This window comes from Kitasatospora sp. NPDC006697 (assembly GCF_042869935.1).
Classification (GTDB): domain Bacteria; phylum Actinomycetota; class Actinomycetes; order Streptomycetales; family Streptomycetaceae; genus Kitasatospora.
Window position 1 is genome coordinate 54,122 of record NZ_JBIAGU010000036.1, and the last position, 48,370, is coordinate 102,491.

The following is a 48,370-nucleotide window of genomic DNA, read 5'->3' on the forward strand; positions in this document are numbered from 1 at the left end:
GAGAGCTCCGGGAAGTACTCCTTCAGGCGCTCGACCACCTGCTGCTCCGGCTCGTGGCAGTCGTGCAGCAGGAACGCGGCCTTGTGCAGGATCTGCTTCTCCATGAAGGGTCCTCCCTCGGTGCAGGTCCGCCCTGTGCCGACCGTGCGGCCGTCAGCATAAGCCGCGACGGTTGCGCGACGATGCAGAGGTCCTGGAACCGCCGGGGGGGGGGAGGGTCAGCCCGGGCTGAGCAGCATCCGCAGCGAGACCACCTGGCCGTCCGGGCCCAGCCGGGCCCGGCCGGCGCAGTGCACGGGAGCCGGCCCTTGGGACCGGTGCACCCGCACCACCCCGTCCAGCGGGCGGCCGTGCACCAGGGCCTCGGTGACCATCCGGCGCAGCACCGGGCGGTCCTGCTCCACCAGTTGGCCGGGCAGCTGGTCCAGGGTCAGCGGACCGAGCCGCGGATCCCGGGCCAGCAGCCGGTAGGCGGTGGGGGACCACCGCACGGTGTCCCGCAGCAGGTCCCACTCCACGGCCGCCGGCCGCTCCGGTAACACGGGGTCCGGGGCCGTGGCGGCGCCGGGGAGGGTCTGGGTCATCGGCCGTCCCGTCGGTGAGGGGCTTCTGGGAGGGGCGGGGCGTTGTGAGACGACTGTCGCACAACCTCACCCACCGTGTGGAGAGAATGACAGATCTCAACGGTACTTTTCACTGGCATATGCCAGAAGCCCTGTCCGATCCGGTGATCCACCAGGCGGCGGCACTGTGTGCAGATGGGGCAGGCAGGCGGTAACCTACGGTGATTCCGGCGCCCGGGCGCCCGCACACCCCTGTCCCATCAGCCCCCGGTGACGGAAATCCCGTTGCCACGACGACTGCCGCAACGGATGCTGACCTCATGTTCGAGCCCGTGATAGCCCCCAGTGCCAGCCTCCTCGGCCTACTGCAAAGAGGACGCGGCGACGGGCAGCTGCATGCGCTCGCAGCCGACCGCGACGAGGCCATCTCGGCCCTTGAGGAGTGCGTCACCAGCGACCCGCGCACCGACTGGCAGGTGGAGAACCGCTCCCTCTACTACGCACGGGTCTACATGGACCTGGAAGCACCGCTGGCCGGCATCGAGCGGCACCTGTCCCACCCCGACGACCTGATCGACACCGACGAGCACCGCACCGGCCTCGCCCTCTCCGTCCTCGGCCACCTGGCCGGCTACGGGCGGCGGGACGCGCTGCTGCTGCTGCGCCAGTACGCCGCCACCGGCGGCAACTGGGCCTGGGCGCTCGACGAGCTGGCGCTGCGCGACGAGGACGAGGCGCTGCTCTCGCTCGCCCCCGCCGTGCTCGGCCGGTTCCCCAGCGATCCGCAGGGCGAGGCCGAGCTGCGGGCGGCGATCCGCGCCGCCTACGAGCCCCGCCCCTGGAGCCTGTGGGCCGCCCACCACCCGAGGGTGGCCGCGGCCGGCGAGCAGTCGCCCTTCGACCTCTGGCAGCGCCAGTTCCAGCGCCCGGCGGTGACCCCGGGCTGGAGCGTGGCCGATGTGCTCGCCTGGGCCGACCAGGCCGAGGAGGCCGGACCGGGCGCCGTGGAGCGCCGCGCCGCCGCGGCCGCCCGCTGCCTGGCCGCCGTGGCCCGCTCCGAGGACCGGCCGGCCCTGCTGGCCGCCGCCCGCGGCGGAGCCGAGGGCGCCCGCCGGGCCGCGCTGCGCCACCTCGCCGACCGCGACGACCCCGAGCTGCCCGCGGTGATCGAGGCCGCGGCGGCCGACGCCGATCCGGCCGCGGTGCGCGCCGCGCTGGACACCGTCGCCCGGCTGCGCGGCGCCCGTGCGCTGGCGGCCGCCCGCCGCTGGGCCGACCCCGGCACCGGCGGGGCGGACAGCGTGCTCGGCGAGGCCGCGGCGCTGCTGCTCGCCGACATCGGCGAGCCCTGCGACGCGCCCGTGGTGGTGGCCGGCCTGCGCAGCTGGCTGCAGCAGCACGGGGTGCGCGGAGCCGGGCTCGGCACCCTGGTCGACGGTGCGGGGCGGCTGGCCGCCGCGGACGCCGTCCCGATGCTCCGTCACGTCTACGGCGAGTCGGCCTCCTCCGACCTGCGCGGCCGGGCCGCCCAGGCGCTGGCCCTCACCGACCTCTACTTCGCCTCCGGGCCCGCCTTCGAGTGCCTGTGGGACTGCGAGGAGAGCACTCGCGAGCTGGCCGCGCGCCACGTGGTCACCACCGGCGACGCCCGGGTGCTGGAACGCCTGCGCCGCCTGGCCGCCGACCCCGCCGAGGAGGCCGAGGTGCACGCCGCCGTGCGCGGCCGCCTCACCTCCCGCGAGCACCATCGTTAGCCGACGTCCGCCAGGGCGCAGGCGATGTTGTCCGGGCCGCCGGCGCGGTTGGCCAGTTCGATCAGCTGCTGAACGGCCCGGTCCGGGTCGGCGACGGTGCTGAGCACCGTCTGCAGGTGGGCCTGTGGGACCACCGCGCTCAGGCCGTCCGAGCAGAGCAGGTAGCGGTCCCCGGCGCGGGCCGTGAGCAGCGACAGGTCCGGGGCGCCCGGCGACCCGCCGGTGAGCGCCCGCAGCAGCAGGGCGCGCTGCGGGTGCGAGGCGGCCTCCTCGGCGGTCAGCCGGCCCTCGTCCACCAGGGACTGCACCACGGTGTGGTCGTGGGTGATCCGGAACAGCTCGCCCTCGCGCAGCAGGTAGGCCCGGGAGTCGCCGATGTGCACCAGGGCCAGCTTGTCGCCGCAGGCCAGCAGCGCCGTCAGGGTGCTGCCCACCTCCTCGGGCGCGCCGCAGACGCCGTCCCGGACCGCCCGGTCCAGCGCGTTGAGCAGCCCGGCCGGGCCGACCGCGACCGGATCCACCGAGCGCAGCGCGGCGATCGCGGCGCTGCCCGCCTCCGGACCACCGAAGCCGTCGGCGACCGCGAGCAGGCCCGGGTCGGCGTAGGCCGTGTCGTCGTTGCGCTCGCGGACCCGGCCGAGGTCGGAGCGGGCGGCGCAGCGCAGGGTGAGCGGGGCGGCGGCGGCCGGCGGGCGGCCGCGCAGCTCGTCGACCAGGAAGGCGACCAGCTCCTGGCGGGCGGCGGTCTCGGCGAGCACCTGCTGCCAGTGGGCCGTCAGCTCCTCCGCCGCCTGACCGGGCGACAGGTCCACCAGGCGGCGGATCACGGCCAGCGGCACGCCGATCCGGCGCAGGTGGGCGACCAGGCGGGCGCGGTCCAGCTGGGCGGGGCGGTAGTAGCGGTAGCCGGAGGCGGGGTCGACCCGGTCCGGTCGGAGCAGGCCGAGCTCGTCGTAGAGCCGCAGCGCCTTGGGCGAGAGGCCGCAGGCGCGGGCGAACGCGCCGATGGTCAGCTGTTCCACCCGTCGCCCCCGTTGCTCCACCCGTCGCCCCCTTCGGCGCGGTACCGCCGCCATCCTGAACCCTGCCGTAGGGGCAGGGTCAACTCTCGAGGGTCAACTCTCTTCACCGTTCTCTTTACCGCTCCCCTTACCGCTCTCTTCACCGCCCGACGGGGACGAACCGCACGGGTGTGCCCGGGCGGGCCTGGGCGGCCGCGGGCAGATCGGCGGCCGGGACCACGCCGAGCACCGGGTAGCCGCCGGTGGTCGGGTGGTCGGCGAGGAAGACCACCGGCCGGCCGTCCGGCGGCACCTGCACCGCGCCCAGCACCATGCCCTCGCTCTCCAGCTCCCCGTGCCGGCGCCGGACCAGGGCCGGGCCCTCGGTGCGCAGGCCGATCCGGTTGCTCGCCGCCGCCACCTGGTACCGGGCCGCGGCCAGCGCGGTCAGCGTGCCCGGCAGGAACCAGTCGGCGCGCGGCCCCGGCAGCAGCCGCAGCACCAGCTCGGCGGGCGGCGCGGGCAGCGGGACCAGCGCGGCGGCGGGCGGCCCGTGCTCGGCGCCGACCGGCAACCGGTCGCCCGCGCGCAGCGGCGCCGGCCCGAGACCGGCCAGCAGGTCGGCCGAGCGGCTGCCGAGCACCGGCGGCACGGCGATGCCGCCGCGCACCGCGAGGTAGCTGCGGATGCCGAAGTCGGCCGGGCCGACGTCCAGCGTCGCGCCCTCGGGCAGCAGCACGGCGGCGCCCCAGGGCGCGGGCCGGCCGTCGATCCGCACGGCGGCCGGTGCGCCGGAGACGGCGAGCAGCAGCGGACCGCCGTGCGCGGTGACGGCCACGCCGCCGAGGGTGGTCTCCAGCACGGCGGCGGTCCCGGCGTTGCCGACCAGGCGGTTGGCGGCCCGGCGGGCGGGCTCGTCCAGCGCCCCGCCGCGCGGCACGCCGAGGTGGGCGACGCCGCGCCGGCCGGCGTCCTGCACCGTGGTCAGCGGGCCGGGCCGGGCGACCAGCAGCTCAGGCATGCTCGTGTCCCTTCACCGGGACGAACCGGACCCTGGTCCCGGGCGCCAGCAGCGCGGCCGGCTCCCGGCCGGTGTCCCAGAGCCGCACCGCCGTGCGGCCGAGCAGCTGCCAGCCGCCGGGGGAGGGGCCGGGGTAGACGGCGCTGTACCCGCCCGCCACCGCCACCGACCCGGCAGGCACCGCCGCCCGCGGGGTGGCCCGGCGCGGCACCGCCAGCTCGGCGGGCAGGCCGGTGAGGTAGCCGAAGCCCGGTGCGAAGCCGCAGAACGCCACCCGGTACTCGATCCCGCTGTGCCGACGCACCGCCTCCTCCGTCCCGACGCCCCAGAGCTCGGCCACCTCGGCCAGGTCCGGCCCGTCGTACACCGTCGGCAGTTCCACCAGCGGGCCCTCCACCGGGCCGGAGCCGGTGACGATCCAGCCGGACAGCCGCCCGGCCAGCGCGGCCGGGTCGGCCACGCCGTCCAGCAGCACGGTGCGGGCGGCGGGCACGATCTCGGCGAGGTCGCCCAGGGTGCCGTCCGCCCGTTCGGCGAGCAGCCGGGCGTAGAGCGCGGCCACCCGCTCCTGGTCGGCCACCTCCAGCAGCAGCGCCGCCTCGCCGACCCGGCGCACCGTCACCCCGCCACCCGCCGTCAACTGAACGCCTCCACCCGGATGCCGGCCGAGGCCAGCGCCCCGCGCACCCGCCAGGCCAGCTGCGCGGCGCCCGGGGTGTCCCCGTGCACGCAGAGCGAGCGGGCGTCCACCGCGACCGGCTCGCCGCCGGCCGCGGTGACCAGCCCGTCCCGGGCCATGCCGACCGCGCGGGCGATCACCGCCTCCGGGTCGTGCACCACGGCGTTGGGCTCGCTGCGCGGCACCAGGGTGCCGGCCCGGGTGTAGGCGCGGTCGGCGAAGGCCTCGGTGACCACCGGCAGCCCGACCCCCTCGGCGACCTGGAGCAGCCGGGAGCCGGGCAGGCCGAGCACCGGCAGCGGGCCGTCGCAGACCGCGCCGGCCCGCAGCACTCCGGCGACCACCGCCTCCGCCTGGTCGCCGTCGGCCACCACCCGGTTGTAGAGGGCGCCGTGCGGCTTGACGTAGCTGACCCGGGAGCCGGCCGCGCGGGCGAAGACCTGCAGCGCGCCGATCTGGTAGGCGACCTCGTCGGCCAGCTCGTCCGGTGGCACCTCCATCGGGCGCCGGCCGAAGCCGGCCAGGTCGCGGTAGGAGACCTGGGCGCCGATCCGCACGCCGCGCTCGGCGGCCAGTGCGCAGACCCGGCGCATGGTGGAGGGGTCGCCGGCGTGGAAGCCGCAGGCCACGTTGGCGCTGGTGACCACGGACAGCAGCGCCTCGTCGTCGGTCAGCGTCCAGCGTCCGAACCCCTCACCGAGGTCCGCGTTGAGATCGATCACCGAACCGGTCACGGCCGACTGCCTCCCAGTGCTGCTGCAGAGCTGGTGCTGCTGCGGATCGCCTGAGGGGATCGTAGGCCTTCCGAGCAGCCCGGCACCGCTCCGGCCACCCCCTTGGCGGACGCCCCGGCGGGGGCGGTTGGCGGGGCGTCAGGTTCCGGGGCGTCAGAGCGCGGGTGCGGTCCTCGCGGCGGAGCCGGGGGTGCCCACGGTGGTCCCGGTGGCCTTGGCGGTCCCGGCGGCGATGCCGGTGGTGGTGGCGTTTCCGGTGGGGGTCCCGGTCAGGCGGTTGATCGCGCGCAGCACGATGAGCAGCGGGACCGCACCGACCAGGCCGAAGGACATGTCGACACAGGACCAGAAGAACGGGATCCCGCGCAGGGGCCCGCAGACCAGCGCGAGCGGCAGGATTCCGGCACAGGCGGCGAGCGCCCAGCGCACCACGAAGACGTTGCGCACCGGATCGCGCAGCGGCCCGACGAAGGCACCGGCGATCACCAGGTGGGCGAAGGCCAGCCAGTCGGTGCCGTAGGCGAGGAACGGGTAGCGGTCGCCGGTCTCGGCGACGCCGCGGTGCACCCGCTCCAGCCAGGAGAGCAGGGCGCCCGGCACCGGCAGGTGGTGCGCGGCCGCCGCGGCCCAGCCGGTCTCGGCGCGCAGCGGGAAGGCGGTCAGCCCGCTCAGCACCAGGCAGACGATGAAGATCCACAGCCAGCGCCGGATCCGGCGCAGCTCGACGTTGGTCCCGGTCATCATGAACCCCTCCTGGATCGGGTCGGCCCGAGATCGGGTCGGCCTGACTCTAGACCTGTTTTTGAACGTGTTCAACTTACTGCGAAGGGGTGGGCGGGCCCGCTGTGAGGGGGTGGGCGAACGCGCTTCGGCGAGGTGGATGAACGCGCTTCGGGGGGTGGGTGAACTCGCTTCGGCGGGCCGGACGAAGCGGACAAGCAGCCCCGTTTCGGATGATGTCCCCGCCTGGCCCTAGGCTTGTCCCCCGTGACCGTCATCGCCGAGCAGCCGGCCGACCCAGAGCCGCGGCCGTCCACCCCGGTCGCCGCCCGCCCCGCGCCGGGGCCGGCGGCCGACGAGGGGCTGGCCCGCCGCCTCAAGGCGCTGGCCTGCACCGCTCCGCTGCACGACCTGGACAACCGCAAGGTCAACCTGGCGGGCGAGTACGGCGGCTACGCGATGGCCGAGGTCGGCCTGGCCGCCATCGACCTGGTCACCCTGCACATGGACTTCGACACCGGCGCCGACCGCGAGATAGTGCTGGGCCGGCTGCTGCCCCGGGTCGCCGCCCAGCACCCGGCGCGCTCGGGCGCCGAGCACCAGCGGGTGGCCCGCTGGGTGCTCGACTCGCTGATCAACGTCGGCAGCGTGGACCGCGGCTTCCGCGCCGTCTACGGCACCTTCGGGCCGGACGGCGGCTACCTGCGGCGCGACTACGACTTCAAGCTGATCGAGGAGGTGCCGGGGTCCGACGGCGGCGTCTACCTGCGCACCACCGACGAGGCGGTCAACGTCCTGGTCGGCGCGCTGGACACCGACGTCACCTCGGCCCAGATCGCCGCCGAGGTCAAGCTGGAGGTGCTGATCCGGCGCGGTCGGCTCGCCGACGCGCAGCTCGCCGCCGAGCAGGCGCGCTACCGGACCGTGCAGTACGCCGAGACGCTGCGCCGCGCGCTGGAGGCCACCCGCCGCAACGTCCGGGCGGTGGACTGGATGCAGGCCGTGCCCGATCTGATCGACGAGGCGCTGGAGCACATCGCCGACCGCTACCGGCACGAGAACGCGATCCTCACCAACATCCGCAAGATCCGCGACGAGGCCGAGGGGGCCGACCACAAGCGGCAGGCCGCCGAGCTGGTCGACATCGTCAAGGACTGCATCCGCCGGCACACCCAGTTGCAGACGCGGCTGCTGGAGGCGGGGCCGCTGTTCCGCGCGGAGCAGGACCGGCAGGCCTTCGCCGCGCCCGCCGCACGAGCCGGGCTGGACCTCTACGGGCAGCTGCTCGCGCCGGTGCTGGAGCTGCCGATAGAGCGGGCGATCCGGCCCACGGACGCGTTCTTCGCGCGGGGGACCGGGTTGCGCAGCCCGTCCGTGGTCCGGCTGACCGATCTGGTCGAGCTGCTGCTGACGCCGCCGGTGGAGCGCGAGCACCTTGGCGTCGAGCTGCCCGATCCGGATCTGGTGGCGACTCCGGACGACAGCCGGTTCTCGGAGAAGCAGCTGGAGGTCGCGCTGCACCTGCTCGACCTGCCGGCCGACGCGCCGCGGCGGCTCTCGGGGCTGCTGGCGGAGGCGCGCGACCTGGACGCCGAGCTGCCGCACCTGGTTGCCCTGCTGGCCGTGCATGCGGCGAGTCCGCCGGTCGGTACCGCTTATCGGCAGGGGGAGCAGCGGCTGCTGTTCGCGGTGGACGACGGCACTCGGCTGAACGACCCGGAATACGGCGGCGCGGATCTGATCCTTGGCAGTGCGTTGCTGGACGCGGCGGGGATGGCGGCGGATCGGCAATAATGGGCATTATTAATCGAGGCGATTATCGAGGGTGCTGCCGGGGTGGGCGTCGGGAAGCTGCCGGGATGATTAATGGGCGCAATTATCGCGGCGATTGATTCCGGCGGTTCATGGCAGTGATTAATGGTGGCGATTAATCATGCAGGATGAGCAGCGGATATCCCAATCTCTAATGTCGGCAATTAATGCTGGTCATTAATGTCGGCCAGTACCATGATGGACTTTCAGTACCCGAGCGGAGCAGAAGGAATGACCACTCCCCAGGACGGCGCCCCGGCGGCCGCGCTGACGCCCAGTGATGTCGCCGACGCCGCCCGGCTGGTCGCCTTCGGCCTGCAGGCCAAGCTGCTGCCGGCCCGCGATGCCGAGTACACCGAGCTGGTCCGCCGGTACCGGGAGGACCCGCCGTTCGCCCGGCTGGCCGACGCCGTCGCCACCGGCCTGGGCCTGGTGGTGCTGGAGGTCTCGCCGCGGGCCGGGATGGCGCTGGCCGGCGCCGAGGACTCGGTCTTCGCCGTGAAGATGGGCGACTACTCGCGCCGGGCCGCCTCCGAGGCCACCGACCGCTTCCTGCACGGCCTGGCCCACCTGGCGGTGGCCGCGCTCGCCTTCCCGCGCCCCGAGGACCTGGCCGACGACGGCTACCTGGGCCGGATCACGGTCAACGGCGTGGACGCTTTCGTCCGCCAGGCCTGCCGCCGGCTGGAGGAGCGGGCCGAGGCCGAGGGCGCCAACACCGACCCGGCCAGCGACGCCCCCGGCCTGGAGGCCGCCTGGCGGGTCTGGGCCCGCCGCTCCACCACCGGCGCCACCAAGGACGCCCGCCGGCTGGCCGGCTCCACCATCGGCATCACCGGCAAGGCGGTCGCTTTCCTGGTCGACTCCGGCTTCCTGCAGAAGACCTCGGACGACGCCGGCGGCACCTACCGCACCACCGCCCGCTACCAGCTCCAGGTGCGCGACCTGGCCGGCGGCGCGGCGATGGCCGAACTGCTGGAGCTCGGCGTGGTGGCGGTCAGCGACGGCTCCGCGAGCCTGCTGCCCGCCGACCACAGCGAAGAGCTGGTCGCGGACGCCGGGCTGCCGTTTCACTCCCTCTGACTTACCGCGTACCTCGACTTACCGACCGCTCCGACCGCTCGTTCCACCCCCGACCCCGCCCCGCCCTCATGTACCGCCCCCCGCCCGTTCCACCCCGCACCGCCGTCCCAGTCAGCCCCTCCACTCTGACCCTCCGTTAGGCAGCAGATGTACGAGCTCAACCGGATCCGCCTCTACTCCATCGGTCCGGCAGGCGCCCGCTACGCCGACACCGTGCTGGACCTGCGGGAAGTCGGCGAGCCGGTGGCCAATCCGGCACCACGCCAGCTGGGCATGTTCGGCGAGGAGCCGGAGGGCCCGCAGCGCCGCCCGGCCCCGGCCGGCGTGCTGTTCCTGGAGAACGGCGGCGGCAAGTCGGTGCTGCTCAAGCTGATCTTCTCGGTGATGCTCCCCGGCCACCGCAACACCCTGGGCGGGGCCAGCTCCGGCGTGCTGCGCAAGTTCCTGCTCGCCGACGACTGCGGGCACGTGGCGCTGGAGTGGCAGCACACCGTCACCGGCGAGCTGATCGTGGTCGGCAAGGTCAGCGAGTGGCGCGGCCGCCAGGTCTCCTCCGACCCGCGCAAGTTCGCCGAGACCTGGTACTCCTTCCGCCCCGGCCCCGGCCTCACCCTGGACGGCCTGCCGGTCGCCGAGCGCGCCGTGCTCGGCGACCCGAGCGCCCGCCCGCGCGGCCGCCGCCGCACCATGAAGGGCTTCCGGGACGCGATGACCGAGGCCGCCAAGGCCTACCCCTACCTCGACCTGACCTTCGAGGACGGCCACGACCGCTGGACCGAGCACCTGAACGAGCTCGGCCTGGACCCGGAGCTGTTCCGCTACCAGCGCGAGATGAACGCCGACGAGGGCGAGGCGGCCGGCCTGTTCGCCGTCAAGCACGACGCCGACTTCACCGACCTGCTGCTGCGCGCCGTCACCGACACCCGGGACACCGACGGCCTGGCCGACCTGGTGCACGGCTTCGCCGCCAAGCTCGGCCGGCGCGCCGAGCTGACCGCCGAGCGCGACTTCACGGCCGGCTCGCTGGAGCTGCTGGAGCGGATCGTCGAGACCACCGGAGCCCGGGAGTCGGTCCGCGAGGCGCACCGGTCCGCCGAGCGCCGCACCCGCCGGCTCGCCCAGGCGCTGGCCGCCCGGGCCGGCGCCGAGCGCGAGCGGGCCCAGGACCTGGCGATCGAGGTGGCCGCCGCCGCCTCCGCCGTCACCGCCGCCGAGGCCGACCGCACCCGGCACTCGCTGATCACCGCCGAACTGACCCACCGCCACGCCACCCTCAGCCTGGCCGCCGCCACCGCCGAGGCGGCCGGCCTGCGCCGCGAACTGCTGGACGCCCGCACCCTCTACTCCGCCTGGCAGGCCGCCGAGGCCGTGCTGCGCCACCGCGCCGCCGCCGACCGGGCGGCCAGGGTGGCCGTCGCGATCCGCGAGGCCGAGCTGGACGCGGCGCCCGCGCTGGCCGCCCGCGCCCAGGCCGCCGGCGCCCTGGCGCACGCCCTGGAGGCGGCCGCCGGCACCGCCGAGGAGCGCGCCGAGACCGAGGAGGAGCGCGCCGCCGAACTGCAGCAGGACGGCGCCAAGGCGCAGGCCGACGGCCTGGCCGCCGCCACCGCCGGCCAGAAGGCCCGTTCCGAGGCCGAGCACCTGCGCCAGCGCCTGGGCGAGGTCGAGCAGGAGCTGCAGGCCGCCGTCGAGGCCGGCTGGATCGACCCGTCGGAGACCTCCGACTTCTTCGCCGGCGATCCCGCCCGCGCCGCCCTGCACGCCGCCGACTCCGAGCAGGCCGCCACCGCGGGCCTGGAGCAGGTGCGGGCCGCCGCCGAGCAGTCCGCCGCCCGCACCCGGGAGGCCGCCGCCGCCGAGGGCCGGGCCGAGCTGGCCGCCGCCCGCGCGGCCGACGCCCGGGCCGCCGCCCAGCGCGCCCTCGCCGCCGAGCAGCGCACCGCCGCCCAGCTGGCCGGCGAGGACCGGCTGGCCGAACTGCTCGGCCTGGCCTCGTACCACGACGAGTCGGCCGACGAGTCGTCACGCCTGACCCCCGCGGTGCTGGACCGGGCCGCCGAGGACCTGGCCGAGCTGCTGGACTCGGCCGTCTCCAGCGCCGAGCGCACCCTCTTCGACCTGCGCACCGCCGCCGCCGACGACTCCCGCATCCTGGCCGCGCTCGGCGACGGCGGGTTGCTGCCGCCCGGCCCGGACGTGCTGGCCACCGTCGAGTACCTGGGCGAGCACGGCATCCCCGCGCTGCCCGGCTGGCGCTACCTGGCGCAGTCCGTCGACCCGCAGGACCACGAGCGGATCCTGGCCGCCCGGCCCGAGCTGGTCGACGGCGTGGTGGTCACCGACCCGTCCTCGCTGGAGCGGGCCCGCGAGGCGCTGCAGGCCGCCGCGCTGCTGCCGCGCTCCACCGTCGCGGTCGGCGCCGCCGCCTCGCTGGTCGCGCCGATCACCGAGGAGCCCGCCTTCTTCCTGGTGCCGCCGAACCCGGCGATGCACGACGAGTCCGCCGCCGACCAGGAGCGCCGCGAGCTGCGCGAGCGGGCCGGCGCCCGCGAGGAGCACATCCGCGAGCTGGCCGCCCGGCTCGGCGGCGACCGGGCGCTGGTCGCCCGGCTCGCCTCCTGGCAGGCCAGCTGCCCGCCCGGCACGCTGGCCGAACTGGCCGAGGCCGCCTCGGCCGCCGCCGAGCAGGCCGAGACCGCCGCCGCCCAGCTGGCCGCCGCCCGCACCGCGCACGCCGAGGCGGAGGAGGAGCGGGCCGCCGCCGCGGCCGTCTACGAGGAGCGGCGGGAGAACGCCCAGCAGACCCGGCGGCGCGCCGACGCCCTGGCCGGCCTGGCCTTCCGGCTGCGCGAGCGCCCCGCCTGGCACCGGGCGCTGCGCGAGCTGGCCGAGGACGCGGTGGAGTGCGAGCGCCGCCAGGCCGCCTGCGCCGAGCGGGCCCGGGTGTGCGACGAGGACCGCCGGGCCGCCCAGCGCGCCGCCGACGACGCCCGCCGCACCGCCCGCACGCTCCGTGCCGAGCGGGCCGAGCTCTCCGGCATCGTGGTGCCGACCGACGAGCCGCCGACCGCCTCGCTGCCCGCGCTGCGCGAGGCCTACCGGGCCGCCGCCCAGCTCTACGAGAAGGTCGGGGTCGGCGCCGACCTCCGCGCCGAGCAGGCCCGCGCGGAGAGCGACGAGACCGCCGCCCGGGCCGAACTCGACCGGCTCACCAACAAGGTGCGGGTGCGCGCCGAGGAGCTGCTGGCCAGCCCGGACGGCGCCGACGGCCCGGCCCGGCAGGCCGCCGCCGCCCGCGCCGAGGAGCTGGTCGCCACCATCGAGGCCCGCTCCCAGGTGGCCAGCGAGCTGCTGGGCCGGCTGCGCGGCGACGTCGAGCGGTCGGCGCCCGCCAGCGGCGAGAACCACACGGAGCTGCCCGAGGAGCTGGTCCCGGCCGACCCCGAGCACGCCCAGCAGCTACTGCGCGTGGCCACCGGCGAACTCGCCGAGAAGCGCGACCTGCTGGAGGGCGCCCGGACCGAGCACACCGAGCTGCTGCGCACCCTGCAGTCCGCCCAGTCGGCCGCCGCCGACTTCGACGAGGCGGCCGCCCAGCTCCGGGACGGCCTGCGCGACCACACCCCGGAGGAGGGCGAGGCGGCCGCCGAGGTCTACCTGGACTCGCTGTCCGAGGCCCGCAACTCCGCCACCGAGACCCGCCGGGCGCTGCGGGCCGCGGCCGCCGAGCTCTCCGCCGCCGACCTGGCCGTGCGCGACGCCTGCGACGCGCTGGTCCGGCACGCCAACGCGGCCCGCTACGAGGCGGTCCGCACCCCGGCCCGGCAGCAGATCCGCGAGCTGCCCGCCGCCCTGCTGCCCGAGCACGCGGCCGCCTGGGCCGAGGCGTTCGCCCCCCGGCTGCGGGTGCTCACCGACGAGCTGACCCAGCTGGAGCGCAACCGCGGCTCGATCGTGGACCGGCTGCGCGGGCTGGTGGAGTCCTCGCTGGCCACGCTGCGCGCCGCCCAGCGGCTCTCCCGGCTTCCGGAGGGGCTGGGGGAGTGGTCCGGGCAGGAGTTCCTGCGGATCCGGTTCGAGGATCCGGACCAGGCGGTGCTGGCCGAGCGGCTGGGCGAGGTGATCGACGAGGCCACCCGGGCCGCCGTGCGGAAGAACTCCGACCTGCGGCGGGACGGCATGTCGTTGCTGCTGCGGGCGGTGGCGGCGGCGATCGGTCCCAAGGGCGTCTCGGTGGAGATCCTGAAGCCCGACGCGGTGCTGCGGGCCGAGCGGGTGAGCGTGGGTCAGATGTCCGACGTGTTCTCCGGCGGCCAGCTGCTCACCGCGGCCATCGCGCTCTACTGCACCATGGCGGCGCTGCGGGCCAACGACCGCGGGCAGTCCCAGCTGCGGCACGCCGGCACGCTCTTCCTGGACAACCCGATCGGCCGGGCCAACGCCACCTACCTGCTGGAGCTCCAGCGCGCGGTGGCGGACGCGCTGGGCGTGCAGCTGATCTACACCACCGGGCTGTTCGACACCACGGCGCTGGCCGAGTTCCCGCTGGTCATCCGGCTGCGCAACGACGCCGACCTGCGGGCCGGGCTCAAGTACATCTCGGTGGAGGAGCACCTGCGCCCCGGCCTGCCCGCGCCGCAGGACCCGGACGGGCCCGCGATCCACGGGGAGATCACGGCGACCCGGATGTTCAAGCGGCCGGCCGACGTTTCGTAGCGGATTCCGGGGTTCTCGTATCATCCTCCCGGCGCGGTCCTCGTGATCAACCGCGCCAGGGGGAACGAGACTGTGCCAATCACCACCTACCACCGGATCGCCGGCACCAGCCTGGACCGGCTCGCCGCGATCAGCGACGGCATCTTCGCCGTGGCGCTGACCCTGCTGGTGCTCGACCTGCACGTGCCGGAGCTGGGCCGGCTGCGCGGCGGTTCGCCGCTCTGGGCACCCGGCTCCCTGCACGGCGAGAGCGAACTGCTGCACGCCCTGCTGCCGTTGGCCGGGCGGCTCGGGGTGTACCTGCTCGGCTTCCTGACCCTGGGCATGTTCTGGCTCGGCCAGCAGAGCCAGCTCTCGCACTTCACCCGCAGCGACCGCCAACTCACCTGGCTGCACCTGGCGTTCCTCGGCGGCGTCTCGCTGATGCCGTTCTCCACCGCGCTGCTCGCGGAGTACGAGGCCTACCGGGTGGCGCTGCTGGTCTACTGGCTGCACCTGCTGCTGCTCGGCCTGCTGCTGCTCGGCAGTCTGCGGTACGCCCGGGCGGCCGGCCTGGTCCGGGAGGACACACCGAAGGGCCTGGTCGAAGTGGCCCGGCGGCGGATCGTGGTGGCGCAGTGGCTCTACGCCGGCGCCGTGCTGCTGGGCGCGGTGAGCACCTACCTGAGTGTGGCGCTGCTGGTACTGCTGCAGGTCAACTCGGCCGTGGCGCCCAGGATCCGCCCGCTGAACGCCTTCTGACGCCCCGTCGGATCGCCGTCAGGGCCGTCCTCACGCCGTCCTCACGCCGTCTTCGCCCAGTCGATCCGGTGCTCGAACTGCCAGGCCATCTTCTCCGGCTTCATCATCTTCATCGCGACCGGCAGCAGCGCGTCCCGCAGCACCCGCCCGACCGGGCCGGCCGCCTTGTTGCCGTTGGTCCGCTCGGCGGCCTTGATGATGCGCTCCACCCGGGGGCGGCGCAGCTCCTCGTACCGGGCCAGGGCCGCGGGGAGCGGCAGGTCCCGCAGGCAGCGGGCCAGTTCGACCGCGCTCTCCATCGCCAGTGAGGCCCCCTGGCCGGAGGAGGACGAGGGCGCGTGCGCCGAGTCCCCGACCAGGACGAGCCGGCCGCGGCTCCAGCGCGGCACCGAGGGCATGTTCTCCATCGGGCCGGTGATCAGCAGCTGCGCGGGGTCGGTGCGGCGGATCAACTCGGCGGCGGGCGTGCGGTCCTCGGCGCAGGCGCGCTCGAGCTCGCGCAGCCAGGTGTCCGCACCCCGGGCGACGGCCTGTGCCTGGGTCAGCGGCTCGGCGTAGGGGAGGTTGACGAACCAGACGGCGTTGCCGTCGATCACCTGGAGGCCGAAGAAGGCCCGCTTGCCGAAGGTCATGAACATCCGCCCGCCGGTGTCCGGCACTACCCCGGCGGTCGCGTTCATCGACCCGAACCCCTGCAGCCCGGCGTACCGGGGCCGCGGCGCGGCGGGGTCGATCAGCCCGCGCACGGTGGAGCGGATGCCGTCGGCGCCGATCAGCAGGTCGGCGGTGGCGGTGCTGCCGTCGGCGAACCGGGCGGTGACGCCGTCGGGCGCCTCGGTGACCCCGACCAGCCGCTTCCCGTGCTCGATGCCGATCCCGCGCCGCACCGCCTCCTCGTACAGCACCGTGTACATCTCACTGCGCATCACCAGCCGGGTGGGCTCCAGCCGCCCGGGGCTGCCGAAGACGGCGAGCTGCTTGCCGTTCCAGCTCTGCAGCACGATCGCCGCCATCGGGTCGCCGATCCCGCGCATCAGGTCGCCCGCGCCGATCACGTCCAGCGCCGCCAGCCCGTTGGGCGCGAGCCCGAGGCCGGCGCCGACTCCGTCGGCGGTGCCCTGGTAGGCCTCGTGGACGGTGGCGGTGATGCCCGCCTGCTGCAGCGCCATCGCGGTGACGGGGCCGGCCACGCCGCCGCCGATGACGAGCGCGCTCTCGATCGTCGTTCCCATCGCTCTCTCTCCTCTTTCTCTGCGGCTCAGACCCGGGCGGGGTCGACGACGGTGACCGGGCTGCCGGTGCGGTGCGCCCGGCGGGCGTCGTCCAGGAACTCCCGCGAGCAGATCGCCGACAGGATCGCGATGCCGCCGCGGTGGACGCGGACCTCGCTGTCGTGCGCGGTGCCGATCAGCCGGATGCGCGGCCCGGACGCCTCCGCGCTCGCGCCCTGCAGGTCCTTGACCCGCCCCCGGGCGGGCCAGGCGACGTCCCAGTGGTCGACGGTCGCGCCCTCGGGCACGAGCAGCTTGACCATCGCCCGGTGCAGGTCGATGCGGATCTCGAGCTCCTCGGGCAGCTCCGGCGACCGCAGGTCCAGGACGACGGCGGCGCTGCGGGCCTTGATCTCGTAGTGGGAGGCGGTGCTCCAGCGACCGAGGCGCTTGGTGCTGGTGTGGTCGGCGTGGATGCGCTCGATGAGGGTGTGCACGGCGGGGCCTCTCCTCCGTTAGCGGGGCCGGCGCTCTGTCGGCTCCTCCATAGTTGCACCGAATCTAGTTTCAATGCAACTAGTTCTTCTGTGATTAGTTGGCGGCATGCAGAAGCCGCTGTGCGCGAAGGGCGCACAGCGGCTGATGGGGAAGGGGGATGTGGGCCTGTCGGGGGTCGGGTCCGGCTCGTCGGCCGTTCAGCGTGCAGCCGGGTCGGCTGCACGCAGGAAGTACCCACCGATACCAAGCCCACGTGCCATGCCGTCCTCCTGCCGGCCGACCGTCGGGCGGGCCGTCAACTCGCCGTCGGTCGCTCGATCAGCGCCGCCAGGCCGTCCAGCACTCGGGCCAGGCCGAACTCGTAGGTGTGCGCTGGGCTGTACGCGCCGCCGTGGGCCGCGCCCGCTGCCGCGCCGACCCGGGCGGCGGTGGGGTAGCGGGCCGGGTCGAAGACGCGGGCGAGCAACTCCGCATTGCCCGCCCACCACTGCTCGTCGCTCATCGCGCTCTCCTGCTCGGCGGCCCGCTCGTCGGCGGTCATCCGGGCGCAGGTCTGCACGAAGCCGAGCAGGAGGGTCAGGGCGGCGTCGAGCTCGACGTCGTCCAGGCCGGTGCCGTCCAGCGCGCGCAGCTCGTACTCGTACTTGGCCATCATGCCGGGGCCGAGCGGCGGGCGGCTGGTGGCGACGGCGGCGATCCACGGGTGGGCGTGGTGGAGGGCGCGGTTGTCGTCGGCGACGGCGGTGGCCCGGGCGCGCCAGTCGTCGGCGGCGGGCGTGCTGCGCGGCATCCAGGCGTAGAGCCTGTCGAGCATCAGGTCGAGCAACTCGGCCTTGCCGGGGACGTAGGTGTAGAGCGCCATCGCCGAGAGGCCGAGCGTCTGGGCGACCCGGCGCATGGTGACGGCCTCGACGCCCTCGGCGTCCGCCAGGTCGATGGCGACCGTGGCGATCTGCGCCGACGAGTACGTCTGGGGGCGGCCGCGCCGACCGGCGGGGGTGGTCGGCTCGCCCCACAGCAGGGCGAGGGTGCGTGCCGGATCTCCCGCTCCGATCCTGGCCTTCACCGTCGACGACCTCGCCGGAGAGGAGGCCCGGCTGCGGGCGGCGGGCGTGGAGATCACCATGCCGCTGCGCGAGGAGCCCTGGGGCGAGCGGCTGTTCCAGGTGACGGACCCCAACGGCGTGGTGATCCAGCTGGTCGAGTGGGCCGCCACGGAGTGACCTGAGCAGGCGTCGAGCGGCCGCCCTGTCCGACCGGGCACCTGTCATCCGGGCATGGCGAGGAGCGTTGCGGAGAAGTTGCTCATCCGGGACGGTCTCCGGCTGTCCTCGATGATCGACAGCCCCCAGCCGTTTTCGCATGGGGGCTGTCGCGTTCCGGGCTGGCTGGGCCCGGCGGCCCGTCAGATCCAGTCGCGCCGCTTGAAGCTGAAGTACAGCACCACCGAGAGCACGATCATCAGCACCGTCGACGCCCAGAACCCCCACTGCGTGCCGAAGCCCGGGTACGGCACGTTCTGGCCGTAGAAGCCGGTGACGGCGGTCGGGACGGCGATGATGGCGGCCCAGCTGGTGACCTTCTTCATGATCATGTTCATCCGGTTGCCCTGGACCGTCAGGTTGGTCTCCATCACGGTGGTGACCAGGTCGCGCAGGGACTCGGTCCACTCGGTGGCGCGCAGAACGTGGTCGTAGACGTCCTGGTAGTAGGGCATCATGCCCTCGGTGACGACCTGGACGTCGCGCCGGATCAGGGAGTTGACGACCTCGCGCATCGGCAGGACCACGCGGCGGAGCTTGACCAGGCTCTTGCGCAGCTCGTAGGAGGTGCGCTGGACCTGCTGGATCTCCTTGGGGCTGTCCTCGAAGAGCAGGTCCTCCAGGTCCTCGATGCGCTCGTCGAGGACCTGGACCGCCCTGAAGTGGGTGTCGACCAGGTAGTCGAGCAGGCCGTGGACCAGGTAGCCGACGCCGTGCTTGGCCAGGTCGGGGTTGTCGTCCCAGCGTTCGACGATGTGCTCGATGTCGCAGTGCGGGCCCTTGCGGATGGTGATCAGGGCGTTGCGGGTGATGAAGGCGGAGATCTCGCCGGCGCTGATCGCGCCCGTCTCGGGGTCGATGGCGACGGTGTAGGCGGAGAGGAAGAGGTGCGTGCGGTAGCGGTCCAGCTTGGGGCGCTGGTGCTCGTTGCGGGCGTCCTCCACCGCGAGGGCGTGCAGGCCGAACTCCTCGGCGATCATCTCGAAGTCGGCGGACTCGGGGTCGCGCACGTCCAGCCAGACGGTGGCGCCCGGCTCGGCTATGTGGTCGGAGATGTCCTGGGCCGGGAAGTCCTCGAGCTTCAGGGCCCCGTCGAGGTACAGCCTGGTGCGCGTCATGGCGGACACCATAGCTTGCGTGTCAAGAAGAGTATCGGGGGAGCTCGATAGTTTCACTGCAACTAGTTTCGATGTGGGCAGTAGCATGGACGGCATGACCACCGCAGTGAAGAGCACCCCGCTCGGCCTCACCGTCCTCTCCCTGCTGCACTTCAAGCCGCTGCACCCCTACGGCATGCAGCGGCTGCTCAAGCAGTGGGGCAAGGAGCAGGTGGTGAACGTCGGTCAGCGCACCGGGCTGTACCGGGCGATCGAGCGGCTGCTCGGCGCCGGGCTGATCGCGGTGCGGGAGACCGAGCGCGACCAGCAGTACCCCGAGCGGACCGTCTACGAACTCACCGACGCGGGCCGGGGGACCACCCGGACCTGGCTGCTGGAGATGCTGCGCGCGCCCAAGCAGGAGTTCCCGGAGTTCCCGGTGGCGCTCTCCAATCTGATGCTGCTGGCGCCGGTGGAGATCGAGCAGGCGCTCGCCGCCCGGCTGGAGGCGATGCGGGCCGCGGTCGGGGCGCTGGAGCGGGGCATGGCCGAGACCGCGCGGTTCGGCGTGCCGAGGGTGGCACTGCTGGAGACCGAGTACAGCCTCGCCGTGGCCCGGGCCGAGGCGGGCTGGCTGGAGTCGGTGATCGCGGATCTGCGCTCGGGCGAACTGGTGTGGAGCGCAGAGGAGTTGCTGGCCGCCGCGGCCGCCAGCGAGGCGCAGGCCCCGTAGTGCGGGGCCTGCGCCGGCCGGGTCAGCGCGAGAAGAGCGAGCGCAGCGAGCCCGAGGTCCGGTGCGAGCAGGTGTTCTCCAGGCATCCGAGGTGCCAGAGCCGCTCGATGGTGGCCAGCACGGTGTAGTGGTCGGCGGAGGCGTTGGACTTCCTGCCGTTGTCGCCCTTGGAGTTGATCACGATCAGCGGGGCGTCGCCGCCGCCGAGGACGGTGCCGTTGGCGCCGACCGGGCTGCCGGGGCCGCCGGAGTAGCCGGAGTAGTCGTTCTCGTCCCAGCTGATCACGATGGTCGAGTCGCTGTGCTTCCAGGCCGAGGAGTTCATGATCTCCCCGACGGTCTGGCGCAGGTAGTCGTCACCGAGCCTGATCGCGCCGTGGTCCAGGCCCGAGTCGGGGTAGCCACAGGCGGGCAGGCCGATCAGCGCGGCGCTCGCGGGGGAGATGCCGTGCATGTCGTGGCACTGGTCGGGGCTGATCCAGGCGTAGTCCGGCACCTGGCCGGTGGCCAGGTCGTGGGCGAAGTTCTGGTCGAACGGGACGATCTTCTGCAGCCGCGGGTTGTTCGGCGAGTTGATGTCCGAGAAGTACATGAACGGGTTGTGCTTCTGCGCGTACAGCTTCACCGGGCTGCCGTTGAGCACCGGCGCGTACTCGCCCTGGTAGCCGGCCGAGGGCATCGACTGCATGTAGGCCTTCCAGCTGAGGCCCTTGTCCTCCAGCTGGTCGACGATGTTCCGGCCGCCGAAGAGGTGCGGCTGCGCGCCGGCGGCGGCGAACTGAGCGGGCGTCAGGGCGGCGGTGTCGGTGCCGTCGCCGGAGTCCGGCACGAACTCCTCGGGGGCGCAGGTGACGGCGGCGCCGGCCTTGCAGTCGTCGTAGATGCCCTGGAAGGAGCCGGAGATGGCGGCCAGGTAGTTGGGCAGGCTCGGGTGGGTGACGCCGTGGAAGTCGGTGGCCACGTTGTAGCGGTCGGCCAACTGGTTGATGTAGGGGGCGTCCTGGGTGTTGCCGATGATCTGGGAGACGCCGTGGTTCTCCATCATGATGTGGAAGATGTGGGCCGGACCGGCGTGGTGCCGGCCGTTCTCCAGCGGCGCCGCCGAGGCGGTCCCGGTGGCGACGGCGCCCAGCGCCACGGCCGTGGCGGCGGCGGTCAGTGCGGTCCTGCGGCCCATGCGTGCGCTACTCATCGTGTAGTCCCTCCCGTGGCGAAGCCTGCGGCGAGCACCCTCCCAGGCCCGGGGCGGCGGCGCGAGGCACTGGTCGTTAACGAGCCGTGAATGAGGCGCGACAAGTGGGTCGGGGGCGCTGGTCGGGCCGCGAACCGGGTGTCGTCCGTTCGCCCGGCCGACGCCGACCGTGCAACCGGCGGACCCTCGGTGTCCCCCCGCGTTCGGGAACAATCACCGCCGTGCGATTGGGCTAGCCCAATTGGACGGCCCTCGCACAGCCCCCGGCCAGACCGCCTGAAGGACGAACCGCCATGCGACGAACCGCCCTGCGACGATCCGCCCCCCTGCTCTGCACGGCGGCGGCCATCGCCGCCCTGATCGCCGCCCCGCAGAGCGCCACCGCCACCACCCAGAGCGCGAACCTGCTGCTCAACGGCAGCGCCGAGACCTCCCAGTGCAGCCCGGGCGGGTGGGAGGAGACCACCGTCCCGGGCTGGCAGCTGACCTCCGGCGACCCGGTGATCAACTGCTACGGCGTGCCCACCGGCGCCGCCGCCACCACCCCCGGCTCGCCCACCAAGGGCACCGCCTACTTCCAGGGCGGCTCGCGCGGCTCCTCGGAGATGACGCAGTCCACCGACGTCTCCTCCGCCGCCACCGCGATCGACGCGGGCGGCGTGCACGCCACCGTCTCCGGCTGGCTCGGCGGCGTCGGCGGCTACAACGACGCGGCCGCCGTCACCGTCACCTTCAAGGACGCGCGCGGCGCCGCCCTCGGCACCGCGGGCATCGCCCCGGTGCTGGCCGCCGACCGCTCCAGCACCACCGAGTTCCTGCAGCGCAGCACCACCGCCGCCGTCCCGGCCGGCACCCGCTCGATCAGCACCGCGGTCGACTTCACCATGACGGGCACCCAGAACGACGGCCTGGCCGACGACCTGTCGCTCACCCTGGACACCCCCGTCACCGCGCCGGCGCTCACCGTCCCGGCCTCCACGGTGCCCGGCTACGACCACGTGTTCTTCGTGATGATGGAGAACAACAACTACTCGGCCGCCTCCAACACGGTGGACGGCGGCGCGGGCGTGATCGGCAACCCGGCCGCCCCGTACATCAACAACACCCTGGTCCCGATGGGCACCCTGCTCACGAACTACCACGCGGGCACCCACAACTCCGACCCGAACTACGAGCAGATCGCCTTCGGCAACTCCTACGGCCGCAGCGCGCACTCCACCCCGGGCTCGAACTGCATCACCGACACCGCCTGCACCGCCACCAACAACGGCCTCGGTGACAACCTGGACGCGGCCGGCAAGAGCTGGAAGCAGTACATCCAGTCGCAGACCAGCAACTGCCAGACCACCAGCAGCGGCAACTACGAGAACGACGACGCGCCGTTCTACTACGCCGCGAGGATGAAGAACGACAACGCCTACTGCCAGGCCCACTGGCAGCCGCTGCCGCAGCTGCTGAACACCGACCTCGCCTCCGCCGCCACCACCCCGGCCTTCGTCTGGGCCGACGCCGACTCCTGCTACGACATGGAGGGCTGCGGCATCGCCTCCGGCGACACCTGGCTCGGCCAGACCCTGCCGACCCTCTTCAACTCCCCGGCCTGGACCCGGCAGAAGTCGCTGCTGATCGTCAGCTGGGACGAGGACGGCAGCAACGCGCCCGGCGGCTTCGGCCCGGGCCAGACCAACCAGGTGCCGACCATCGTGATCGGCTCCCAGGGCACCGTGAAGGCCGGCTACCAGGACGCCAACCGGTACGACCACTACAGCACCGCCCGCACCATCGAGGACGCGCTCGGTCTCACCGCCACCATGACCGACAACGACAAGTGGGCCACCCCGTACAACGAGGCCTTCACCACCGGCTCCCCCTCCACCGGCAACACCGTCACCGTCGCCAACCCCGGCACGCAGACCGGCACCACCGGCACCGCCGTCTCGCTCCAGCTCTCCGCCACCGACTCCGACGCCACCCGGTCGCTCGGCTACAGCGCGACCGGTCTGCCCGCCGGCCTGTCGATCGACGCGGGCAGCGGCCTGATCTCCGGCACCCCGACCACGGCCGGCAGCTCCACCGTGACCGTCACCGCCACCGACGCGACCGGCGCCGCCGGCTCGGCGAGCTTCGGATACACCGTCACCTCCGGCGCCCTCTACACCCTGCCGATCGCCAACGCCGACTCGGAGACCGGCTCCTGCGGCACCGGCGGTGGCGGCTACCCGGCCCAGGGCTGGACCGCGACCTCCAACCAGCCGCAGCAGGTCTGCTACGGCGCCCCGACCTACCCGACCACCGCCCAGGGCCCGAAGGCCCCGGCCACCCCGGGCAAGGCCTTCTTCGACGGCGGGCCGTACGCCTCCGCGCAGATGAGCCAGACCGTCAGCGTCTCCTCCCAGGCCGCGCGGATCGCCACCGGCACCCTGCCCTACAGCCTCTCCGGCTGGCTCGGCGGCTACAGCACCCAGGGCGACAAGGTCGGCCTGACCGCCACCTTCAAGGACGCCTCCGGCGCCTCGCTCGGCACCGCCACCCTGGCCGCCGTCACCCCGGCGATGCGCGGCAACGCGACCGGGCTTCTGAACGAGCAGGCCACCGGCACCGTGCCGGTCGGCACCGCCTCGGTGACCCTCACCGCCAGCTTCACCCGCGCGTCCGGCACCGACGACGACGGCTACCTGGACGACCTGTCGATGACCTTCGGCAGCTGACCCCACCCGTACGGACGGCCGGGGCCGCCCACCGGGCGGCCTCGGCTACGCTCGCTCCGTGCAGCGCCCTTCTCCGGAACCGACCGAACCCGCCCCGTCCCCCGGCCCGCTCGCCGCGGTCCGCGACGGGGTGCCGGAGCGCGGGGAGGCGCCCAAGTACTACCAGGTGAAGCAGAAGATCCTCGCCGTGCTGGACGAACTCGGCCCGGGCGGCACGCTGCCCACCGAGCGGGAGTTCGCCGAGCGGTTCGCCGTCTCCCGGATGACGGTCCGCCAGGCGATCCGCGAACTGCGTCTGGAGGGCCGGGTGCAGCGCAGCGGCCGCTCCTCGGTGGCCGGCCGCCCCAAGCTGGTGCAGCCGCTCACCCTGGCCAGCTACACCGAGGGCGTGCGCACCCAGGGCCTGCGCCCCGGCCGCCTGCTGGTGGTCTTCGAACGGCTGGCCGCCCCGCCCGCGCCCGCCGCCGGGCTGCGGATCGACGAGGGCGCGCCGGTCTACCACCTGGAGCGGCTGCTGCTCGCCGACGAGGAGCGGGTGGGCCTGGAGTCCACCTACCTCTCGGTGGAGCGGTTCCCGGCGCTGATCGAGGAGTTCGACCCGGCCACCTCGCTCTACGCCCACCTGCGGGCGGCCGGCGTGGTGCTGGCCGACGCGGACGAGCGGATCGAGACGGTGCTCGCCTCGCCGCGTGAGGTGCAGCTGATCGGCACCAGCCCGGCGCTGCCGATGCTGCTGCTCAGCCGGGTGACCCGGGACCGCGAGGGACGCCCCGTGGAGTGCGTCCGCTCGCTCTACCGCGGCGACCGGTTCAGCTTCACCGCCCACCTGACGGACCCGCGGACGCCCTGACGGCCCCGCTGGTCTCACGGCCCCGCCGGTCTCACGCCAAGCTGGTCTAACGGATGCGGGGCAGCGGCGGCAGCTCCGGCCGGAAGAGCCAGTCCTCCAGCAGCTCCAGCACCGCGCCGTACCGCTGGGCGTGCGCCAGGAAGTCGGCCGTGGTCACCACCCCGCCGCGCCGCGCCGCCGTCCACTCCCGCAGCATCGCACCGAAGGCGGCGTCGCCCAGCGCCCAGCGCAGCGCGTAGACGGCCAGCCCGCCGCGCTCGTAGACCCGGTCGTCGAACATCAGCTTGCGGCCGGGGTCGGCCAGCACCAGGTCCTGCGGCAGCAGCGAGAGCTGCGCGTGCGCCCGGGCCGCCAGCGCCCGGGCCGGCAGGCCGCCGGAGTGCTCCGACCAGGCCCACTCGGCGTACTTGGCGAAGCCCTCGTTCAGCCAGATGTGCCGCCAGTCGGCCACCGTGACGCTGTTGCCGAACCACTGGTGGGCCAGCTCGTGGGCGACCAGCCGCTCCGAGCCGCGCACCCCGTCCACGTGGTTGCGCCCGAAGACCGCCATGCCCTGGGCCTCCACCGGCACGTCCAGCTCCTCGTCGACCACGGCCACCGTGTACCGGTCGAACGGGTACGGGCCGAACAGGTCGGTGAAGTACCGCATCATCTGCGGCTGCCGGGCGAAGTCGGCGGCGAACGGCTCCACCAGCGGGCTCGGCACGAAGCCGGACTGCGGCACCACGCCGCCGTCCACCAGCAGCACCCGCTCCAGCGGGGCGATCGCCACCCCGACCAGGTAGCTGGGGGTCGGCGCCGACTGCTCGTAGACCCAGGTGGTGGCGCTGGCCCGGGTGGTCCGGGTGAGCAGCCGACCGCCCGTCACCACCGCGTACGAGGACGGCGTGGTGATCGACAGCAGGTAGGAGGCCTTGTCCGAGGGCCGGTCGTTGCACGGGAACCAGGAGGGCGCGCCGATCGGCTGACTGGCCGCCAGCGCACCGTCCGTCAGCTCCTCCCAGCCGAGCCCGCCCCACTGGCTGCGCACCGGCCTGGGGTTGCCGTTGTAGTGCACCTCCACCGTGAAGGCCGCGCCCGCCGCCAGCGGCCGGGCGGGCTTGACCCGCAGCCGGCCGGCCCGGTGCGCGTAGTGCGCGGCCCGGCCGTCCACCAGCACCCGGCCGATCCGGAACTCGCCCAGGTCCAGCGCGAACTCGCGCAGCACCTCGGGCCCGGCCAGCGCGGAGAGCCGCGCCGAGCCGCCCAGCCGGTTGGGGCCGGGCCGGTAGTCCAGCACCAGCTCGTAGCGGTGCACCCGGTAGCGCGGATCGCCGTGATCAGGGAAGTACGGGTCGAAGGACGGGTCCAACTGCTTCCGGCTCACCGCTCGGTCCACTCCCTGTATCACGCCTGCCAGGCCTCGATCGGGTTGCCCAGCCAGCGGGTGTCCGCCGGGACCGACTCGGCCCGCATCACCAGCGAGGCAGGCCCGAGGGTCGTGCGCTCGCCGATGGTGCTGCCGGGCAGCACGATGCCGCCGGGGCCCAGCGTGGCCCCCGCGCGGAGGTCCACAGTATCCATGCGCATGATCCGGTCGTGGAAGAGGTGGGTCTGCAGCACGCAACCGCGGTTCACGGTCGCGCCGTCACCCAGGGTGACCAGGTCCGCCTCGGGCAGCCAGTAGCTCTCGCACCAGACCCCGCGCCCGATCCGGGCGCCGATCGAGCGCAGCCAGGCCGTCATCACCGGGGTGCCGGGCACCGCGCCGACCAGCCACGGCACCGCCAGCACCTCGACGAAGGTGTCGGCCAGCTCGTTGCGCCAGACGAAGCCGCTCCACAGCGGGTGCTCGACCGGGCGGAACCGGCCGACCAGCGCCCACTTGGCCGCCGCCGAGACCACGGCGGCCAGCAGCCCGGCGCCCAGCAGCACCGCACCGCCGAGCAGCGCCATCAGCAGCGGCGAGCCGAGCGCGCAGAAAGCGGCCACGGCTAGCACCGCCAGCGCCACCGAGCAGAACACCGGCACCAGCCGGGCCAGCTCGACCAGGCCGCGGGCCCAGAGCAGCCGGGCCGGCGGGTCGTAGGTCTTGGACTGGTCGCCGCTCTCGGCGGCCCGGGGCAGCTTGACCGGCGGCAGGCCCAGGTAGGAGCTGCCCTTCTTGGCCTTCTTCGGGGTGGCCGACAGCACGCCGACCAGGCCCTTGTCCGGCACCGAGCGGCCCGGCGCGGTCATGCCCGAGTTGCCCAGGAAGGCCTTGCGGCCGACCTCGGCCCGGCCCACCCGCAGCCAGCCGCCGCCCAGCTCGTACGGGGCGATCAGGGTGTCGTCGGCCAGGAAGGCGCCGTCGCCCACCGTGGTCAGGCTGGGCAGCGCCAGCACCGTGGAGACCTCGGCGCGGCGGCCGATCTTCATGCCCAGCAGCCGCAGCCAGACCGGGGTGACCAGGCCGGCGTAGAGCGGGAAGAGATGCTCGCGGGCCTGGTCCATCAGCTGGCTGACCGTCCAGGCCTGCCAGCCCAGCCGCCCGTGCAGCGCGTGGTAGCCGGGGCGCAGGCCCAGGCTGAGCACGCGCACCGAGGCGACCAGCAGGCCGGCGTAGACCAGCCCGAAGACCAGCGCGGCGGGCGCCACGGCCAGCAGCGCGCCGCTCAGCGCCTCGTCCAGCCCGGCGTGCGCGGGCACGAAGAGCGAGGTCAGCAGCAGCGTCGGCACCGCGGCCAGCGGCCGCATCAGGGTCATGCCCAGGCCGGAGAGGCCGTAGGCGGCCGACCAGAACCGCTTGTGCGGGGGCCGCTGGCGCGGCCAGCCGTGCTCGGCCCGGCCCAGCTTGGCGGCGGGCGCGCCGCCCCAGCGCTGGCCGGTCGGCACCTGGCCGGTGACGGCCGAGCCGGGCGCGATCTCGGCCCGCTTGCCGACCCTGGCGCCGGGCAGCAGGGTGCTGCGGGTGCCGACCACGGCGTTGGAGCCGACCCGGACCTGGCCGATCACCAGGCGGTCGCCGTCCAGCCAGTAGCCGGACAGGTCCACCTCGGCCTCCACGGCGCAGCCGCGGCCGAGCTTCAGCAGGCCGGTGACCGGCGGCAGCGAGTGCAGGTCGACCTCCTCGCCGATCCGGCCGCCCAGCGCCCGCCCGTAGCGGTTCAGCCAGGAGCCGGAGAGCTCGTCGGCGCCGGCCGCCTCGGCCAGCCGCTCGGCGGCCCACAGCCGCAGGTGCACCGAGCCGCCGCGCGGGTACTCGCCGGGCCCGGTGCCGCGCAGCAGCAGCCGGGCGCCGCCGGCGGCCAGCGCGATCCGGCCGGGCGGACTGAAGAGCAGCGCGGCCGCGGAGCCGATCAGCCACCAGGAGGCGGTCGGCGCCCACGGGTAGGCGCCGAACCAGTGCAGCAGGTTGCCGAAGGCCAGCAGCGCGACCGACCAGCGCAGGCCGGTCAGGGTGAAGAGCGGCAGCAGCGCCAGCAGCTGCACCAGGCCGGCCCGGCGCGGGGTGGGCGCGATGGTCCGCCGGGCGCCGTCGCCCTGGGCGGAGCGCTCCAGGTGGCGGGCCAGCTTGCGCAGCACCGGCTGCTGGTAGATGTCCAGCACGGCCGCGGACGGGTAGCGGGTGCGCAGCAGGGTGGTCAGCCGGGCGGCGGCCAGGCTGCCGCCGCCGATCGCGAAGAAGTCGTTCTTGGCGCTGGTCACCGGCACGCCGAGGATCTCGCTCCACTGCTCGGCCAGCCAGGCCTCGGTGCCGTACAGCTGCTCGACCGGGCCGGTCGGCCCGGCGTCGGGCAGCGGCCAGGGCAGCGCGTTGCGGTCCACCTTGCCGGAGGTGCGGGTGGGCAGCTCGTCCACCAAGGCGAGCAACGGCACCAACGCGGCCGGCAGCTCCTCGCGCAGCCGGGCGACGGCCTGCTCGCGGTCGAACTCCCCGTCGACCGCCAGGTAGCCGACCAGCAGCTGGTTGCCGCCGCGGGCGGTGCGCACGGCGGCCGCGCCGCCCTTCACACCGGGCAGCGCCTGGAGGGCGGCGTCCACCTCGCCGAGCTCGATCCGGCGGCCGCCGAGCTTGATCTGCTCGTCGGCGCGGCCGAGGAAGACCAGGCCCTCCTCGTTGGCCCGGACCAGGTCGCCGCTGCGGTAGGCGCGCTGCCAGCCCAGCGAGTCCAGGGGCGCGTACTTCTCGGCGTCCTTCTCCGGGTCCAGGTAGCGGGCCAGGCCGACGCCGCCGATCACCAGCTGGCCGCTGCCGCCGATCTCCACCGGCCGGCCGGCCTCGTCCACCACGGCCAGCTCCCAGCCGTCCAGCGGCAGGCCGATCCGCACCGGGCCCTCGCCGCCCATCAGGGCGCCGCAGGCGACCACGGTGGCCTCGGTGGGCCCGTAGGTGTTCCAGACCTCGCGGCCCTCGGTGACCAGGCGCTCCACCAGCTCGGGCGGGCAGGCCTCGCCGCCGAAGATCAGCAGCCGGACGTCGCCCAGCGACTCGGCCGGCCAGAGCGCGGCCAGCGTCGGCACGGTGGAGACCACGGTGATCTCCTGCTCGGCCAGCCAGGGGCCGAGGTCGGCGCCGCTGCGCACCTGGGAGCGGGGGACCGGCACCAGGCAGGCGCCGTGCCGCCAGGCCAGCCACATCTCCTCGCAGGAGGCGTCGAAGGCCACCGAGAGGCCGGCCATCACCCGGTCGCCGGGGCCGATCGGCTCCTCCTGGAGGAACATCGCGGCCTCGGCGTCGACGAAGGCGGCGGCGGAGCGGTGGCTGACGGCGACGCCCTTGGGCCTGCCGGTGGAGCCCGAGGTGAAGATGATCCAGGCGTCGTCCTCGGGGCGCGGCTCGGCGGCCGCGGCGCCGCTCGGCGCGAGCACGGTGATCTCCCGGTCGGCGCCGATCACGGCGGTCACGGCGGCCTCGCCGAAGACCAGGTCGGCGCGCTCCTGCGGGTCCTCGAAGTCGACCGGCACGTAGGCGGCACCGACGGCCAGGGTGGCCAGGATGGCGATGTAGAGGTCGTTGCCGCCGGAGGGCACCCGGATGCCGACCCGGTCGCCGCGGCCGACGCCGGCAGCGGCCAGGCGGCGGCGCAGGCCGGCCACCTCGGCGGTCAGGGCCTGGTAGCTGAGCCGGGTTCGGCCGTCGTCCAGCGCGGGCTCGTGCGGGTGCGCCGCGGCGCTGGCCGCCAGGACCTCCACCAGGGTGCGCGGTGGCGCGGCCGGGCGGGCCGCGAACACGGCCGGCCGGGCGACCGGCTCCCGCTGCCCGTCCCCGGTGGTGATCTGCGTCATGACTGCCATGCGGACCTCGTCCCTCGACCCCGCCCGGCCGCCCGCGTTCCCCCTTGTTGACCTGCGCGTTCTCGGCGGGTCGTGGAGCTCGCGGCAAGGCCGGGCACAACAACCCGATCGAGTTTAGTCCGATCGCGGAGTAATCGGAGGATCACCCGTTCGGGTCAACTTGGCCCATTCGGAGCAGAACTGACGCTGCATCAGCTTCCAGGGGCGTTGTATGGCAGAAGGATTGACGGACCGTCAGTCGAATTGACGGTCTGTCAGGTCGATTTTTCGAATGTGACCCAGGCGACACCGGGTCGGGTGTGTCTCGGCCGTTTCTAGAGGCGGAAGGCCGGATCCGTCTTGCTGTGCAGCTCGCAGACGTTGCCGAAGCGCTTGCTCCAGCGCACCTCGCGGTCCAGCCAGCGGCCGGTCGCGGCGGCGGTCACCGGTGCGTAGAGCTGGTAGCAGAGCATGCCGGGCGAGCCGGCCAGGCGGTCCGGATCGCCGTCCGCCCGGTCCAGGGCCGCGCAGGCGCCCGCGGCCTGCGGGTGGCCGCCGCCGCTGGGGTGGCAGAGCAGGACGGTCCGGCCCAGCGGGGAGCCGTCGGCGGCGGTCAGGGTGAGCGTCAGCTCGGAGTCCGCGACGGCGGGGCGTGCCTGGGCGGGGGCGGGGACGCCCAGCAGGGCGAGTGCGGCGGCGGCCAGCGCCGCGCGGATGCGCAGGGAGATCACCCGCACAGGGCTATCACCGGCCGGGCGGCCACGCCCAAGCCCGGTCACTCCATCGTGGGCGCGTCGCCGCGGGTCAGGCCGGGCCGAGCTGGGCGCGCGCGGCCGCCAGCACTCCCTCCAGGACGCCGGGCAGTGCGATCGCCAGGTCCTCGGTGCGCAGGGTGCTCACCCGGGAGGTGCCCTGCCGGTGCTGGCGGATCACGCCGGCCTCGCGCAGCACCCGGAAGTGGTGCGTGGTGGTCGACTTGCCGACCGGCAGGTCGAACGCGATGCAGGCCATGTCCTGGTGGCCGTCCGCGAGTTGGAGCAGGATGCGCAGGCGCACCGGATCGGCCAGGGCGTTCAGCACGGTGACGAGCCGGATCTCCTCGATCGTCGGCTCGGGCAGCGGGGTGCGTGCGGAGGCGGTCACCGGTCGAGTGTACGACGCCGGTCGTAGTTCGGCAGCTGTCGTACTTCGATGAACTTCGTAGTACGGTGTTGCTCGTACAAGAAGCCCCGAGCGCCCAAGCTGCGAGGAGAGACCGTGTCCGCCTTGTTCGAGCCGATCACCCTGCGTGGGATCACCGTGCCCAACCGTGTCTGGATGGCGCCGATGTGCATGTACTCCGCGGCCCCCGAGGGCCCGGAGACCGGGGTGGCGACCGACTTCCACTTCGCGCACCTGACGGCCCGGGCGGCCGGCGGCACCGGCCTGGTGATGACCGAGGCCACCGCCGTCGCACCCGAGGGCCGGATCAGCCCCGGAGACCTCGGCCTGTGGAACGACCGGCAGCAGCAGGCGCTGGCCCGGATCGCCGCCTCGATCAGCGCGCACGGCGCCGTGCCCGCGATCCAGCTCGCGCACGCCGGCCGCAAGGCCTCCTCCGAGCGCCCGTGGAACGGCAGCACCGGCATCCCGGCCGACGGCGGCGGCTGGCAGAGCCTCGGCCCGACCGGCGAGGCCTTCGGCGACCACCCCGAGCCCGCCGAACTGACCACCGAGGGGATCCGGCGGATCGTCAGGGCCTTCGCCGAGGCCGCCGAGCGGGCTCTGGCGGCCGGCTTCCAGGCGGTCGAGCTGCACGGCGCGCACGGCTACCTGATCCACTCCTTCCTCTCCCCGCAGAGCAACACCCGCACCGACGAGTACGGCGGCTCCTTCGAGAACCGGCTGCGGTTCCCGCTGGAGGTGGTGGCCGCGGTGCGCGCCGTCTGGCCCGCCGAGCTGCCGCTGCTCTTCCGCACCTCGGCCACCGACTGGCTGAGCGAGAACGCCGAGGACGGCCGCACCGGCTGGACCGGCGAGGACACCGTGCGCCTGGCCAAGGAACTCGCCGAGGCGGGCGTCGACCTGCTCGACGTCTCCACCGGCGGGCTGGTGCCGGACGCCAAGGTGCCGGCCGCGCCCGGGTTCCAGGTGCCGTTCGCGCAGCGGGTGCGGGAGGCCACCGGGCTGCCGGTCGGCGCCGTCGGCCTGATCACCGAGGCCGAGCAGGCGGAGCGGATCGTCGCGGACGGCCGGGCCGACGTGGTGCTGCTCGGGCGCGAGCTGCTGCGCAACCCGTACTGGGCGAACGCGGCGGCCGAGCAGCTGGGCGCGGCGGGCCGCTGGCCCACCCCGTACGGCTACGCGGTCACCCGCCGCTGAGCGGGCGTCAGGGCCGGGGCGGCCGACTGCCCGCCAGCGGGCCGTCCCGCCCCGGACCGCGCCGCCGCTGGGCGGCGATCTGACGGGAGATCACGATCTCCAGCAGGCACCAGGCGATCCCGAACACCCCGACGCCGGTGAGTATCAACCCGGCCGTCATGGCCTTCTTCGCGTGGTCCAGCGAGGCCATGGAGGAGTACATCAGGAAGATGATGGTCAGGGCCAGGAAGATCACGGTGCGCACACTGGCGGACCGCACCTCGTCCGGCATCCGGCGGCGTGGGGCGGGCATCGAGACAGACACTCCCGGGCGGCTGAACGGCTGACGGGACCGCGCGCGGGCGCGCTCCCGTGTTCAGTGCCTGCCCGCATCGCGCGCCGCCAAACAGCCCCGTCCGGGGGGTCAGCCCAGCTCGGCCGAGAGCTCCGCCACCGCCCCGGTGACGATGGTGCGCATCGCCTGCTCGGCCGCCTCGGCGTCACCGGTGCAGATCGCGTCCGCCACCTCGCGGTGCAACCGCACCGCGTACTCCCGGGGCTGGTGCGGCATCAGGTTGTGCTCGGTCCGCCCGGTCAGCACCGCGCCCACCGTGTCGCCCAGGTGGGCGAACATCTCGTTGCCGGAGGCGCGCAGCACCAGGGCGTGGAAGGCGATGTCGTGCCGGAGGAAGGCGGGCAGGTCGGCGGCCCGCGCGGTGCTGGTCAACTCGGCCGCCAGCGCCGCCAGTTCCCGGCAGTCGGCGGCCCCGGCGTGCTGCGCGGCCAGCGCCGCGGCGGCCGGCTCCACGGCCACCCGCAGCGAGCCGAGCGAGCGCAGCTGGGCCGGGCGGTCGGCGCCGGCCAGCCGCCAGCGGATCACCAGCGGGTCGAAGACGTCCCAGTCGGACTTGGGCTGCACGGTGATGCCGACCCGCCGCTTGGAGGCCACCAGCCGCATCGACTCCAGCACCCGGACGGCCTCGCGGACCACGGTGCGGGAGACCCCGAACCGCTCCTCCAACTCCTCGATCCGCAGCACCGACCCGGCGGGCAGTTCGCCGCCGGCGATGGCGGGCCCGAGTTCGGCGAGCAGTCGGCCGGGCAGCCCCTGGATCTCCATTCGCACAGGGTAGTCGGCGCACTCCGGGTGACCGGTGCCGGACCCGCCGTAGCTCCTTGCACAAGTATGACGATTTGATGTCGTCGCCTTGAATAAGTCATACCTTTGGCGCGATAGTGGCGTCATCGCAGCCAGCACAGGGAGCACACCCATGGGTCTCAACGCCGAGAACCGAGCCGGACACCCCGCCCCGAAGCCACTGATCGTGGTGATGGGCGTCTCCGGCGTGGGCAAGACGACCGTCGCCCAGTTGCTCGCCGAACGCCTCGGGCTGCCCGGGGCCGAGGCGGACGACTTCCACCCCGCCGCCAACATCGCCAAGATGGCTGCCGGCATCCCGCTGGACGACGCCGACCGTGCTCCCTGGCTGCGAGCCATCGCCGGCTGGCTGCACGAACGCGGCCAGGCCGGCACCGGCGGCGTGGTCACCTGCTCCGCGCTCAAGCGCGGCTACCGCGACACCCTGCGGGCCGGCTGCGCCGACGCCTTCTTCCTGCACCTGGACGGCGGCCGCCCACTGGTCGCCGACCGGATCGCCGCCCGCACCGGCCACTTCATGCCCCCCTCGCTGCTCGACTCCCAGTACGCGCTGCTCGAACCGCTGCAGGCGGACGAGCGCGGCGCGGTGCTCGCCGTCGGCCCGGCCGACACCCCCCACGACCTCGTCGAGAAGGCCGCCGCCCTGCTGCGGCCCGTCAATGGAGACCTCGCGTGACCCCGTCCCCCCTCCTGCTGGCCGCCGCCCCCGCGCTGCCGCACACCCACAGCGACAGCCGGCTGCTGGTCGCGGTCCTGCTCAGCATCGGCGCCATCGTGCTGCTGATCAGCAAGGCCAAGCTGCACCCGTTCCTCGCCCTGACCCTGGGCTCCGGCCTGCTGGCGGCCGTGGCCGGCGCGCCGTTCGACAAGCTCACCGCGAGCTTCAGCACCGGCTTCGGCGCCACCGTCACCAGCGTCGGCCTGCTGATCGGCCTGGGCGCCATGCTCGGCAAGCTGCTCGCCGACTCCGGCGGGGCGACGATCATCGCCGACACCGTGCTCGGCCGGGCGAGCAAGCGCTCGCTGCCCTGGGCGATGGCGCTGATCGCCGCGGTGCTCGGCCTGCCGCTCTTCTTCGAGATCGGCGTGGTGCTGCTGGTCCCGATCGTGCTGGTGGTGGCCCGGCGCGGCAACGTGCCGGTGCTGCGGGTCGGCATCCCCGCGCTGGCCGGCCTCTCGGTGCTGCACGGCCTGGTGCCGCCGCACCCGGGCCCGCTGGTCGCCGTGGACGCGCTCAAGGCCGACCTCGGCACCACCCTGGCGCTCGGCCTGCTGGTCGCCGTGCCCACCCTGGTCATCGCCGGACCGCTGTTCGCCCGGGTCGCCGAGCGCTGGGTCGGCCCGCTGCCGCTGCCCGAGCCCGCCGCCGACCTGCCCGCCGCGGAGCGGCCGGAGCGCACCCCCGCGTTCGGCGCGGTGCTGGCCACCATCCTGCTGCCGGTGGTGCTGATGCTCGGCAAGGCGCTGGCCGACGTGGTGGTGGACGACCCCAAGTCCACCGTGCAGCGGGTGCTGGACTTCGTCGGCTCGCCGCTGATCGCCCTGCTCGCCGCCGTGCTGGTGGCGATGGTCACGCTCGGCCGGGCCGCCGGCTTCGACAGGCAGCGGATCTCCGACACCGTGGCCCGCTCGCTGGGCCCGATCGCCGGCATCGTCTTCATCGTCGGCGCGGGCGGCGGCTTCAAGCAGACCCTGATCGACGTCGGCGTCGGCGACGCCGTCAGCCACTGGGCCGGCAAGCTGCACATCTCCGCGCTGCTGCTCGGCTGGCTGATCGCGGTGCTGATCCGGCTCGCCACCGGCTCCGCGACCGTCGCCACCATCACCGCCGCGGGCATCGTCTCCCCGCTCGCGGCCGGCATGAGCGGCACCCACTCGGCCCTGCTGGTGCTCGCCGTCGGCGCCGGCTCGCTCTTCTTCTCGCACGTCAACGACGCCGGCTTCTGGCTGGTCAAGGAGTACTTCGGGATGGACGTCGGCCAGACCATCAAGTCCTGGTCGATGATGGAGACGGTGATCTCGGTGGTCGCCATCGCGCTCATCCTGCCGCTCAGCCTGCTGGTCTGACGACCCGCCGGTACGGCGAAGGCCCCCTCCGCGGAGGGGGCCTTCGCCGTACCAGCTACGCGACCTCGTACTCCGCGACGATCGAGCCGCGGCCGACCGCCTGGAAGCCCAGGGTGCCGCCGATCGCGGCCGCCGAGGTGTCCGAGTCCAGCCCCAGCTTCTCCACGCTCAGCGCCGTCACCGAGAAGACGTACCGGTGCGGGCCGTGCCCGGCCGGCGGGGCCGCCCCGCCGAAGTCCTTGGAGCCGTAGTCGTTGCGGGCCTGGACCGCACCGGCCGGCAGGCCGGCGAAGTCGCCGCTGCCCGCGCCGGTGGGCAGCGAGGTCACGGTGGCCGGGATGTCGAAGACGATCCAGTGCCACCAGCCGCTGCCGGTCGGCGCATCCGGGTCGAAGCAGGTGACCGCGAAGCTCTTGGTCTCGGGCGGGAAGCCGGACCAGCTCAGCTGCGGCGAGGTGTTGCCGCCGGCCAGTACCTGGGCGTCGGGAAGCGTGCCGCCGTCCGGCACGTCGGTGCTGGTCACGGTGAAGCCGGGAACGGGGCGCTGGTGGTCGTGCGGAAGCGGGGGCCTGGTCACGGTGGCGGAAGTCTCCCCAGGTGTCGGCGCGAAAGAGGGACGGCCACCCCCGTCCCGGGGTGACCGTCCCTCAGCTTAGATGCTGCGTCAGCCCTGGGACCGCTTGCCCAGGAACTCCTCGACGCGGGCGTGGACCTCGGGCGTGTCGAGCCCGCGCACCGTCATGGTGGTGCGGCGGCGCAGCACGTCGTCGGTGGTGTAGGCCCACTCGTTGTCGGCGGCGAAGGCCACCTGCGCCCAGACGTCCGGGCCGTCCGGGTGGATCGGGTCGCCCAGCGCCGGGTCCTCGGCGATCAGCCGGGCGATCTCGAAGGAGAGCGTGCCGTAGTGGCTGGCCAGGTGCTTGGCCACCAGCGGCTCCATCCGGGAGCCCGGCTCGCGGTCCACCAGCAGGCGGTGCGCCACCGCGTTCGGCGCGCCCACGCCCGGCAGCGGCACGGTCGGCGGGATCGGCGAGATGTCCTCGCCGATGCCGGTGCCGCGCACGTGCGCCAGCTTCTCCAGCACGGTGCGGCCGATGTGCCGGTAGGTGGTCCACTTGCCGCCCGCCACCGAGAGCATCCCGCCGCGGCCCTCGGTCACCACGGTCTCGCGCTTGGCGGCGGCCGTGTCGCCCGGGCCGCCGGGCAGCACCCGCAGGCCGGCGAAGGCGTAGGTGATCAGGTCCTTGTCCAGGTGCTCGTCGCGGATCGCGTGGCCGGCCTCGCCCAGGATCTGGTCGATGTCGGCGTCGGTCGCGCGGACGTCCTGCGGGTCGCCGGTGTACTCCTCGTCCGTGGTGCCGAGCAGCACGTGGTCCTCCCACGGGATGGCGAAGGAGACCCGGTACTTGTCGATCGGGATGGTCAGCGCGGCCCGCCACGGGCTGCGCCGCTTGACCACCACGTGCGCGCCCTTGGAGAGCCGGATCGACGGGGCCGCGCCCGCGTCCTCCATCTTGCGCAGGTGGTCCACCCAGGGGCCGGTGGCGTTCAGCACCAGGCGGGCGTTGACGCCGAACTCGGCGCCGTCCAGCCGGTCCTTCAGCTCCGCGCCGGTCACCCGGGTGCCGGTGAACCGCAGGCCCGTCACCTCGGCGTGGTTGAGCACCACGGCGCCCGCGTCCACGGCCGCGCGGACCGTCATCACGGCCACCCGGGAGTCGTTCATCTGGTGGTCGCCGTAGACCGCCACCGAGCGCAGGCCCTCGGTGCGCAGGGCCGGCACCTGCTGGGCGGCGTGCGCGGCGGTGGAGACCCGGCCCATGCCGTCGCGGAAGGCGGAGAGCGCGGAGTAGAGGAAGACGCCGGCGCCCAGCTTGGGCGCGCTGTGCGGGCCGCCCTTGTAGACCGGCACGAAGAAGGTCAGCGGGTTGACCAGGTGCGGGGCCACGTCGGTGGCCAGCGCTCGGCGCTCCTTGTGGTTCTCCGCCACCAGCCGGACGGCGCCGGTCTGCAGGTAGCGCAGACCGCCGTGGACCAGCTTGGAGGAGGCGGAGGAGGTCGCGCCCGCGAAGTCGCCGGCGTCCACCATGGCCACCTTCAGACCGGCCTGCGAGGCGGTCCAGGCGACCGCGGTGCCGAGGATGCCGCCCCCGATCACCAGCAGGTCGTAGGTCGCCTTGCCCAGCAGCTCACGGGTCTCGGCGCGGGAAGCGGTGCGGCCGGGGGTGCGCTCGGCGCCCAGGGTCGGGATGGTAGCCATGATGTGTGTTCCGGGCCGCGGTGCGGGCGGCGCCGGTTCTCCTCTCGAAAATCCGGTTCGACCGCAGCTGGCGGCCGGGGCAATGCGGCCGGCCGGGGCGGCGCTGCCCCGGCCGGATACTGCGTCAGCTCTCCTGGTCCTCCTCCACCCACCCCATGGTGCGCTCCACCGCCTTGAGCCACTTCTTGTACTCCCGCTCCCGGGTGGTCGCGTCCATCCGCGGGGTCCACTCGGCGGCGCGGTGCCAGTTGGCCCGCAGGGTCTCCAGGTCCGGCCAGAAGCCGACCGCCAGACCTGCGGCGTAGGCCGCGCCGAGCGCGGTGGTCTCGGCCACGTAGGGCCGCTCGACCGGGGCGTCCAGCACGTCCGCGATGTTCTGCATCAGCAGGTTGTTCGAGGTCATGCCGCCGTCCACCTTGAGCGCGGTGAGCTCGACGCCCGAGTCCTTCTGCATCGCGTCCACCACCTCGCGGGTCTGCCAGGCGGTGGCCTCCAGCACGGCGCGGGCCAGGTGGCCCTTGGTCACGTACCGGGTCAGGCCGGCGATCACGCCGCGGGCGTCGGAGCGCCAGTACGGGGCGAACAGGCCGGAGAAGGCCGGCACGAAGTAGGCGCCGCCGTTGTCCTCGACGGTGGAGGCCAGGGTCTCGATCTCGGCGGCGGTGGAGATGATGCCGAGCTGGTCGCGCAGCCACTGCACCAGCGAGCCGGTGACGGCGATCGAGCCCTCCAGGGCGTAGACCGGCTTCTGGTCGCCGATCCGGTAGCCGACCGTGGTCAGCAGGCCGTGGTAGGAGTTGACGATCTTCTCGCCGGTGTTCAGCAGCAGGAAGGTGCCGGTGCCGTAGGTGGACTTGGCCTCGCCCTCGTCGAAGCAGGTCTGGCCGAAGAGCGCGGCCTGCTGGTCGCCGAGCGCGGAGGCGACCGGCACGCCCTCCAGGTCGCCGACCGCGGTGCCGTAGACCTCGGCGGAGGAGCGGATCTCGGGCAGCACGCTCAGCGGCACGCCCATCGAGTCGGCGATCTTCTCGTCCCAGGCCAGGGTCGAGAGGTTCATCAGCATGGTGCGCGAGGCGTTGGTGACGTCGGTGATGTGCTTGCCGCCGTTGACGCCGCCGGTCAGGTTCCAGATGACCCAGGTGTCCATGGTGCCGAAGAGGATGTCGCCGGCCTCGGCGCGCTCGCGCAGGCCCTCGACGTTGTCCAGCAGCCAGCGGATCTTCGGGCCGGCGAAGTAGCTGGCCAGCGGCAGGCCGGTCTCGCGGCGGAAGCGGTCCTGGCCGACGTTGCGGCCCAGCTCGCGGCAGAGCGCCTCGGTGCGGGTGTCCTGCCAGACCAGCGCGTTGTACACCGGCTCGCCGGTGTTCTTGTCCCACAGCACGGTGGTCTCGCGCTGGTTGGTGATGCCGATCGCGCGGATGTCGTCCTTGGTCAGGCCGGCCTTCTCCAGCGCGCCGCGGACCACGGACTGGACCCGGGTCCAGATCTCGGTGGCGTCGTGCTCGACGTAGCCGGGCTGGGGGAAGATCTGCCGGTGCTCCTGCTGGTCGACCGCGACGATCCGGCCGTCGGCGCCGAAGATGATGCAGCGGCTGGAGGTGGTGCCCTGGTCGATCGCGGCGATGTAGTTCGCGGTGACGGCTGCGTTGGTGGTCATGCGGTGATCCTCGGCTCTGAGGTGGGGGAGGGGAAGGAGGCGTGGACGGGCCGGACTAGAAGAGGCCCTTGTAGAGCAGGCCGGAGACCAGGCCGCCGATGACCGGGCCGGCGACCGGGATCCAGGCGTAGCTCCAGTCCGAGCCGCCCTTGTTCGGGATCGGCAGCAGCGAGTGCACGATGCGCGGGCCGAGGTCGCGGGCCGGGTTGATCGCGTAGCCGGTCGGGCCGCCGAGCGAGAGGCCGATGGCCACCACGGTGAACGCGGTGATCAGGGCGCCGAGGGTGCCCAGGCCGTTGCCGTTGCCGTTCAGGCCCTGGGTGAGGACCGCCAGGCAGAGCACGACGGTGCCGATGATCTCGGTGAGCAGGTTCTGGACCGGGTTCCGGATCTCGGGGCCGGTCGAGAAGATGCCGAGGGTGGGATCCTCGTTGGCCTGGAACTGGCCGAGGTAGGTCACCCAGACCAGCGCGGCGCCGATCATCGCGCCGAGCAGCTGGGAGCCGATGTAGAGCGGGACCTGGTTCCAGACGCCGGTCTTGACGGCGAGGGCCAGGGTGACGGCCGGGTTCAGGTGGGCGCCCGACTTGGCGGCCGTCATGTAGACGGCGACCATCACCGCGAAGCCCCAGCCGAACGTGATGGCGAGCCATCCGGCGTTCTGGGCCTTGGACTTCTTCAGCGTGACGGCGGCGCAGACGCCGCCGCCGAGGAGTATCAGTGCGGCGGTGCCGAGTGTTTCGCCGACGAAGACGTCGCCGTTGGAGAGGGCGGACACAAAGACTCCTTTGTCCGTATGGCCGTTGCCTGGCTGTGGTGCCCGTGGCAGGAGGCTGGTGGGGGAGGACCGGCCCGTTGGGGGACAGCGGCCGGTGGTGGTGCAGGCGTTCGTTCCCGTCCCGGGGAGGCGTCCCTGCGGCGGCGAGGGCGACCGGTGAGCGGAGGAAGGGCCAGGGAGGACCGTTCCTTCAACCACCGTTCGACATTGTCGTCCGCTATGCGGGAGTTTTCACCCCCGCAGGTGCCCACGTCAAGGCCGGTGACCTCCCTGTGACCCTCCCCTTGCGGGGCGGCGGCACTGCTGAGCGGGATGGTTGGCGAGGTTAACAGTCAAACGGCTGAAATATTGGACAAAACGCCGAACGGCGGACAGCGGCCGCTGTCCGCCGTTCGGCGTTTTGTCCGGGACCGGTCAGAACCGGTTGGCGCCCAGGTCACGGGAGATCGCCCGGGCCGCGTCGCGCACCGAGGCGACCAGCTGCGGCCGCACGAAGCCGTCCTCGCAGACCCGCTCCACCGCGCCGCTCACGCAGACCGCGCCCACCGGGTTGCGCCGCCGGTCCTGGATCAGCCCGCCGATCGAGGCCACGCCCTCCCAGGTCTCCTCGATCGCGTCCGCCCAGCCCCGCTCGCGGATCAGCGCGCACTCGGCGTCCACGTCCTCCAGCGAGGTCAGCGTGCGCGGGGTGAACGCCTCCAGCGGGCCCTCGCCCAGCTGGCCCCGGGCCACCGGGTCGTAGGCCAGCAGCACCTTGCCCAGCGCGGTGGAGTGCAGCGGCTGCATCGAGCCCACCTCCAGCACCTGCCGGGTGTCGTCGGGCCGGAAGACGTGGTGCACGATCAGCACCCCGTGCTGGTGCAGCACCCCGAGGTAGACCGTCTCGCCGGCCGCCCGGGCCAGGTCGTCGGCCCAGACCAGCGCCCGGGCCCGCAGCTCGTGCACGTCCAGGTAGCTCTGGCCCAGCCGCAGCAGCTCCGCGCCCAGCTGGTACTTGCCGCTCTCCGGGTCCTGCTCGACGAAGCCCTCCAGCTGCAGGGTGCGCAGGATGCCGTGCGCGGTGCCCTTGGCCAGGTCCAGCGAGGTGGCCACCTCGGAGAGGCCGAGCCGGCGCTCGCCGCCGGCCAGCAGGCGCAGGATCGCGGCGGCCCGGGAGAGCGACTGGATCGGGCCGGGCATGGGGACCTCCACTGACGAACTGGCATGCAGTTCGACAATGTCGCACGGTTCGTGGTCATGCCGACTGCGGGGTTTCGCCCTGAGTCTGCCAGGCAGACCCGCGCACGTGCACGTCGCCCACCCGTTCTGACCCGTTCCACCGGCCGCTACCCGCCGGTGGCCAGCACCGCCGCCAACTCCCCGATCTCCGCCGGACCCACCTGGCAGCAGCCGCCCACCAGCCGCGCCCCCGCCGCCACCCAGTCCGCGGCGAACCCGGCCGGCCCCGCCGCCGCACCCCGCCAGCCGCCGTCCACCCAGCGCTCACCGCTGTTCGGGTACGCCACCGCCGGCAGCCCCGTCACCGCCACCGCCGTCCGCACCGCCCCGCCCACCTCCCCGGGCGCGCAGCAGTTCACCCCCACCGCCACCAGCTCCGGCACCCCCGCCGCCACCGCGAACGCCTCCGCCAGCGGCTGCCCCGCCCGGGTCCGCCCGTTCGCCACCGTGAACGACAGCCAGGCCGGCACCCCCAGCCCCCGCACCGCCCGCACCAGCGCCTCGGCCTCCACCGCGTCCGGCACCGTCTCCAGCGCCAGCACGTCCGGCCCGGCCGCCGCCAGCAGCTCCAACCGCGGCCGGTGGAACCGCTCCAGCTCCGCCACCGACAGCCCGTACCGCCCCCGGTACTCCGACCCGTCCGCCAGCACCGCGCCGTACGGCCCCACCGAGGCCGCCACCCAGCGCGCCCCCGCCTCCCGGGCCAGGCCCACGCTCGACGCCAGCAGCCGCTCCGCCGCCGCCCGCCCCACCCCGCAGCGCTCGAACCCCTCGACACTCGCCTGGTAGCTCGCCGTGGTGACCACCTGCGCACCCGCCGCCACGTACGCCCGGTGCGCCGCCACCAGCGCCCCCGGATCCTCCGCCAGCAGCCGCGCCGTCCACAGCCCGCCCGACAGCCGGTGCCCCGCCGCGGCCAGCTGGTTGGACAGCCCGCCGTCCAGCACCAGCGGCCCGGCCGCCAGCGCCGCCGCGAAATCCCCGCCGATCCGACTCACCCGGCCTCCCTCCGCTACTACCATCCACCCCATGACCATCGAACAGGCCACCCGACCCGCCGCCTCCGGACCGGGCCGGCACTGCCACTGGTGCGGCACCGCCTACAGCGCCGACACCCACGGCTGGCCGCGCACCTGCCCGGGCTGCGGCGAGATCAGCTACCGCAACCCGCTGCCGGTCACCGTCGCCCTGCTGCCGGTCAACCGCCCCGACGGCGGCCAGAGCCTGGTGGTCATCCGCCGCACCATCGAACCCGGCTACGGCGAGCTCGCCCTCCCCGGCGGCTACGTCGACTACGGCGAGAGCTGGCAGCAGGCCGCCGTCCGCGAACTGCGCGAGGAGACCGGCATCCTCGCCGACCCCGAGCAGGTCACCCTGGTGGAGACCGCCAGCGACAGCCGCGGCGGCTTCATCTGCCTCTTCGCCCTGCTGCCCGCCCAGGACCTGGCCGACCTGCCGCCCTCCGTCCCCACCGAGGAGACCGAGGGCTGGCAGCTGATCGACGCCCCGCAGGAGCTCGCCTTCCCCTTCCACACCAAGGTCTCCGCCGCCTGGTTCGCCGGCGAGTACCGCCGCCACCTCGGCTGACGGTCAGTCGGGCACCCCGACCCGCCCGCGCAGCAGCGCCAGCTCGTCCGCGGGCCCGGACAGCTCCACCCGGGCCCGCGCCCCGCGCCCGAACGCGAACAGCAGCAGCTCACCCGGCTCGCCCAGCACCCGGACCGAGCCCGGCAGCTTCTGCCCCGCCACCAGGTTCCGCCCGTCCGGCAGCTCCAGCACCAGCCGCACCGGCGTGCGCCGCCCCAGTTCCATCCGCACCGGCACCCGCAGCCGCCGCCACAGCAGCTCGCCCAGCCCGGGCCCCAGCGGCTCCGGCTCCCAGCCGGCCTCACCCGCCCGCCGGACGTCCTCCGCGTGCACGAAGTACTCGACCAGGTTCCCCGCCTCGTCCGCCCCCGGCAGCGCGAACGCCGACAGCCGCGGCGGCCCCGACCGGAACCGGCGCACCAGCTCCGGGTACGGCAGCGCCGCGAACTCCCGCTGCACCCGCGCCGTCCGGGCCGCCAGGAACGGCAGCACGATCCCCGCCGCCGCGTCCGGCCGGGCCTCCCGCAGCACCAGGTGCGCCGCCAGATCACGGGTCCGCCAGCCGTCGCAGAGCGTCGGCGCGTCCGGTCCCACCGCCTCCAGCAGGTCCGCCAGCCGCTCCCGCTCCACCCGCGCATGATTCGCCATGCGCCAAGGCTATCCAGCACCGCCCCGCCAGGGACCCCCTTGGCGCGGCAGCAGGTCACATGGCAGGGTCTGCACGTCAGCACGCAGCGTCGCGGGCGCCGCCACAAGCGATCCTCCCGCGACCCCTCCGGCCGGGAGACCACACCGTGAGCACCCCACCCAACGGCACCCACCCCACCCAGCCGCTCTGGCGCCCCGAGCCCGCCCGGGCCGCCGGCACCCGCCTGGTCGCCTTCCAGCAGTGGGCCGCCACCACCCACGGTGCCCCGGCCGCCCCGCTCGCCCCGGCCCCCGACGACGCCACCGCGGAGAGCCGCTACGCCGAGCTGCACGCCTGGTCCACCGAGGACCCGGACCGGTTCTGGACCGCCGTCACCGAGTACTTCGACGTCCGGTTCTCGACCCCGCCCACCGCCGTGCTGCCCGACCCGGCCATGCCCGGCGCCCACTGGTTCCCCGGCGCCCGCCTCAACTACGCCGAGCACGCCCTGCGCCACGGCAACGACCCGGCGCACGCCGACCAGCCGGCCATCCTGCACCTGGACGAGAAGCTCGCCGAACCCCTCGCCGTCAGCTGGGCCGAACTGACCCGCCGGACCGCCGCCCTCGCCGCCACCCTGCGCGCCAGCGGCATCGGCCCCGGCGACCGGGTCGCCGGCTACCTGCCGAACATCCCGCAGGCCGTGGTCGCCCTGCTCGCCACCGCCTCGATCGGTGCCGTCTGGACCTCCTGCGCCCCCGACTTCGGCGCCCGCAGCGTGCTCGACCGGTTCCAGCAGCTCGAACCCGCCGCCCTGATCGCCGTCGACGGCTACCACTACGGCGGCAAGGACCACGACCGCACCGCCGTCGTCGCCGAGCTGCGCCGCGAACTGCCCTCGGTGCGCACCCTGGTGCACGTGCCGCTGCTCGGCACCGCTGCCCCCGAGGGCGCGCTCGACTGGGCCGCGGCCACCGCCGGCGACCCCGCGCCCGAGTACGCCCAGGTGCCCTTCGAGCAGCCGCTCTGGGTGCTCTACTCCTCCGGCACCACCGGACTGCCCAAGGCCATCGTGCAGAGCCAGGGCGGCATCCTGGTCGAACACCTCAAGCAGGCCGCGCTCCACCTCGACCTCGGCCCCGGCGACCGGTTCCTCTGGTACACCTCCACCGGCTGGATGATGTGGAACTTCCTGGTCGCCGGCCTGCTGGTCGGCGCCACCATGGTCACCTACGACGGCAGCCCCGGGCACCCCACCACCGGCGCCTTCTGGGAGGTCGCCGCCCGCACCCGGGCCACCGTGCTCGGCACCTCCGCCGCCTACGTGATCGCCAGCCGCAAGGCCGAGCTGCACCCCGGCCGCGACCTGGACCTCTCCGCCGTGCGCTGCATCGGCACCACCGGCTCCCCGCTGCCGCCCGACGGCTTCCGGTGGATCTACGACGAGGTCAAGCCGGACGTCTGGCTCGCCTCGGTCAGCGGCGGCACCGACGTCTGCAGCTGCTTCGTCGGCGGCGTGCCCACCCTGCCGGTCTACCTCGGCGAGATCCAGGCCCCCTGCCTGGGCGCCGCCGTCGAGTCCTGGGACGTGGCCGGCAAGCCGCACACCGACGAGGTCGGCGAACTCGTCGTCACCAAGCCGCTGCCCTCCATGCCCACCGGCTTCTGGAACGACCCCGACGGCACCCGCTACCGGGACAGCTACTTCGACACCTACCCCGGCACCTGGCGGCACGGCGACTGGATCACCGTCACCTCCCGCGGCACCGTGGTGATCCACGGCCGCTCCGACTCCACCCTCAACCGCCAGGGCGTCCGGATGGGCTCCGCCGACATCTACGAGGTGGTCGAACGCCTCCCGGAGATCGCCGAATCGCTGGTGATCGGCCTGGAGGAGGAGAACGGCGGCTACTGGATGCCGCTCTTCGTGGTCCTCGCCCCCGGCGCCGCCCTCGACGACGGCCTGCGCGGCCGGATCCGCAGCTCCCTGCGCGACCAGCTCTCCCCGCGCCACGTCCCCGACGAGGTGATCGCCGTCGACGGCCTGCCGCACACCCTCACCGGCAAGCGCATCGAGGTCCCGGTCAAGCGCCTGCTGGCCGGCACCCCGCTGGAGAAGGCGGTCAACCCGGGCTCCGTCGACAACCTCGACCACCTGCGCTTCTTCGAGCAGCTGGGGCGCGAACGGCGCGGCTGAGAACGAGAGACGGAGCGGGCCCCCGCCGCGGCGGGGGCCCGCTCCGTCTCCCAGCCGTCCTCACTCGCCCGACAGCACCTGCTGCGCGGCCGCCCGCGCCTCCTCGGCACTGTCCGCCGCCCGCGCCGCCCCGGCGGCGCTCACGCACTGGGCCAGGCTGTACTTTGCCAGCGTGGCGCGCACATAGGGGATGGAGGCGGAGCCCATCGACAGGCTGGTCACGCCCAGACCGGTCAGCACGCAGGCCAGCAGCGGGTCGGAGGCCGCCTCGCCGCACACCCCGCAGCTCTTGCCCGCCGCCTTGGCGGCATCGGCGGCCGCGGCCACCAGGTCCAGCAGGGCCGGCTGCCACGGATCCTGCAGCCGGGCCAGCGCACCGACCTGGCGGTCGGCGGCGAAGGTGTACTGGGCCAGGTCGTTGGTCCCCAGCGACAGGAACTCGACCTCCTGGAGGATCGACCGGGCCCGCAGCGCGGCCGACGGGATCTCCACCATCGCGCCGAACTTGGCGGCCAGGCCCACCGCGCGGCAGGCCGCGGCGAAGGCACCGGCGTCCGCCCGGTCCGCCACCATCGGCGCCATCACCTCGAGCTGCACCGGCAGGCCCTCGGCCGCCCGGGCCAGCGCCCGCAGCTGGGTCTCCAGCACCTCCGGGTGCTCGAGCAGGGTGCGCAGGCCGCGCACGCCCAGCGCCGGGTTCGGCTCGTCGGCCGGGGTCAGGAAGTCCAGCGGCTTGTCGGCGCCGGCGTCCAGCACCCGCACCACCACCCGGCCCTGCGGGAACGCCTCCAGCACCTGGCGGTAGGCGGTCACCTGGGCGTCCTCGGTGGGCGCCTTCTGGGAGTCGTCCAGGAAGAGGAACTCGGTGCGGAACAGGCCCACGCCCTCGGCACCCGCCTCGACGGCCGCCGGCACGTCCGCCGGTCCGCCGACGTTGGCCAGCAGCGGCACCGCGTGCCCGTCCGCGGTGCGGCCCGGACCGGAGGAGGCGGCCAGCGCCGCCTTCCGCTCCGCCGCCGCGCGGCGCAGCTCCGCCTGGCGCTCGGCGCCCGGCTCCAGCAGCAGCTCGCCGCTGCTGCCGTCCACCGCCACCACGGTGCCCTCGGCCAGTCCGGTCGCGCCCGGCAGCGCCACGATCGCCGGCACGCCCATCGCCCGGGCCAGGATCGCCGAGTGGCTGGTCGGGCCGCCCTCCTCGGTGACGAAGCCGAGCACCAGGGTCGGGTCGAGCAGCGCGGTGTCGGCCGGCGCCAGGTCCCGGGCGAGCAGCACGTACGGCTCGTCGCTGTCCGGCACGCCCGGCATCGGCACGCCCATCAGGCGGGCGACGATCCGGTTGCGCACGTCATCCAGGTCGGCCACCCGGCCGGCCAGGTACTCGCCGGCCGCGGCCAGCAGCTCCCGGTAGGCGGCGAAGGCATCGTAGACACCGCGCTCGGCGCTGCTGCCGGCGGTGATCCGGCGGGCCACGTCGGCCATCAGCTCCGGGTCCTGCGCCATCAGCGCCTGGGCCTCCAGCACCGCCTGGGCCTCGCCGCCGGCCAGGTTGCCGCGGGCGATCAGGTCCGCGGCGACCGCGTCCACCGCCTGCTGGGCCCGGGCCTGCTCGTGCTCGGCCGTCCCGTCGGGAATGCGGTCGGCGGTGGGCTCCAGCACGGCGGTGCCCATGTGGCGCACCGGGCCGATCGCGACCCCGTGGCTGACACCGACACCGCGCAGCGTCTTCTCCATGTCCTTCAAATCCTCTCGACCCGGCAGAGCAGCCCCGCCCAACCGAAACACGGTGGGCGGGGCGTTGTCCGGTCAATCACTCGGTCCGGCTGGTCGGTTCTGCTCAGTTCCAGGTGAAGAGGTCGCCGCCGCTGGCCACGTCGCCGGCCTCGGCAACCGCGCTCAGCGCCTCGGCCGACGCCTCCAGCGCCACGATCGGGGAGATCGGCGACTTGCCCGCGGCCTCCACGGCCGCCGGGTTCCACTTGATCACCGGCTGGCCGCGCTGGACCTGGTCGCCCTTGCTGACCAGCAGCTCGAAGCCCTCGCCGTTCAGCTGCACGGTGTCGATGCCGAGGTGGGTGAGCACGCCGTGGCCGTCGGCGTCCATCACCACGAAGGCGTGCGGGTGCATGGAGACGACCAGCCCGTCGACCGGCGCGACCGCGGTGGTGGGCTCGCGGACCGGGTCGATGGCGGTCCCCGGACCGACCATGGCGCCGGCGAAGACCGGGTCGGGCACGTTGGCGAGTCCGATGGCGCGGCCGGAGAGCGGCGACGTCACTGTGGTCATGGTGGAGCCTCCCAGGTGCGGAGTACAGCGTGCGGCCGCGCGCGGCGGCGGGGGATGTACCGACTGAAGCGTAAATCATGCCAACTTCGGACATACCGATACAGAACGCCCCGCGCGCCCGATCGGCTGGAGTCCCCGGCCGATGCCGGCCGCTCCTCGCGGACCCGCTTCCGGAGCCCGCGCCCACCAGGCACCGCGTGCCGTGATTGGTCTAGTCCATTCTGAGTGGTCTAGTCCTCTTGGTTGACGCGCCGCACTCTACGGCATCCGGGTGAGCCCGACGAGTGCCCCCGGCGCGCCAGGTGGCACGGTGCTGGCTCCGGGGTGCCAGCAGGCGCACCATGCTCGATTAGGCGGACCGGCGCCGACCGGCTATGGTTGCTCAGGTCGCCGCGAGGCGGTTGTGAATCCAGCGATACGGCTGAGTGAATGTCGGGTTAAAAACCGGTGAAGCTCGTCTGATACGGTGGAGCTACGAAAGAACGAAGCACCCGGAGAGAACGCGAGAGCGGGATCGAAGGAAGTGTCCGTTCCTTGAGAACTCAACAGCGTGCCAAAAGTCAACGCCAGATATGTTGACATCCC

40 protein-coding genes and 1 pseudogene (1 of these 41 only partly in view) are annotated in these 48,370 nt (G+C 74.0%); 14 read left to right on the top strand and 27 right to left on the bottom strand.

Annotation, left to right across the window (positions count from 1 at the left end):
• Positions 1–104, bottom strand: partial view of a hypothetical protein gene (locus ACFYNO_RS35090; RefSeq protein ID WP_388021593.1) — the 5' portion only. 73 nt of this gene lie to the left of the window's left edge; the window shows 104 of its 177 coding nt (coding positions 1–104); its start codon is at positions 102–104; its stop codon lies beyond the left edge, outside the window.
• Between the two features lie 114 nt (positions 105–218).
• Positions 219–584 (bottom strand): hypothetical protein, encoded by a 366-nt coding sequence (locus ACFYNO_RS35095; protein WP_388021594.1) that lies wholly within the window; start codon positions 582–584, stop codon positions 219–221.
• A 299-nt stretch (positions 585–883) separates the two neighbouring features.
• Between ACFYNO_RS35095 and ACFYNO_RS35100 the strand changes: the two genes are divergently transcribed.
• Complete coding sequence (locus tag ACFYNO_RS35100; protein WP_388021595.1) at positions 884–2,317, top strand: HEAT repeat domain-containing protein; 1,434 nt, start codon at positions 884–886, stop codon at positions 2,315–2,317.
• On the opposite strand, the gene ACFYNO_RS35105 is transcribed toward ACFYNO_RS35100, so the two are convergent.
• From ACFYNO_RS35105 to ACFYNO_RS35125, 5 genes are all read right to left on the bottom strand, one after another.
• Positions 2,314–3,339, bottom strand: coding sequence for a MerR family transcriptional regulator (locus ACFYNO_RS35105; RefSeq protein ID WP_388021596.1), 1,026 nt, complete (start codon positions 3,337–3,339; stop codon positions 2,314–2,316). The genes ACFYNO_RS35100 and ACFYNO_RS35105 overlap by 4 nt on opposite strands.
• A gap of 139 nt (positions 3,340–3,478) precedes the next feature.
• Positions 3,479–4,339 (bottom strand): biotin-dependent carboxyltransferase family protein, encoded by an 861-nt coding sequence (locus ACFYNO_RS35110; protein WP_388021597.1) that lies wholly within the window; start codon positions 4,337–4,339, stop codon positions 3,479–3,481.
• Positions 4,332–4,979 (bottom strand): allophanate hydrolase subunit 1, encoded by a 648-nt coding sequence (locus ACFYNO_RS35115; protein WP_388021598.1) that lies wholly within the window; start codon positions 4,977–4,979, stop codon positions 4,332–4,334. Before ACFYNO_RS35115 ends, ACFYNO_RS35110 begins: the two co-directional genes overlap by 8 nt.
• On the bottom strand, positions 4,976–5,752 hold the full coding sequence (locus tag ACFYNO_RS35120; protein ID WP_388021599.1) for a LamB/YcsF family protein: 777 nt from the start codon (positions 5,750–5,752) through the stop codon (positions 4,976–4,978). The genes ACFYNO_RS35115 and ACFYNO_RS35120 overlap by 4 nt, the downstream gene beginning before the upstream one ends.
• Positions 5,753–5,905: 153 nt before the next feature.
• Positions 5,906–6,493: a hypothetical protein gene (locus ACFYNO_RS35125; RefSeq protein ID WP_388021633.1), complete on the bottom strand. Its 588-nt coding sequence runs from the start codon at positions 6,491–6,493 to the stop codon at positions 5,906–5,908.
• 255 nt (positions 6,494–6,748) lie between these two features.
• Here ACFYNO_RS35125 and ACFYNO_RS35130 point away from each other — a divergent pair, with 255 nt between their 5' ends.
• The 4 genes from ACFYNO_RS35130 (at position 6,749) to ACFYNO_RS35145 (ending at position 14,824) form a co-directional block, all read left to right on the top strand.
• Positions 6,749–8,266, top strand: a complete 1,518-nt coding sequence (locus ACFYNO_RS35130) for a hypothetical protein (protein ID WP_388021634.1) — start codon at positions 6,749–6,751, stop codon at positions 8,264–8,266.
• 249 nt (positions 8,267–8,515) lie between these two features.
• Positions 8,516–9,367 (top strand): hypothetical protein, encoded by an 852-nt coding sequence (locus ACFYNO_RS35135; RefSeq protein WP_388021600.1) that lies wholly within the window; start codon positions 8,516–8,518, stop codon positions 9,365–9,367.
• Positions 9,368–9,514: 147 nt separating this feature from the next.
• A complete protein-coding gene (locus tag ACFYNO_RS35140) occupies positions 9,515–14,083 on the top strand; it encodes a hypothetical protein (RefSeq protein ID WP_388021601.1) in 4,569 nt (1,522 codons plus the stop codon).
• 72 nt (positions 14,084–14,155) lie between these two features.
• Positions 14,156–14,824: a TMEM175 family protein gene (locus ACFYNO_RS35145; protein WP_388021602.1), complete on the top strand. Its 669-nt coding sequence runs from the start codon at positions 14,156–14,158 to the stop codon at positions 14,822–14,824.
• Positions 14,825–14,865: 41 nt separating this feature from the next.
• Here ACFYNO_RS35145 and ACFYNO_RS35150 read toward each other — a convergent pair whose 3' ends face one another.
• From ACFYNO_RS35150 to ACFYNO_RS35160, 3 genes are all read right to left on the bottom strand, one after another.
• The gene (locus tag ACFYNO_RS35150; RefSeq protein WP_388021603.1) at positions 14,866–16,056 is read right to left on the bottom strand and encodes an FAD-dependent oxidoreductase; all 1,191 of its coding nucleotides are present in this window, start codon (positions 16,054–16,056) and stop codon (positions 14,866–14,868) included.
• Positions 16,057–16,082: 26 nt separating this feature from the next.
• Complete coding sequence (locus ACFYNO_RS35155) at positions 16,083–16,532, bottom strand: hypothetical protein (RefSeq protein WP_388021604.1); 450 nt, start codon at positions 16,530–16,532, stop codon at positions 16,083–16,085.
• 296 nt (positions 16,533–16,828) lie between these two features.
• Positions 16,829–17,599 carry a TetR/AcrR family transcriptional regulator C-terminal domain-containing protein gene (locus ACFYNO_RS35160; RefSeq protein WP_388021605.1) on the bottom strand — a complete coding sequence of 257 codons (771 nt, stop codon included), beginning with the start codon at positions 17,597–17,599 and terminating at the stop codon, positions 16,829–16,831.
• On the opposite strand from ACFYNO_RS35160, the pseudogene ACFYNO_RS35165 reads away from it, so the two are divergent.
• Positions 17,586–17,756, top strand: a pseudogene (locus ACFYNO_RS35165) (VOC family protein); the annotation flags it as partial. The gene ACFYNO_RS35160 and the pseudogene ACFYNO_RS35165 overlap by 14 nt on opposite strands.
• Positions 17,757–17,938: 182 nt before the next feature.
• Here the strand turns inward: ACFYNO_RS35165 and ACFYNO_RS35170 are convergent.
• Positions 17,939–18,913 (bottom strand): magnesium transporter CorA family protein, encoded by a 975-nt coding sequence (locus ACFYNO_RS35170; protein WP_388021606.1) that lies wholly within the window; start codon positions 18,911–18,913, stop codon positions 17,939–17,941.
• Positions 18,914–19,007: 94 nt separating this feature from the next.
• On the opposite strand from ACFYNO_RS35170, the gene ACFYNO_RS35175 reads away from it, so the two are divergent.
• Positions 19,008–19,625: a PadR family transcriptional regulator gene (locus ACFYNO_RS35175; RefSeq protein WP_388021607.1), complete on the top strand. Its 618-nt coding sequence runs from the start codon at positions 19,008–19,010 to the stop codon at positions 19,623–19,625.
• Positions 19,626–19,647: 22 nt separating this feature from the next.
• Here ACFYNO_RS35175 and ACFYNO_RS35180 read toward each other — a convergent pair whose 3' ends face one another.
• Positions 19,648–20,817: an alkaline phosphatase family protein gene (locus ACFYNO_RS35180; RefSeq protein ID WP_388021608.1), complete on the bottom strand. Its 1,170-nt coding sequence runs from the start codon at positions 20,815–20,817 to the stop codon at positions 19,648–19,650.
• Positions 20,818–21,110: 293 nt separating this feature from the next.
• Between ACFYNO_RS35180 and ACFYNO_RS35185 the strand changes: the two genes are divergently transcribed.
• Together ACFYNO_RS35185 and ACFYNO_RS35190 are read left to right on the top strand one after the other, a co-directional pair.
• Positions 21,111–23,525, top strand: a complete 2,415-nt coding sequence (locus ACFYNO_RS35185; protein WP_388021609.1) for an alkaline phosphatase family protein — start codon at positions 21,111–21,113, stop codon at positions 23,523–23,525.
• A 58-nt stretch (positions 23,526–23,583) separates the two neighbouring features.
• Positions 23,584–24,375, top strand: coding sequence for a GntR family transcriptional regulator (locus tag ACFYNO_RS35190; RefSeq protein ID WP_388021610.1), 792 nt, complete (start codon positions 23,584–23,586; stop codon positions 24,373–24,375).
• A gap of 46 nt (positions 24,376–24,421) precedes the next feature.
• On the opposite strand, the gene ACFYNO_RS35195 is transcribed toward ACFYNO_RS35190, so the two are convergent.
• From ACFYNO_RS35195 to ACFYNO_RS35210, 4 genes are all read right to left on the bottom strand, one after another.
• Entirely contained in the window at positions 24,422–25,741 is a 1,320-nt protein-coding gene (locus ACFYNO_RS35195) for a M1 family metallopeptidase (RefSeq protein WP_388021611.1), read from the bottom strand.
• A 20-nt stretch (positions 25,742–25,761) separates the two neighbouring features.
• Positions 25,762–29,622: a Pls/PosA family non-ribosomal peptide synthetase gene (locus tag ACFYNO_RS35200; protein ID WP_388021612.1), complete on the bottom strand. Its 3,861-nt coding sequence runs from the start codon at positions 29,620–29,622 to the stop codon at positions 25,762–25,764.
• Positions 29,623–29,945: 323 nt separating this feature from the next.
• A complete protein-coding gene (locus ACFYNO_RS35205; RefSeq protein ID WP_388021613.1) occupies positions 29,946–30,341 on the bottom strand; it encodes an SSI family serine proteinase inhibitor in 396 nt (131 codons plus the stop codon).
• Between the two features lie 73 nt (positions 30,342–30,414).
• Positions 30,415–30,753, bottom strand: coding sequence for an ArsR/SmtB family transcription factor (locus ACFYNO_RS35210; RefSeq protein ID WP_388021614.1), 339 nt, complete (start codon positions 30,751–30,753; stop codon positions 30,415–30,417).
• A 114-nt stretch (positions 30,754–30,867) separates the two neighbouring features.
• On the opposite strand from ACFYNO_RS35210, the gene ACFYNO_RS35215 reads away from it, so the two are divergent.
• Positions 30,868–31,971 (top strand): NADH:flavin oxidoreductase/NADH oxidase, encoded by a 1,104-nt coding sequence (locus ACFYNO_RS35215; protein WP_388021615.1) that lies wholly within the window; start codon positions 30,868–30,870, stop codon positions 31,969–31,971.
• 7 nt (positions 31,972–31,978) lie between these two features.
• Here ACFYNO_RS35215 and ACFYNO_RS35220 read toward each other — a convergent pair whose 3' ends face one another.
• Positions 31,979–32,263 (bottom strand): hypothetical protein, encoded by a 285-nt coding sequence (locus tag ACFYNO_RS35220; RefSeq protein ID WP_388021616.1) that lies wholly within the window; start codon positions 32,261–32,263, stop codon positions 31,979–31,981.
• A gap of 111 nt (positions 32,264–32,374) precedes the next feature.
• Positions 32,375–33,070 carry a FadR/GntR family transcriptional regulator gene (locus ACFYNO_RS35225; protein WP_388021617.1) on the bottom strand — a complete coding sequence of 232 codons (696 nt, stop codon included), beginning with the start codon at positions 33,068–33,070 and terminating at the stop codon, positions 32,375–32,377.
• A 151-nt stretch (positions 33,071–33,221) separates the two neighbouring features.
• Between ACFYNO_RS35225 and ACFYNO_RS35230 the strand changes: the two genes are divergently transcribed.
• A complete protein-coding gene (locus ACFYNO_RS35230) occupies positions 33,222–33,785 on the top strand; it encodes a gluconokinase (RefSeq protein ID WP_388021618.1) in 564 nt (187 codons plus the stop codon).
• Positions 33,782–35,176, top strand: coding sequence for a gluconate:H+ symporter (locus tag ACFYNO_RS35235; RefSeq protein WP_388021619.1), 1,395 nt, complete (start codon positions 33,782–33,784; stop codon positions 35,174–35,176). Before ACFYNO_RS35230 ends, ACFYNO_RS35235 begins: the two co-directional genes overlap by 4 nt.
• Before the next feature lie 55 nt (positions 35,177–35,231).
• On the opposite strand, the gene ACFYNO_RS35240 is transcribed toward ACFYNO_RS35235, so the two are convergent.
• The 6 genes from ACFYNO_RS35240 to mmuM all read right to left on the bottom strand — a co-directional run bounded on the left by ACFYNO_RS35240 (position 35,232) and on the right by mmuM (position 42,078).
• Entirely contained in the window at positions 35,232–35,753 is a 522-nt protein-coding gene (locus tag ACFYNO_RS35240; RefSeq protein ID WP_388021620.1) for a YbhB/YbcL family Raf kinase inhibitor-like protein, read from the bottom strand.
• A gap of 87 nt (positions 35,754–35,840) precedes the next feature.
• Positions 35,841–37,436, bottom strand: coding sequence for an FAD-dependent oxidoreductase (locus ACFYNO_RS35245; RefSeq protein ID WP_388021621.1), 1,596 nt, complete (start codon positions 37,434–37,436; stop codon positions 35,841–35,843).
• Positions 37,437–37,560: 124 nt separating this feature from the next.
• Positions 37,561–39,093 (bottom strand): glycerol kinase GlpK, encoded by a 1,533-nt coding sequence (glpK, locus tag ACFYNO_RS35250; protein WP_388021622.1) that lies wholly within the window; start codon positions 39,091–39,093, stop codon positions 37,561–37,563.
• Positions 39,094–39,148: 55 nt separating this feature from the next.
• Entirely contained in the window at positions 39,149–40,069 is a 921-nt protein-coding gene (locus tag ACFYNO_RS35255; protein WP_388021623.1) for an MIP/aquaporin family protein, read from the bottom strand.
• Between the two features lie 216 nt (positions 40,070–40,285).
• Entirely contained in the window at positions 40,286–41,050 is a 765-nt protein-coding gene (locus ACFYNO_RS35260) for an IclR family transcriptional regulator (RefSeq protein ID WP_388021624.1), read from the bottom strand.
• Positions 41,051–41,196: 146 nt separating this feature from the next.
• Positions 41,197–42,078, bottom strand: a complete 882-nt coding sequence (gene mmuM / locus ACFYNO_RS35265) for a homocysteine S-methyltransferase (RefSeq protein WP_388021635.1) — start codon at positions 42,076–42,078, stop codon at positions 41,197–41,199.
• Positions 42,079–42,118: 40 nt separating this feature from the next.
• On the opposite strand from mmuM, the gene ACFYNO_RS35270 reads away from it, so the two are divergent.
• Entirely contained in the window at positions 42,119–42,676 is a 558-nt protein-coding gene (locus ACFYNO_RS35270) for an NUDIX domain-containing protein (protein ID WP_388021625.1), read from the top strand.
• Between the two features lie 3 nt (positions 42,677–42,679).
• Here ACFYNO_RS35270 and ACFYNO_RS35275 read toward each other — a convergent pair whose 3' ends face one another.
• Positions 42,680–43,324: a TIGR03085 family metal-binding protein gene (locus ACFYNO_RS35275; protein ID WP_388021626.1), complete on the bottom strand. Its 645-nt coding sequence runs from the start codon at positions 43,322–43,324 to the stop codon at positions 42,680–42,682.
• A 146-nt stretch (positions 43,325–43,470) separates the two neighbouring features.
• Here ACFYNO_RS35275 and ACFYNO_RS35280 point away from each other — a divergent pair, with 146 nt between their 5' ends.
• The gene (locus tag ACFYNO_RS35280) at positions 43,471–45,501 is read left to right on the top strand and encodes an acetoacetate--CoA ligase (protein WP_388021627.1); all 2,031 of its coding nucleotides are present in this window, start codon (positions 43,471–43,473) and stop codon (positions 45,499–45,501) included.
• A 60-nt stretch (positions 45,502–45,561) separates the two neighbouring features.
• Here ACFYNO_RS35280 and ptsP read toward each other — a convergent pair whose 3' ends face one another.
• Both ptsP and ACFYNO_RS35290 read right to left on the bottom strand, forming a co-directional pair.
• Complete coding sequence (ptsP, locus tag ACFYNO_RS35285; RefSeq protein WP_388021628.1) at positions 45,562–47,232, bottom strand: phosphoenolpyruvate--protein phosphotransferase; 1,671 nt, start codon at positions 47,230–47,232, stop codon at positions 45,562–45,564.
• A 103-nt stretch (positions 47,233–47,335) separates the two neighbouring features.
• Positions 47,336–47,785, bottom strand: coding sequence for a PTS glucose transporter subunit IIA (locus tag ACFYNO_RS35290; RefSeq protein ID WP_388021629.1), 450 nt, complete (start codon positions 47,783–47,785; stop codon positions 47,336–47,338).
• Positions 47,786–48,370 lie beyond the last annotated feature (585 nt).

What these genes read in the sequence shown, in the direction of transcription:
- ACFYNO_RS35095 (WP_388021594.1), bottom strand. Translation starts at nt 584, where the DNA reads ATGACCCAGACCCTCCCCGGCGCCGCCACGGCCCCGGACCCCGTGTTA.
- ACFYNO_RS35100 (WP_388021595.1), top strand. Translation starts at nt 884, where the DNA reads ATGTTCGAGCCCGTGATAGCCCCCAGTGCCAGCCTCCTCGGCCTACTG.
- ACFYNO_RS35110 (WP_388021597.1), bottom strand. Translation starts at nt 4,339, where the DNA reads ATGCCTGAGCTGCTGGTCGCCCGGCCCGGCCCGCTGACCACGGTGCAG.
- ACFYNO_RS35125 (WP_388021633.1), bottom strand. Translation starts at nt 6,493, where the DNA reads ATGACCGGGACCAACGTCGAGCTGCGCCGGATCCGGCGCTGGCTGTGG.
- ACFYNO_RS35135 (WP_388021600.1), top strand. Translation starts at nt 8,516, where the DNA reads ATGACCACTCCCCAGGACGGCGCCCCGGCGGCCGCGCTGACGCCCAGT.
- ACFYNO_RS35140 (WP_388021601.1), top strand. Translation starts at nt 9,515, where the DNA reads ATGTACGAGCTCAACCGGATCCGCCTCTACTCCATCGGTCCGGCAGGC.
- ACFYNO_RS35150 (WP_388021603.1), bottom strand. Translation starts at nt 16,056, where the DNA reads ATGGGAACGACGATCGAGAGCGCGCTCGTCATCGGCGGCGGCGTGGCC.
- ACFYNO_RS35170 (WP_388021606.1), bottom strand. Translation starts at nt 18,913, where the DNA reads ATGACGCGCACCAGGCTGTACCTCGACGGGGCCCTGAAGCTCGAGGAC.
- ACFYNO_RS35175 (WP_388021607.1), top strand. Translation starts at nt 19,008, where the DNA reads ATGACCACCGCAGTGAAGAGCACCCCGCTCGGCCTCACCGTCCTCTCC.
- ACFYNO_RS35180 (WP_388021608.1), bottom strand. Translation starts at nt 20,817, where the DNA reads ATGAGTAGCGCACGCATGGGCCGCAGGACCGCACTGACCGCCGCCGCC.
- ACFYNO_RS35185 (WP_388021609.1), top strand. Translation starts at nt 21,111, where the DNA reads ATGCGACGAACCGCCCTGCGACGATCCGCCCCCCTGCTCTGCACGGCG.
- ACFYNO_RS35200 (WP_388021612.1), bottom strand. Translation starts at nt 29,622, where the DNA reads ATGACGCAGATCACCACCGGGGACGGGCAGCGGGAGCCGGTCGCCCGG.
- ACFYNO_RS35220 (WP_388021616.1), bottom strand. Translation starts at nt 32,263, where the DNA reads ATGCCCGCCCCACGCCGCCGGATGCCGGACGAGGTGCGGTCCGCCAGT.
- ACFYNO_RS35225 (WP_388021617.1), bottom strand. Translation starts at nt 33,070, where the DNA reads ATGGAGATCCAGGGGCTGCCCGGCCGACTGCTCGCCGAACTCGGGCCC.
- ACFYNO_RS35230 (WP_388021618.1), top strand. Translation starts at nt 33,222, where the DNA reads ATGGGTCTCAACGCCGAGAACCGAGCCGGACACCCCGCCCCGAAGCCA.
- ACFYNO_RS35245 (WP_388021621.1), bottom strand. Translation starts at nt 37,436, where the DNA reads ATGGCTACCATCCCGACCCTGGGCGCCGAGCGCACCCCCGGCCGCACC.
- glpK (WP_388021622.1), bottom strand. Translation starts at nt 39,093, where the DNA reads ATGACCACCAACGCAGCCGTCACCGCGAACTACATCGCCGCGATCGAC.
- ACFYNO_RS35260 (WP_388021624.1), bottom strand. Translation starts at nt 41,050, where the DNA reads ATGCCCGGCCCGATCCAGTCGCTCTCCCGGGCCGCCGCGATCCTGCGC.
- ACFYNO_RS35270 (WP_388021625.1), top strand. Translation starts at nt 42,119, where the DNA reads ATGACCATCGAACAGGCCACCCGACCCGCCGCCTCCGGACCGGGCCGG.
- ACFYNO_RS35275 (WP_388021626.1), bottom strand. Translation starts at nt 43,324, where the DNA reads ATGGCGAATCATGCGCGGGTGGAGCGGGAGCGGCTGGCGGACCTGCTG.
- ptsP (WP_388021628.1), bottom strand. Translation starts at nt 47,232, where the DNA reads ATGGAGAAGACGCTGCGCGGTGTCGGTGTCAGCCACGGGGTCGCGATC.
- ACFYNO_RS35290 (WP_388021629.1), bottom strand. Translation starts at nt 47,785, where the DNA reads ATGACCACAGTGACGTCGCCGCTCTCCGGCCGCGCCATCGGACTCGCC.